Raw genomic sequence first — 57671 nt, 5'->3', positions numbered from 1 at the left:
AATGGGAAACATACATATTCAAACGAAATCAAAAGAATATGATGTACATGTTGGTAAAGAAGCGTTGTCAAACTTAACAACGATCGTTCAAAATATGCAGCCAGCGGTATCTAACGTAATGATCATTTCAGATGAAGCTGTTGCATCACTACATTTACAGACAGTTATCGATGCATTACAAGTAGAGCAGCACGTGTTTTCGTTTGTTGTACCAAGTGGCGAAAAAGAGAAGTCTTTCGAAAATTTCTATGCGGCTCATACGTCAGCTCTTGAAAATAAATTAGATAGAAATTCTTTAATTCTTGCACTTGGAGGCGGAATGATTGGAGATTTAGCTGGTTTTGTTGCTGCATCGTTTATGCGTGGTATTCGCTTTGTGCAGGTTCCGACAACTTTATTAGCGCACGATAGCGCAGTGGGTGGGAAAGTAGCGATTAACCATCCGTTAGGTAAAAATATGATTGGTGCATTCCATCAGCCAGAAGCAGTTGTATATCATACACCGTTTTTACAGTCTCTTCCTGAAAAAGAGTGGCGTTCAGGTTATGCAGAGGTGATAAAGCATGCTCTTATTGGTGATGTGGAGCTATACCATTGGTTAAAAGAAGAAGTGCAAACATTAGCGGATCTTCATGATGAGAAGTTAATCCATATATTAACGAAGGCGATTCCTGTAAAGGCAAATGTTGTGTCACAAGATGAAACAGAGAAGGGTGTACGTGCTCATTTGAACTTTGGACATACGTTAGGACATGCTCTTGAAAAAGAGCTAGGGTATGGAAATATTACTCACGGTGACGGTGTAGCGGTTGGAATGTTATTCGCCATATTTTTAAGTGAGCAAGTGTACAAGGTTGATCTTGCTTATGAAGATATGAAGCAGTGGTTCTTGAAATACGGCTATCCAAAAATGCCAAGGGATTTGAATGTAGAGCGCCTCGTTCAATTGATGAAACAAGATAAGAAAGCAAATGCAGGAGCAATTCATATGGTGCTTATGCAGGAATATGGGGTAGTGAATGTCGTATCTATTTCAGATGAGACTGTTCATATTGCGTTAGAGGCATTTCAAAAAGATATAGTTTAAAATGATAGCGAAGTGCTGTGAAGTGCTCATTTAGAGGTATTCTCGTAATAGTGACGGTTATGACAAAAGATTACAGTAAGGGGCTATAACCCATGCCCATCAACTTAAGAATTTTCACTACCCCCAAGTGTCAAAAAAAGTTATCCTTTCTAAAAAGCTAGCTAGAAAGGGTGACATTTTTTATGAATCTTTCGATTCAAGATGAATTACAACTATTTTCTGAAGAGCTGTATCGTCATTTAACTCCCTCTCTTTTGGAAGAACTCGCAAAAGAATTAGGGTTTGTAAAAAGAAAACGAAAGTTTTCAGGAAATGAATTAGCTACCATATGTATCTGGGTAAGTCAACGTACAGCGAGCGATTCTCTCGTTCGACTATGCAGTCAATTACACGCAGCCACAGGCACTCTTATGAGTCCAGAAGGACTCAATAAACGCTTTGATAAAAAAGCAGTTGAATTTTTGAAATATATTTTTTCTGCATTATGGAAAAGTAAACTTTGTAAAACATCAACTATTTCAAGTGCAGCACTCATGTATTTTCAACGCATTCGTATTTTAGATGCGACGATTTTCCAAGTACCAAAACATTTAGCTCATGTATATCCTGGATCAGGTGGTTGTGCACAAACAGCAGGCATCAAGATTCAATTAGAATATGACTTACACAGCGGACAGTTTCTAAACTTCCAGGTAGGTCCAGGAAAACATAATGATAAAACATTTGGAACAGATTGCTTAGATACCTTACGGCCGGGTGATCTGTGTATTCGTGATTTAGGCTATTTTTCATTGGAAGACTTAGATCAAATGGATCAACGTGGAGTGTGCTATATATCAAGACTTAAGTTAAACCATACCGTCTATACGAAAAATCCGTTTCCGGAATACTTTCGAAATGGGACAATCAAAAAACAATCACAGTATATCCAGGTGGATTTAGAGAACATTATGCACACGTTAAAATCAGGACAAACATATGAAATAAAAGAGGCGTATATTGGCAAGAATCAAAGATTAGTTACAAGAGTAATTATCTACCGATTAACAGAGGAACAAATACTGGAACGTAGAAAAAAACAAAGCTATACCGAAAGTAAAAAGGGAATTACGTTTTCAGAAAAAAGTAAACGATTAACAGGTATCAACATATATGTTACGAATACGCCTTGGGAGATGGTTCCGATGGAACAAATCCATGATTTTTACTCCCTTCGCTGGCAGATAGAAATCATATTTAAAACGTGGAAATCTTTATTTCAAATTCATCACTGGCAAACTATCAAGCAAGAGAGATTAGAATGCCATGTGTATGGAAAGCTCATTGCCATTTTTATCTGTTCTTCTACGATGTTTAAGATGCGCCAACTTTTGTTGCAAAAGCACAAAAGAGAATTAAGTGAATATAAAGCAATTGGGATGATTCAAGATCATCTATCCCTGTTATATCAAGCAATACAGAGAAACACCCAAGAAATAGCAAAGGTCTTAATCCGCCTGTTTACCCTACTACAGAAAAATGGCCGGAAATCTCATCGATATGAGAAAAAGACAGTCTTTGATATTATGGGTGTTATCTATGAGTATAGTGGATATAGAAAACAAAAGAAAGTTGCATAAGTTAAAAAATGAAACCCGTTAGGGTTTATTTCGTATACTCATTTTTAATGGAATTATATTATTTCAAAGTTTTTTCATTTTAATCAATGGAAAGCCGCGGCGTTTCTATCCTTAAGTTGATGGGCATGGGGCTATAACCGTATTGTAATCAAATTGAATGAAATGACTGGGGGAAGAAAAATGAGAGTGAAAGAGCAATTGTTAACTTTGAGAGCGTATGTGCCTGGGAAAAACATTGAAGAAGTAAAAAGAGAATATGGTTTATCAAAAATTGTGAAATTAGCATCCAACGAAAATCCATTCGGTTGTTCAGCACGTGTGACAGAAACATTAACTTCTTTAGCGAGCCAATATGCCCTTTATCCAGATGGATATGCCTTTGAACTTCGGACAAAAGTAGCGGAACATTTAGGTGTAAAAGCAGAACAACTACTATTTGGTAGTGGATTAGATGAAGTCATTCAAATGATTAGCCGAGCGTTACTACATGAAGGAACAAACGTTGTAATGGCGAATCCTACGTTTTCACAATATCATCACCATGCTGTTATTGAAGGAGCAGAAGTTCGTGAAGTATCACTTAAAGATGGTATTCACGATTTAGATGCAATGCTAGAGCAAGTAGATGAGAAAACGAAAATTGTATGGATTTGTAATCCGAATAATCCAACAGGTACATATGTTGAGAAACAAAAATTACTTTCATTTTTAGAATCAGTTCCTAAGTCGGCTCTCGTTATTATGGACGAAGCATATTATGAATACGCGGAAACAGAAGACTATCCGCAAACATTACCACTTCTTGAAAAGTATGAAAATCTTATGGTTTTACGCACGTTTTCAAAAGCATATGGTTTAGCTGCTTTTCGTATCGGATATGCGATTGGGGATGCGAAGTTAATCGGACAGCTAGAAGTAGCTAGGTTACCATTCAATACATCAACTGTAGCCCAATCTGTAGCACTCGCTGCATTAGAAGATCAAGCCTTTTTACAAGATTGTGTGCAAAAGAATGCTGAAGGTTTAAATCAGTATTATGCATTTTGTAAAGAATATAACGTATTCTATTATCCATCCCAAACAAATTTCATTTTCTTAAAACTTGGTATACCGGGTAATGAAGCTTTCGAACGATTAATGAAAAAAGGATATATCGTTCGTTCTGGTGCTGCATTTGGTATCGATGATGGTATTCGTATTACTGTCGGTTTGAAGGAAGAAAATGATGAAATTATAGAGTTGCTGAAAGAGCTTGTAAATGAGCAAGTACAGAAAGAAGAAACATATTCTTAAGAGATTGTGAAGGCTCCTAGTATAGGAGCCTTTTTTATCGCATTCAAAATAAAGGTTGAAGACTGCTAATTAAGTTATTCTGTAAACCACGGTTTGTATGGCTCGATAATTAGTGAGAGAAGTTATTTGCACGGTCATAAAAGAAAGCGGTACAATAGAAGATGATGGTAAGGTATCGGTGTCATATCCGAACCTTTTGAACAATTAACTACTCTGTAAGAAGAAGTATAAGAAGAAGTATGCTCATTCTAAAGGTTGCGTTCTAACAGTGAGTTGCTTATGATAAATGAACAGAAGAGAATATTTTTTAGAATTAAAGGAGACGTTTATGCAAAAGTTTGAACAAGCTGTTTCATATATTGAAAATGGTGAAGCGGAAAAAGGATTACAATTATTAAAAGAACAATTAAAAATTGCGAATGATGAAGAGAAGTATGATATCGCTCGTTACTATCATACGCTTGGATTTACAGATGAGGCATTAGCAATTACTGAAGACTTACGTTTACTGTATCCAGAAGAAAGTGAATTCACTGTATTTTTAGCAGAATTATATATTGATCTAGATAAAGAAGATGAAGCGATTGAAGTGCTTCATGATATTCCAGAAAATGACGATTTATATGTTCAATCGTTATTACTTGTTGCAGATTTATTCCAAATGCAAGGTTTTGATGATGTAGCAGAGCAAAAACTATTAAAGGCGAAAGAAATGATGCCTGATGAACCTGTTATTACGTTTGGGTTAGCAGAATTATATAGTAGTAAAGGTGAAGAACAAAAGGCAATTACTTATTATGAATCGCTATTAGCGGAACATAAAGTAATGGGTGGTGTTGTGATCGCACTTCGCCTCGCAGAAACGTTAAGCGCGATCGGAAACTGGGAAGAAGCGATTTCTTATTATGAAGCAGGCCTAGAGGAACAAAAAGATATTCACTCATTATTTGGATATGCCTTTACATTATACCAAGGTGAAGAATATCAGAGAGCAATTGGTGCTTGGCAAGAACTAAAAGAATTAGACCCTGAGTACGCATCACTGTACATGTATTTAGCGAAAAGCTATGAAAAAGAAGGAATGCTTCAAGAAAGCTATGAAACGCTTCATGAAGGAATTAAAGTAGATGAGCTTTCAGTTCCATTTTATGTAGAGTTAGCGAACATTGCGGCGAAATTAGGGAAAATAGTAGAAGCAGAGGAAGTTCTTCAAAAAGCGCTTGAGTTAGATCCAGGGCATTTAGGTGCAACATTAAAATATGCATATATCTTAAAAGAACAAGAAAAGTACGAAGAGTTAATTGCAATTGTAGAGCGTGCTATTGATAGTGGAGAACCAGATACACAACTACTTTGGGATCTTGCGTATGCAAAAAAACAATTAGAAATGTATTCGGATGCATTAAAACACTATGAAAGTGCATATACTTCTTTTAAGAATCATCCAGACTTCTTAGAAGAGTACGGTTATTTCTTATTGGAAGAAGGAAAACGAAAAGAGGCGAAAGAAGTATTTACCCAGTTATTACAACTAGACCCGACACAAATTCATATTGAAGAATTGTTATATAATTTAGAGGATTTTTCATAAGTTGGAAGGAAACTGAATGCCGCTTCTTGAATCTAAAAAGAAAAGAGAAAGACAGAGGAGGGACTTAATTGCTATGAATACCCCTGTTTCTGTAAACGAGAAGAAGGATTTTGTAAAATGGTTTTTGAATAATTACCAACTGAAACAGCGTGAATGTGTATGGATTCTGAATTATTTAATGAGTCACGACCAATTGATGCATAAAGTCCACTTCGTAGAGCATGCAAAATATTGTCCGCGTGGCTTAGTGATGTCAGCGAATTGTGTGAAAGACACACCGTTTCACTTTTTTAAACAAAATGTTATGACAACAGATGCTGAAAAATCGTTTCATGATATTCGTTTAAATCGAGATGAGGATATTTATATTCAACTCAACTTTAAATCATCGTTTCAAAATGCGAATTATGTAGCTGTATTAGAAGAAAACCCATATCTACCAAAGCATATTGAAGTAAATGAAAAAGATCGTTTACTTGCAGAAAGGTTTTTGGAAGAAAGTGTATTTTCGTTTAGGAGAGAACGCCTTTTGAAACAAATTGATGAAGCGTTAGATAAGCAAGATAAGGAAGCGTTTCATAGATTAACGGCAGAGTTAAAGACTTTATAGAATTTATTTGGATTAATTAATTTTTACAAATTTCAGACTTTTATAAAGAAAAACTACCTATATTGGGTAGTTTTTCTTTTTTTACCTCTTTTAGTGTGGTTTAATATATATAAAGTGAAAGTTCTGTCATTTGTAAGTGAAGGAGTGAAGGAGGGAAGGGATTTGAAGTGGATTGTAAAAGATGTAGAACAGTTTGAGCAAGCAAGAGAGTATGTTGATACAGGAGTAATACCGCTGTTATCAATTTCGGCAGCAAAAGAAATGAAAATGGTTGTAGAACAAGGTGAATTTATCGAATTGTTGAGCACGGAATTGGAAAGAGAGTATAAAGGAAGAGTGCTTTTACTGCCTGCGTTTACGTATTTGGTAGAAAGTCAAAAGAATGAAAAAGGTCGTTTGCAAGAATGGACAAATCATTTACGAAGTGAAGGTTTTAAGCATATTGCTTATGTTACAAGTGATTTTTCATGGAAAGAGGATATGCAAGAGTTACAGGGAGATTTATTTTGGTTTCCTTCATTAGCGTTAGAACAATTTAGTGATCAAGCAAAAAGAGAAGTTATTCATGCGCATATAAAAAATATAATGGTGATGTTGGAAGAGAAATGGGGAAACTCGCAATAAACAGAAAGTTCTTATTATTATGAGTAGTATGATATTGACCTGTGCATGAGCGTATTATATCATGATAGTGTCCTAGTTTTTATTTTTTATATAATTTATCACGAGGGGACAATTTCTGATAGAGGGGGGAAATTTTCGTGAGCGACAAAGAACATCGCGTGTCAAGAAGACAATTTTTAAATTACACACTCACAGGGGTAGGAGGCTTTATGGCTGCCGGTATTTTAATGCCGATGACGCGATTTGCGCTTGATCCGGTGTTAAGAAAAGAAGCGGGAACAGATATGGTTGCTGTTGCGCAAGTAAAGGATATTACAACAGAGCCGAAGCGTTTCGATTTTAAAGTGAAGCAGGTTGATGGTTGGTACAAGTCTGAAGAACCAAAATCGGCTTGGGTTCATAAAGATGAAAGCGGAGACATTGTTGCGTTCTCTCCAGTATGTAAACATTTAGGATGTACAGTTAACTGGAATTCGGACAAAGCACATCCGAATCAATTCTTTTGCCCATGTCACGGGGGGCGTTATACAAAAGATGGGATTAACATTAAAGGTACGCCACCCCTTGCTCCGCTTGATGTGTACGAGTCTAAAGTGAAAGATGGAACGCTGTATCTAGGAAAAGCGAAGCCAAGAGGGGGTGCAAAGTAGATGTTAAATAAAATTTATGATTGGGTGGATGAAAGATTGGATATTACACCAATATGGCGTGATATCGCTGATCATGAAGTACCTGAACATGTAAACCCGGCACATCACTTTTCTGCATTCGTCTATTGCTTTGGAGGACTTACCTTTTTCGTTACTGTAATTCAAATTTTATCTGGAATGTTTTTGACGATGTATTATGTGCCTGATATTAAAAATGCTTGGGAATCAGTTTACTATTTACAAAATGAAGTTGCTTATGGGCAAATTGTTCGTGGTATGCACCACTGGGGTGCTAGTCTCGTAATTGTAATGATGTTTTTACATACACTCAGAGTTTTCTTCCAAGGTGCGTATAAAAAGCCCCGTGAGTTAAACTGGATTGTTGGTGTTCTTATTTTCTTTGTTATGTTAGGTCTTGGTTTTACCGGATATTTATTGCCGTGGGATATGAAAGCTTTATTTGCTACAAAAGTAGGGATTCAAATTGCAGAGCAAACACCGCTCATTGGTCCTTATATTAAAACATTACTCGCTGGTCATTCCGAAATTGTTGGCGCTCAAACATTAACTCGCTTCTTTGCTATTCACGTCTTCTTCTTACCAGCAGCACTTCTAGGTTTAATGGCCTTCCACTTCATCATGATTCGCAAACAAGGTATTTCCGGTCCACTATAAGAGATTGCTAAATTAAAGGGGAAAGAACTAAAGGAGGGAGATTATGCATCGCGGCAAAGGGATGAAGTTTGTAGGAGATTCTCGGGTACCAGTAGCTCGGAAACCAAATATTCCAAAAGACTATTCTGAATACCCAGGGAAAACAGAAGCATTTTGGCCGAACTTCTTGTTAAAAGAATGGATGGTTGGTGCAGTTTTTTTAATCGGTTATTTATGTTTAACAGTGGCGCATCCGTCGCCGCTTGAGAGAATGGCGGACCCAACAGATGCTGGATATATACCACTTCCAGATTGGTATTTCTTATTCTTGTATCAGTTATTAAAGTATTCGTATGCTTCCGGTTCATTTACTGTAATTGGAGCATTTATTATGCCAGGGATTGCGTTTGGAGCATTACTGTTAGCTCCATTTCTTGATCGAGGTCCAGAAAGACGTCCATTGAAGCGTCCTGTGGCAACTGGATTTATGCTTTTAGCAATTGCATCGATTATCTTTTTAACTTGGGAATCTGTAGCACACCACGACTGGGAAGCTGCAAAAAAACAAGGAGCAATTGTAAAAACAGCGCCAGTTGATAAAAATGATGATGGCTATAAATTAATGCAAAAAAATACTTGTTTAACATGTCATGGTGACAATTTACAAGGCGGGGCAGCAGCACCGGCACTGCAAAACTTAACTTTAAAGCCAGAAGAAATTGCTAAAATTGCGAAAGAGGGAAAAGGTTCAATGCCTAAAGGTGTATTTAAAGGTACGGATGAGGAACTGAAGAAGCTTTCGGAATTCGTTGCAAAGTATAATAAAAAATAATAAAAAGCTGACTACAAAATTTGTAGTCAGCTTTTCTATTTAGTTGGATGAAGTTTGTTATAATAGAGTAGGATTTAATGAATGAATTACTTTGCTTGAAAGGTGTTGGACATACGGATTGGTGTACTTGTATGCAATGTTAAGACAACGCTCGGTATTATTATTTTTATTAATTGTTAACATATTAGGTACAATTTACGGATTTATATGGTACGGAAATCAATTGAAAGAAACGTCACCTATATTTTGGCCGTTTGTACCAGATAGTCCTATGGCGAGTCTCTTTTTTGTCTTTGTTTTAATTGCTTTTTTGGCAAAGAGAAACTGGGGATTAATAGAAGCGTTAGCGATTGTAACTTTAATAAAATATGGTATTTGGGCTGTTGTTGTAAACGGGATTATGATTTACGTAAAAGGGCCTATTGGCCTTATGGGCTACATGTTAATGCTTTCGCACTTTGCGATGGCAGTACAAGGATTTTTATATGCTCCATTCTATCGTATAAAAAAATGGCATTTTATAGTAGCAGCTGTGTGGACGTTGCATAACGATGCAATTGATTATTTATTTTGGCAAATGCCGCGATATGGAATTATGCATTTGTTTGTAGAGGAAATTGGTTATTTTACGTTTTGGTTAAGTATTGCTGTACTATGTATTACATATTATTGTTGCTTACGTGAGCAAAGGAAACAATTTTCTTTATGATGGTTAGAACATTTAGGGGGAGAACATGGAGAAAAATAAGAGTGGTACAAAAATATTGGATCGATTGATTACTTTAGTTGTTTCATATAGCATAGCATTTTCTATTTTTGCACTCGCAACAACGGCAGTTGTCTATGGAAAATGGCTGTATTATTTTGAAATTGATTTTTTAAATATTCCTGATTTAGCGGATATGACGAAGGATGAAATTAAAAGAAATTACGATGTGCTTATTACATATTTATCCCCGTTTTATGACGGAGCATTACATTTGCCAACATTAGATATGTCCACAAATGGCCGTATTCATTTTGTAGATGTTAAAAATATTTTAGTAAAGATTCAATATGTGATGTATGCGACAATTATGATTGCAGTGATAGGCGGAATTTATTTATTAAAAAAGAAAAATGAAAAGTTTTTACTGCACGGATCGATTTTAACAATCATTTTTCCGATAGCGCTTATGTTACCAATTGCTATTAATTTTGAAAAGAGTTTTGTATTATTCCATAAACTTTTATTTAGTAATGATTATTGGGTTTTTGATCCTGAAAAAGATCCAATTATATTAATGTTACCAGAAGAGTTCTTTATGCATGCTGCGTGTGCTATTTTATTATTTATTTTAGGTGGTAGTATACTTTGTTACAGTTTATATCGATATTTCGTAAAAAAGAAAAGGATGTCACAGAAAAAATTCTCTGCTTAAAGAGAATTTTTTTCTTTGTAAAATGATAATATATTTTTCGGTCTAGTTCTGTTCTATTCTTGTCCCAATTAACATATTTTGTACTAGTAGTTATAGGGGGGACCGGGATGAAGAGAACATTAATTGGATTGATAGCATTTCTAATTATAATGTTTCCGTTACGTATATATGCTGAAGAGTGGAATGAGCTAACAGGGTTATTAGACGACTCGTTACAGTTAGTGAAGCGTAATGAAGATGAAAAAGCGGTACAAGTATTACAACATTTCTCGGAGCAATTTTTAATAAAGGGGAATGAAAAGAAGCAGGAAGTAACACCAGATCAAGTTAGAGTTATTTCTTTAGCTTACGATAAGGCGCAACAATCGCTCTCTGAAGAAGGTTTAGGTAAGCAAGCTAAAATTGATAATGTGCTGGCATTACAACTTGCTGTTGATGCACAAGTATCGAAATATCAACCACTTTGGATGGAAAGAGAAAGGAAAGTAATGGATGCCTTTTCTCAAATGGAAAAAGCGATGGAAAAAGAAGATGCTGGGCAGTTTCAACAAACGTTAAATACGTTTTTAAATGAATTCAATATTATTTATCCAAGCTTAATGATTGCTTTGCCAGAAAACGAGGTTCAGCGTGTAAATGTTCATTTATCTTATTTAGATGAATTTCGTAACGTTATGTTAAAAACGAAAGGCGGCCAAATGCAATTAGGGATTATTAAAGGGGATTTGCAAAAGATATTTCACACAGTAAAAAAAGATGAAATTGCACCCTCTCTCATTTGGTTTATGACAATTACTGGGGGACTTATTTTCTTCACATTAACTTATGTTGGATGGAGAAAGTATAAAGGAGAAAGAGAAAAAAGAAAAAGTAATGTACATTCTAAAAATAGATAATGCAATAAATAAAGATATGGATTGTAAGGTTTATTCATTGACAATAGTGGCAGAAGAAAATAGAATGAGAAGTACTATAATTAAAACTTCAATGGAGGTTCATGATGTTTTATTTAATTTACTTCGCGATCATAATGATCATACCGTTGTATGCACAGTCAAGAGTACGTAGTGCCTATAGCAAGTATTCACAAGTTTATTCAACATCAGGTATGACAGGAGCGGAAGTGGCTCGAAAAATTTTAGATGAAAATGGATTATACAACGTAGCTGTAGAAGAAACACCAGGTCATTTATCAGACCATTATGATCCAACCGCTAAGACGGTTCGATTATCAACAGATAACTATTATGGACATTCAGTTGCTGGTACAGCAGTTGCAGCACACGAAGTAGGACACGCAATTCAAGATGCAAAAGATTATAAATTTATGCGCGTTCGTCATTCGTTAGTGCCAGTTGCAAACTTTGGTTCGAATATGTCTTGGATTTTCGTCCTAATCGGTATATTTGCACAAATGTCTGGTTTGTTGTTATTAGGTATCATTTTAATGGCAGCAGGTGTTGTGTTCCAGCTCGTTACATTGCCAGTTGAGTTTGATGCGTCAAAGCGCGCAATGCAACAAATTGAAGCGTTAGGTATTGTATCAACAGATGAATATGGGCAAGCTCGTAAAGTATTAAATGCGGCAGCATTAACATATGTAGCAGCTGCAGCTGTAGCGGTATTTGAATTATTACGTCTCGTATTAATGTATACTGGTATGCAGCGTAGCGACGACTAAAGACTATCAATTTTGATAGTCTTTTTTTGTTGTATGGATTGAATTATATAATGTATTGCAAATAGAAATAATAGAAGTAATGCGGAAAGGCGGTGGGGGGAAATGAAATATCCAGACCATTTAGTAAAACAAGTGCAAGAGCGCAGTGCTCCTTATCAACTAGAAGGTTTTTTAAGTGGACAAGGTCCTGAAAATCCCAAATTTATGTTGTTAGGAGAGGCGCCTGGTGAAACAGAAATTCATAATGGGATTCCGTTTAGCGGGAGGGCGGGAAAACAATTAATGGATTTTTTAGAGCGTATTGATGTTACAAGGGAAGAAGTATATATTACGAGCGCTGTTCGAAGTAGACCTTATAAATGGCGAGAGAAAAAAGAACGAAATGGTGAAATCATACAAAAAAAGTATAATAGAACGCCAAATCAGGGAGAAATAGTTGCCCATGCGCCTTTGTTAGATTATGAATTAGAGAAAATACATCCGAAGCTTATCGTCACGCTTGGAAATATCGGTCTTCAACGTTTAACAGGAAAAAATAAAAAAATCACAGATGTACACGGGCAATTATTAAAACAGCCCATTCAAAAATTAAAGGATATGCAAAGTGCAGAGTTTACATGGTCAGAGAAAGAATATCATGTTTTTCCGACTTTTCATCCAGCTTCCATTTTTTATAATCGGAGTTTATTGGAGCTTATTCATGAGGATTTTGAGAAGCTTAAAAGACTTGTAATAAAAAACTAGAAAAGCTAAGGCGCTTTTCTAGTTACATTTAATTATGTAAAGGGTTTTTATTTTCATCTAACGTAAATCCTTCACCAACTACATCATGTACATCACTTACAGCGACAAAAGCATGAGGATCTACAGAAGTAATGATATTCTTTAATTTCACGATTTCATTTTTAGCAACAACGCAATACAATACGTTACGTTCCACTTTTGTATACGATCCAACAGCTTTTAAAAAGGTTGCTCCGCGCTCCATTTCAGATAAAATTTTGGCAGCAATTTCATCGTTTTTCTCTGAGATAATAGTCGCTCCTTTGGCAGCATAAGCTCCTTCTTGCATAAAATCAATGACTTTAGCACCGATAAAAACAGCAACTAGCGTATACATGCCCTCGCGGTATGATAAATAGGTAAGAATAGAGACTACGATAACGACAGCATCAAACATAAACATTGTTTTCCCCATACTCCAGCCAACATATTTGTGAGCTAGTCGTGCGATAATATCTACACCGCCAGTAGTCCCGCCATATTTAAATATTATTCCAAGGCCGATACCGATAAATGCCCCGGCGAATAAAGCTGCGAGTGTCATATCATTTTGCAAGTTTAAATGTAAGTTGAGTACTTCGTAACGCTGGAAAATCCATAGAAATAAAGATACGCTAAAGGTGCCAATTAATGTATATAAAAATGTCGTTCTGCCAAGTAACCTCCAACCAATAAAAAATATAGGGATATTTAAAATTAAGTTTGAGTAGGAAGGATCAAACTTAAATAAAAAATACAATAATAGTGTAATACCAGTAAACCCACCCTCTGCAAGGTGGTTTTCAATATTGATATTGACAATACCGAAAGAAAATATAGCGGAACCGATTAAAATAAAAATAATATTTCGCATCTTCAATTTTGATGTCATATAGAAATCCCCCTAATTATGTAATGATTGCATTGCTCCGCTGAAACAGTAAAACATAATAATAAGTAATTTCTAGTTGCTAGTGAAAATAGTAAGAACTTGATTGATGTGGGCTGATCTTTTGTGAAAAGCACAAAAGAAGGTTTCACTTTATCCCGCTCTAACGGCTGATAGGAGATGAAGCAAAGAAGAGGGGCAAACCAGCCGTAGGAACTCGATTAGTTCAACTAATCTTTTGCAAAAAGCGCAAAAGAAGTTTCACTTTACCCCGTACCAACGGCTGGTAGGAGATAAAGCTCTGAAGAAAGGCGAACCAGCCGTAGGAACCCGATTAGTTCAACTAATCTTTTGCAAAAAGCGCAAAAGAAGTTTCACTTTACCCCGTACCAACGGCTGGTAGGAGATAAAGCTCTGAAGAAAGGCGAACCAGCCGTAGGAACCCGATTAGTTCAACTAATCTTTTGCAAAAAAACGCAAAAGAAGTTTCACTTTATTATAGTCTATCCAAAAATGGGTCGCAAATAGGTGTTTGGCGGGGAATAATATTTGTCAAATCGCGATGAATTGGCTAACATGAAAGAGGAAGGATTAGAGGTGAATAGTATGGAAGCAAAAACGATGAAAGATATGCAGAAAGAAGTAGATGCATATATTGGTCAGTTTAAAGAAGGTTATTTCAGTCCGCTTGCAATGATGGCTCGTTTAACGGAAGAAATGGGAGAGCTTGCAAGAGAGGTAAATCATTATTATGGTGAGAAACCGAAGAAAACAACTGAAAAAGAAAGAAGTATTGAAGAAGAGCTTGGAGATGTATTATTTGTTATGATTTGTATGGCAAATAGTTTAAATATTGATTTAGAGACAGCACATAACATTGTAATGAATAAATTTAATACACGTGATAAAGATCGCTGGACACGTATTGATGAGGGAGAGAAAGAATAATGAAAGAAATTAAAGTAATTATCGCCGGAGCAAGAGGACGTATGGGACATGAAGCAGTTCTTCTTATGGAAAGAACGGAACATTTTAATTTAGTAGCAGCAGTGGATTATAAGCATGGTGGTGAGAAGATTTCTGATTTACCTGGCATGCCAGCATTACATGCACCGATTTACGCTGATTTACATACTTGTTTAGATGAAGTAGAAGCAGATGTGTTGTTAGATTTAACAACACCAGAAGTGGGGAAACAACACGTTACACTTGCAGTTGAGCGTGGACTTCGTTCGGTTATTGGTACAACTGGATTTACAGAAGAAGAATTGGCACGTTTAACAGAGAATGCAAAAGAAAAAGCAGTAGGAACAATTATTGCTCCAAACTTTGCAATTGGTGCAATTCTTATGATGAAATTCTCACAAATGGCAGCGAAATATTTCCAAGATGTTGAGGTAATTGAATTACATCATGATCAAAAATTAGACGCACCATCTGGTACAGCTGTAAAAACGGTAGAGTTAATTCGTCAAAATCGTGAATCAAAGCAGCAAGGTCATCCAAAAGAAGTAGAGCAACTAGCAGGTGCACGTGGTGCAAATGTAGACGGTATTCACATTCATAGTGTACGTTTGCCAGGGCTTATTGCACACCAAGAAGTAATGTTCGGTGGAGATGGACAAATGTTAACAGTTCGTCATGATTCATTCAATCGTGCATCATTTATGTCAGGTGTAAAACTATCAATTGAGACAGTAATGAACCTTGATCATCTTGTGTACGGTTTAGAAAATATTATCGACTAAAGGGGAGACAACGGATGAAAATTGCCTTAATCGCACATGACAAAAAGAAAAATGATATGGTTTCGTTTGCATACGCATATAAACCAATTTTTGAACAACATGAATTATTTGCAACAGGAACGACAGGGCTTCGTATTATGGAAGCGACTGGATTAGTTGTAACAAGATATCAATCTGGCCCTCTTGGTGGAGATCAAGAAATTGGTGCAATGATTGCAAAGAACGATTTAGATATGGTGATTTTCTTCCGCGATCCATTAACAGCACAGCCGCATGAACCGGATGTGAATGCATTGCTTCGTTTATGTGATGTATATGCGATTCCACTTGCAACGAATATGGCAAGTGCTGAAATGTTAATGCACGCATTAGAGCGAGGAGATTTAGATTATCGTAAGTTAAGAAAATGAGGGGAACAATTATGAGTGGATTACATATATTAGCGTTTGGTGCTCATGCCGATGATGTTGAAATCGGCATGGCTGGTACCATCGCTAAATATACAAAGCAAGGGTATGAAGTAGGTATTTGTGATTTAACAGAAGCTGATCTTTCTTCAAATGGAACGATAGAGTTGAGAAAAGAAGAAGCGAAGGTTGCAGCTCGTATAATGGGAGTAAAAACGAGGCTGAATTTAGCGATGCCAGACCGTGGTTTGTATATGAAAGAAGAGTATATACGTGAAATTGTCAAGGTGATCCGTACATATAAACCAAAACTAGTTTTTGCACCGTACTATGAAGATCGCCATCCAGATCATGCAAATTGTGCAAAGCTTGTGGAAGAGGCTATTTTTTCAGCAGGAATCCGTAAATATATGCCGGAACTTTCACCACATCGTGTGGAGTCTTTTTATAATTATATGATTAATGGTTTTCATAAACCGAATTTTTGTATAGATATAAGTGAGTACCTCTCTATAAAGGTGGAAGCATTAGAAGCGTATGAAAGTCAGTTTTCAACAGGGAGCGATGGTGTTAAGACACCGTTAACAGAAGGTTACGTTGAAACTGTAATCGCTCGTGAGAAGATGTTTGGAAAAGAAGTTGGAGTCTTGTATGCCGAGGGATTTATGAGTAAGAAACCGGTTTTATTACATGCTGATTTATTAGGGGGATGTAAATGAAATTAAAAATAGGTATTACATGTTATCCTTCTGTAGGTGGTTCTGGAGTTGTTGGAACAGAATTAGGAAAGCAATTGGCGGAACGTGGGCATGAAATTCACTTTATTACATCGGGTTTACCATTCCGGTTAAATAAAGTATATCCAAACATTTATTTTCATGAAGTGACGGTAAATCAATACTCTGTATTTCAATATCCACCATACGATTTAGCGTTAGCAAGTAAAATGGCCGAGGTTGCACAAAGAGAAAACTTAGACATTTTACATGTGCATTACGCAATACCACATGCAATTTGTGCATATTTAGCAAAACAAATGATCGGAGAGCGTATTAAAATTGTTACAACCTTACATGGAACAGATATTACTGTGTTAGGTTCCGACCCTTCGTTAAATAATTTAATTCGTTTTGGTATTGAGCAATCGGATGTGGTCACTGCTGTCTCGCATTCATTAATTAACGAAACACATGAGCTTGTAAAACCAAGTAAAGAAATTCAAACGGTATATAACTTTATAGACGAACGTGTATATTTCAAGCGTAATATGTCTCAATTAAAGAAAGAATACGGTATAAGTGAGAGTGAAAAAGTACTTATTCATATTTCGAATTTCCGTAAAGTGAAACGTGTGCAGGATGTTGTTCAGGCATTTGCTAAAATTGTTAAAGAAGTAGATGCGAAGTTGCTTCTTGTTGGAGACGGACCAGAATTCTGTACGATTTTACAGATAGTGAAGAATTTACATATTGAAGATCGCGTTTTATTCCTAGGGAAGCAAGATAATGTTGCAGAACTACTTGCGATGAGTGATTTAATGTTGCTTCTATCAGAGAAGGAAAGTTTTGGTCTTGTTTTATTAGAAGCAATGGCGTGTGGTGTACCTTGTATCGGAACGCGGGTTGGAGGTATTCCAGAGGTTATTCAACACGGGGAAACAGGATATTTATGTGAAGTTGGCGATACAACAGGAGTGGCAAATCAAGCTATTCAGCTATTAAAGGACGAGGAACTTCACCGTAATATGGGAGAACGAGCAAGAGAAAGTGTTTATGAGCAATTTCGCTCAGAAAAAATTGTTTCACAATATGAAACGATTTACTATGACGTACTAAGGGATGACAAAAATGGAAAGATTTAAAAAAGCTAGTTCTATTATTGAGACATTAAAGCAACAAGGACATGAGGCTTACTTTGTTGGTGGGAGCGTACGAGATCTTATTATCGATAGGCCGATTGGAGATATTGATATTGCGACATCTGCTCTACCAGAAGAAGTGATGGCTATATTCCCAAGAAATGTTCCTGTTGGTCTTGAGCATGGAACTGTAATTGTTGTAGAAAATGGTGAGCCTTATGAGGTAACTACTTTTCGAACAGAAAGCGAATATGAAGATTTTCGAAGACCTAGTAGTGTTCAATTTGTTCGTTCATTAGAAGAGGATTTAAAACGTCGTGATTTCACGATGAATGCAATTGCTATGACAGAAGAAGGCAAAATGGTTGATTTATTTGCTGGACAGGAAGCCATTCAACAGAGAGAAATTGTGACAGTTGGAAATGCTGCGGATCGTTTTCAAGAAGATGCCCTGCGAATGATGCGTGGTATTCGGTTTGTAAGCACGTTAGGTTTTTCATTAGAAATGAAAACGAAGCAAGCGATTGAAACGCATGGGCATTTGCTAGAACATATAGCAATTGAGCGTATTACAGTAGAGTTTGAGAAACTGTTAACTGGTACATATTGTGTGAAAGGTCTCAAAGAATTAGTAGAGACGAAGCTATTTTCTCATTTGCCATATTTACAAATGTCAGAAGAGAGACTGTTAAAAGCTACGCAGTATAAATGGGATTCTTTCGAAACGGATATTGAGGCGTGGGCATTTTTCTTATATTGTATCGGAGAAGAACATCCATCTGTCTTTTTACGTCAATGGAAGTTTTCGAATAAAAAAATAAAAGATATTGTTGCAGTTTTATTGGCAATTCGTACTAGAAAGGAGAAGGATTGGGATACAGTCCTTCTTTATAAAACGGGAATTCATATCGCTGAAATGGCAGAGAGAGTATATGAAGCGATGATTGAAAGCTATGACCCTACATCTGTTGAACGAGTACAATTAATGTTTCATGCATTGCCAATCCAGGAACGTCAAGAAATGAATGTGACTGGTAATGATTTATTAAACTGGGCAAACAAAAAGCCTGGTCCGTGGGTTGCTGAAATGCTTCAGAAAATCGAAGAAGCAATCGTACAAGGAAACGTAGTTAATGAGAAAGAGCGTATAAGGGAGTGGCTGCAAGGATGCAATCTACTATAAGAAAGCAGTTATTGCAAGTTTTTTCTGAAGCGGATGGCGAGTTTGTATCCGGCCAAACAATTAGTGATAAACTTGGTTGTTCAAGAACTGCTGTGTGGAAACATATGGAGGATCTGCGGAGTGAGGGATATGAACTTGAAGCTGTGCGCCGATTAGGTTACCGAATTGCAAGTAAGCCAGACAAAGTGACTGCTAATGAAATTCAGTTAGGACTACAAACGAAGCGGATTGGTAGAACAGTGTATTTTGAAGAAACTGTTGAATCAACGCAGCACATTGCAGCAAAACTTGCTTATGAAGGTGCAGAAGAAGGAACTGTCGTTGTAGCAGAAGAACAAACAGCGGGAAGAGGTCGTTTAAGCAGAAAATGGCATTCACCAAAAGGAACAGGGATTTGGATGAGTATTATTTTACGCCCGTCAATCCCAGTTCATCATGCACCGCAACTTACTTTGTTAGCGGCTGTTAGTGTTGCACAGGCAATTGAAAAATGTACAGGTGTAAACGTAGGAATAAAATGGCCAAATGATATTTTAATTCAAGGTAAAAAGGCTGTAGGTATATTAACAGAAATGCAAGCGGATCCTGATAAAATTAATGCTGTCATTATGGGCATCGGTATTAATGCGAATCAAAAGCAAGAACATTTTGATGAAGAAATTCAGCACATCGCTACTTCATTAGCGATTGAATCAGGTAAGCCGATTGTTCGTGCAGAACTTATGCAACAAATCTATTTACAACTAGAAAAATTATATGAAGAATATTTACAAAATGGTTTCTCTGTCATTAAAATTCTTTGGGAAAGTTACGCTGTGAGCATCGGGAAAGAAATTACCGCTCGAACGATGAGAGAGACAATTACGGGGTTAGCAAAAGGAATCACAGAGGATGGTGTATTACTTCTGGAGGATCATGAGGGGAAAGTACATCATATTCATTCTGCAGATATCGAAATTAAGTAAAAGAAGTTCCTCTTTTGGAACTTCTTTTTATTTCAATAGTTTTGAGTTGAATTTGTAACATGATAATAAATTCTTTTCATCTGCAATTCTCCTCGTATATTATATTTAAGCTGTAATTCAAACTTAGGTTTTCTTCCTACTATGAGACTTATAAATAATCCTTGGACGTCTCAAGATATTTCTAGATAATGGTCTTAGGATCATTTGGGACAATTCTTTCTTCTCCTGTGGATTTACCACATAAAAAGAGTGTTTCTCAGTGAACGTGCGGGACTTCCTACTCGCAGGCTGAGCAGCCTGACCCTCGAACTTAGATGTTAGTAGCTCTAGGGCGGCTTTCGATTCAGGACTAGCTCTCATACACGAGGTTGTTGATCGGCGTGCACACTAGAGATATCTCGAGACGTCCAAGCAATGATTCTAAATCGAAAGGAGGTCTCTTACATGAGATTATTTGTTGGATTAGATGTAAGTTCGTTTGATATAAAAACTTGTATTCTAAATGGTGACGGAGAAAAGCTAGACTCCTTTTCAGTCAATAATGATTTACCAGGTGCCATAGCGCTAAAAGAGCGATTATTACAGCGTATAGCCAATCAAAAAGTAGAAATTTTTAAAATCGGTTTAGAATCTACATCTGTTTATAGTTTTCATCCATCTATGTTTCTTCATTATGATAAAGAGTTACAAAGTTTTGGAGCAAAAGTATTTCTAATGAATCCAAAACAAATTACGAACTTCAAGAAAAGCTATTCTGACATGGATAAAACAGATGAGATTGATGCCTTCGTCATCGCTGACTATTTACGGTTCGGACGAAATCAAATGTCTATCGTAAAAGAAAGCCAGTACGTAGCACTACAACAATTGACAAGATCTCGTTATCAGCTCGTTAGAATGTTGACAAAGGAAAAGCAACATTTTCTACAACACCTAAGTTATAAGTGTAATACGTTCTCACAAGAGGTGGATTCTTCTATATTCGGCAACGCCATGATGGAGCTATTCCTTGAAAAACTTAGTCTAGAGGAATTAGCTGACATGCCTTTAAACGAACTCGCTGAGTTCCTACAAGCAAAAGGAAAGAATCGGTTCGGTGATCCAAAATGTGTTGCGTCAACCATTCAAAAGGCTGTTCGCTCTTCCTATCGTTTAGATAAGGTAGTGGAAGATTCAATCGATGTCCTTCTCGGAACATCAATTGCGGTCATTCGTACCTATCAACAACAAATTAAGGAAATAGAAAAGTCCATTAAGCAAATCATGGCTGGATTACCTCAAACACTTGAATCCATTCCTGGAGTGGGTCCCGTATTCGCTGCTGGTATTATCGCTGAAATTGGTCAAATCGAAAGATTTGATGATGAAACTAAGATTGCAAAATATGCCGGATTATATTGGCGCAAACATCAATCTGGTCGTTTCATTGCAGAAAACACTTCATTATCTCGTAATGGAAATCACTACTTACGTTATTACCTAGTTGAAGCCGCCAACTCTGTAAGAAAGTATGTATCTGATTACCAAGAATATTACGTAAAAAAATATAATGAAGTACCAAAGCATCAACACAAACGTGCACTCGTTCTAACCGCAAGAAAATTTGTGCGATTGGTGGATGCGCTACTACGCAATCACCAACTCTTTACGCCAGAAAGGTGCGTGAAAGTGTGACATAAAACCTGTCATCGCTACCTTTCAAATATTTTCCAGTAAATTACATACATTACTGGTCTAGTTTCGTAATGTCTTTTTTCAACAAAATGTCCTTTGATAACTTTGATTTCTGTTGTTTTTCCGTTGACATACTACCGCAGGTCTTTGTTAAGTACTTTCCTCAATTAACCTGCATCATTAGTTTAAGAGTTATACTATATAGTTAAATTGATTACAGAAAAAATTAACTTGGACTTTTTTAACATGCGTTGAAAAAACATGTATCTTTTCAGGATTGAATTATCCATAAAAACTGTATAGCATATATACTCTCGTGTTAAATTTCATATACCGTAATAAGAATAAAAAATTATTTTTTCGAAAAAATGTAGTAATTCCTTTTTGTAGTTTGCTATAATTAGTTCGAATGTGGGCAGTATCAGAGCGAACTGCACCATGATTCGAAGTCATACGAAAAATAATAACTTGGATTCTGCCTTGATCCAATAACGGACTGGGACAGAGGGATGAATAATGCCGACTAACACACAACCCTTCTGCCCTTTTATGGCCAGAGGGGTTTTTTTATATGATTTCGGCCATCTCCTCTCTCCTGCATAAAGGAGGAGTAGTTTTTGAAAACAAAAACAGATTTTTTGAAGATGAAAGAGCAAGGTGAGCCGATTACAATGCTAACGGCGTATGATTATCCATCTGCTAAATTAGCAGAAGAAGCTGAAGTTGATATGATTCTAGTTGGAGATTCTCTTGGAATGGTTGTACTCGGATACGATTCAACAGTACCTGTAACAGTAGAGGATATGATTCATCATACGAAAGCTGTACGCCGCGGAGCGAAAGAGACGTTTATTGTAACTGATATGCCATTTATGTCGTATCACGTATCATTACAAGAAACGATGGTGAATGCACGCCGCATCGTTCAAGAGAGCGGGGCACACGCACTGAAGGTAGAAGGTGCTGGAGAAGTTATATCGACGATTCAATATTTGACGAACGCAGGAATTCCTGTTGTAGCGCATTTAGGTTTAACCCCTCAATCTGTAGGAGTGTTGGGTGGATATAAAGTGCAAGGAAAAGATGCGGAGAGTGCAAAAAAATTAATAGAAGATGCAAAGAAATGTGAAGAAGCTGGTGCAATAGCGCTTGTGTTAGAATGTGTACCAATGCAGTTAGCAGAACTTATTTCAGAGCAACTAACAATACCGACAATTGGGATTGGTGCAGGACAAAAAGTAGATGGGCAAGTGCTTGTTTATCATGATCTTATCTCATACGGCGTAAATCGTGTTCCGAAATTTGTGAAGCGATATACGTCTGTTCAAGAGGAGATTGTGCGTGGGATTTCACAATATGTTACTGAAGTAAAGACAAGGCAATTTCCTGAAGAAAAACATTCGTTCACAATGAAAGAGGAAGAATGCTTAGCGTTATACGGAGGAAAACAATAATGAAAATCGTAACTACAGTGCAAGAGATGCAGCAAATTACGAGCGAACTTCGTGCAAGTGGAAAGAGTATTGGTTTTGTTCCAACAATGGGTTATTTACATGAAGGCCATGCTACTTTATTACGTAAGGCAAGAGAAGAAAATGAAATTGTAGTTTTAAGTGTATTTGTAAACCCACTACAATTTGGCCCAAATGAAGATTTAGATCGATATCCTCGTGATATTGATAGAGATGAAAATGTAGCAAAAGAAAACGGTGTAGATTATTTATTTTATCCGAGTGTAGAAGAAATGTATCCAGCAGAACAAACAACAACGGTAGAAGTTGTGAAGCGCACGGACGTATTATGCGGTCAACAAAGACCTGGTCATTTCGCTGGTGTTGCAACTGTACTAATGAAACTATTTAATATTACGCTGCCAAAGCGTGCTTATTTCGGTATGAAAGATGCTCAACAAGTTGCAGTAATTGAAGGGTTTGTAACTGATTTCAATATTCCAGTTACAATCGTACCAGTTGATATTGTAAGGGAAGAAGATGGTTTAGCGAAAAGTTCTCGTAACGTGTACCTATCACAAGATGAACGTGAAGAAGCTCTTCATTTATACCGCAGCCTATGTATAGCGAAAGAAAGAATTGAGGCAGGTGAACGTAATCCCGAAATCATTACAAATCTTGTGAAAGAGTATATTGAGACGCATACGAAAGGCACTGTAGATTATGCAGATTTATATGCATATCCGTCATTAACAATGGTAGAGAAAGTCGAAGGAAGAATCATTTTAGCTATTGCAGTTAAGTTTGAAAATGTAAGATTAATTGACAATATAACATTAACAGTTAAATAAGGGGGAGCATCTATGTTTCGCACAATGATGAGAGCAAAGTTACATCGTGCAACTGTAACGGAGGCAAATTTAAATTATGTAGGTAGTATTACAATTGATGAAGACTTAATGGATGCAGTAAATATTGTAGAAAACGAAAAAGTCCAAATTGTAAATAATAATAATGGTGCTCGCTTAGAGACATACGTTATTAAAGGGGAACGCGGTAGTGGTGTTGTTTGTTTAAACGGTGCTGCGGCAAGGCTTGTACAACCAGGGGACAAAGTAATTATTATTTGTTATGGGCTAGTTACGGAAGAAGAGATTCATAAACAAGAACCAAAAATTGCAGTATTAGACGATGATAATCAAATTATTGAAATGTTAGGTGCTGAAAAAGCGGGTACGATATTATAAGTAGAAAGGCTATCTCCATTGCGGAGATAGCTTTTTTGTGCATCTTTTCATTAAGATGAGATAAAACGTGGTATAGTAACATTATATAAATTATTGTTGTTTGAAAGGTAAGAAATTGAGGTGTTACATATATGAGTAAGCGTTATGTCGTTGTTGATTTAGAGACGACAGGGAACTCCTGGAAAGATGGGAAGGATAAAATTACCCAAATTGCAGCTGTTGTAGTAGAAGATGGAGAGATATTGGAGATTTTTTCGTCTTTTGTTAACCCAAAGAGAGAGATCCCACCATTTATTACAGAATTAACAGGGATTGATGAAAGTCTTGTAAAACAAGCCCCGTTATTTCAAGATGTAGCCCCGATGATTGTTGAGCTATTACAAGGTGCGGCTTTCGTTGCGCATAATGTTCACTTTGATTGGAATTTTTTAAATGAAGAATTAAGGCAAGCTGGATATACAGAAATACATTGTCCGAAAATCGACACGGTTGAATTGGCTCAAATTCTTTTGCCGACAGCCGATAGTTATAAATTACGTGATTTAGCTAAGAAGCATGAACTAGAGCACGATCAACCACATCGTGCGGATAGTGATGCTCTTGCAACAGCGGAATTATTTTTACAATTTTTAAATGAAATTGAAAAGTTACCACTTGTCACGTTGCAATCGCTTTATGAATTAAGTGATGTGTTCCAAAGCGATATAGCTGATGTGCTTTCTGAAAATATTTTAAAGAAAGTAATGCACGGTAAAGAAGATATAGCGGAGTATGAAATACATCGAAATATTGCGCTGAAAAAGCGGAACTATTCCTTAAACCTTGGAGAAACGTGTTCATCAAAGTTTGATGCTTTCTTGAATAAAACGATGGATAAATTGGAATCACATATGCCAAAGTTTGAAAGAAGAGAAAGTCAACAACTGATGATGAAAGAGATATATACGGCGTTAAGAGATTCTCGTTTTTCACTAATTGAAGCGGGTACAGGAACAGGAAAGACTCTTGCTTATTTGCTTCCCAGTCTTTATTTTGCAAAGAGAAAAGAAGAACCTGTCATTATAAGTACACAAACAGTACAACTCCAACAACAAATATTAGAAAAAGAAATTCCGTTATTACAAAAAATAATGCCATTTTCATTTGAGGCAGCTCTTCTAAAAGGAAGAAAACATTATTTATGCTTACATAAATTTGAGTATGCTTTGCAAGAGGAAGAAAAAAATTATGATATGGCACTTACGAAGGCGAAGATTTTAGTTTGGCTATTGCAAACTGAAACAGGTGATCGAGACGAATTAAATATTCCTGAGGGCGGAAAGTTACTTTGGAATCGTATTTGTAGCGATGCCTATAGTCCAGGTGGTATGCAAAGTAATTGGTTTAGTCGTTGTTTTTATCAGCGAGCGAAGAATAAAGCTTTATTTGCAGATATCGTTATTACAAATCATGCGTTATTATTTCAAGATTTTTCAAGTGAAGAACCGTTGTTTGCTTCATGCGAACATATTATTTTTGATGAAGCTCACCATATTGAAGAAGCTGCGAGTAGAACATTGGGTGAACAGTTCTCTTGTATGTATTTTCAATTGGTTATATCTCGTCTTGGGACGCTAGAAACAGAAGATGTACTCTCCAAAGTATATAAAATGATGAAAAAATCAGAGCAAACATCTCGTTCAACTTTCCGGATGATAAGTTATAGTTTGAAGGAACTTAAGTTTGATGCGGATGAACTCTTCCAAATGTTACGTACTTTTATATTTAAACAAACAAAGCAAGAGCAAGGAACGAATAATATGCCGCTCATCTATAGGTATAACGCAGAACTAGAAAAAGGTAAGTTGTGGGATAGTATCGTCGAATTAACAAATCGTTTTATATATGAATTAAGAAGGGTAGTAACTGCTCTTGAGAAGCAAGTGGATATATTGCAAAGTAAGTTAGAATGGGAGATGCATGTTGTAACAGGTGAATTTATGCATTTAATTGAGTTGCTGAGAAAGATGGCAGAATCATTACAGTTACTCGTATTAGAAAAGAATTCGTATGTAACTTGGATGGAGACTGAAACGAAAGGGACGATTCATTCAACAGTTCTATATGCACAGCCTGTTCATATTGGTGAAAGATTTGCTGATGAGTTTTTAACAGAAAAAAAGAGTGTTATTTTTACATCCGCAACACTAACAGTTAACGATACGTTTGATTATATAAAAGAGGAACTTGGTTTACATGATTTCGCTCCAAATACTTTAAAGGTTCCGTCGCCATTTCGTTATGATGAACAAATGAAATTAATGGTTTCAACGGATGTACCTTTTATTAAGCAAGTAAGTAATGAGCGATATATTGAATCTGTATCGGAACATATTGCAAAGATAGCGAAAGCCACAAAAGGCAGAATGCTCGTTTTATTCACTTCGTATGAAATGTTAAAAGAAGCGTATGCGAATTTAAAAAATAATGATGAATTAGAGGGTTATTTATTACTCACCCAAAGTGTGAATAATAGAAGTCGAAGCCGCTTAATTCGAAAGTTTCAAGAGTTCGACAAATCAATTTTATTAGGGACGAGCAGTTTCTGGGAAGGAATAGATATTCCAGGAGATGCCTTAAGTTGTCTTGTTATAGTCCGCCTACCATTTACACCTCCTCATCAGCCGATGATGGAAGCGAAAGGTGAGTGGCTAAAAAATCAAGGTGAAGATGTATTCGCTAAATTAGCGCTCCCACAAGCAATATTACGTTTCAAGCAAGGATTCGGCCGCTTAATTCGAACAAATACAGATACAGGAACGGTAGTAGTGTTAGATCGTCGTTTGACGAGTTCTTCCTATGGAAAACGATTTCTACAATCGATTCCTAACGTACCTCTTTATGAAGGACCATTAGAAGAATTGTTAGTACAATTAGAAGAACCATCAAATGAATAAAAATGGAAGAAAAATACGCCTGAAGTACTTATAAACTTCAGGCGTAAAAAATGTGGGTAGGAGGAATTTTATTTTTCTTACTTCTTGTATACAAAATGTGTTGGTTTTCGACTTGAAACCTTTTTTTGCTGTACATGTCCTGCTATAATAGATGGGTGATGAAGCAGGGGTTGTAAAGAATGTACTCTTATTGTAACCGCATTGCGTTCTTCTATAATTAGAAATTTTTGTGTAACGGAGGAGTTTTTTCATGGAGAAGAAAATCGAAGTACTATCAACGACGCGTATTAAATATTCGTCGGATTTGTATAAAATTGTTGATAGTTTAAATCGTACGTTAAAAGAGCAAGACCTCATGTTCGGACTAGCATTAGACGAAAAAGATAAAGAAACAGCTGTATTTACGATTTACAGAACGTAGTGATACAATGAAAAAGTGGATTTTTGCAATCATTATTGTTATCGTTGCTAGCGGAATATATGGGGCGTATGTTTATAATAAAGCGATGGGAAAGAAAATTCCAAAAGAGTCGAAATTTGTAGAAATTGCTAAAGAAAAAGCAAAGCTTACAAAGGTGAAATCTGTTGATTATTACAACGGAAAATCTGCATATATAGTCGTGCAAGGTACAGATGAAAAGGGAGAACAACTTATCGTTTGGGTGCCTGAGAAAAAAGGGGATACTGTAGTAAGGAAAAAGAGCGAAGGTATTTCTGAAAAAGAGGCTATACAAAGAACAATAGAGCAAGTCGGCAATGAAAGTAAGGAATCAAAAAGTAAGCCGAAAGAGATTATGAAAGTGAAATTAGGCTTTGAAAATGATGTACCACTATGGGAAGTTACATATATTGATGATGACAATCGTTATAGTTATTACTATCTTGAATTTAAAGATGGAAAATTTTTAAGACGATATAGCATTGAAAAATAGATGTAGGGGGAACTACAAATGAAATTAGCAAAGCGAGTAGCTGCTTTAACACCGTCTTCAACTTTAGAAATTACAGCAAAGGCACAAGCATTAAAAGCAGAGGGTCATGATGTAATTGGATTAGGGGCAGGGGAACCTGACTTTAATACACCAGAGCATATTATGGATGCTGCACATAAAGCGATGTTAGAAGGGCATACGAAGTATACACCAACAGGTGGATTACAATCGTTAAAACAAGAAATTGTGAAGAAATTTACTCGCGATCAAGGTATTGCGTATGATCCATCTGAAATTATTGTATGTAATGGTGCAAAGCATGCATTATATACATTATTCCAAGTATTACTTGATGAGGGAGATGAAGTTATCATCCCAACTCCTTACTGGGTAAGCTATCCAGAGCAAGTAAAGCTTGCTGGCGGTAAGCCGGTTTATGTAGAAGGTTTAGAAGACAATGAGTACAAAATTACAGCAAAGCAGCTGCGTGAGGCAATTACAGAGAAAACGAAAGCAGTTATTATTAATTCACCGAGCAATCCAACAGGAATGATTTATAGCAAAGAAGAATTACAACAGCTTGGAGAAGTATGTTTAGAACATGATATTTTAATCGTTTCTGATGAAATTTATGAAAAATTAATTTATGGTGGCGTAGAATATACTTCAATTGCCCAGCTTTCTAATGCATTAAAAGAACAAACACTTATTATTAATGGTGTATCTAAATCTCATTCTATGACAGGATGGCGTATTGGATATGCTGCAGGAAATAAGCAGCTTATTAAAGCAATGACGAATTTAGCGAGTCATAGTACGTCAAACCCTACTTCAATCGCTCAATACGGAGCAATTGCGGCATATGCAGGCTCACAAGAACCTGTGGAAACAATGCGTCAAGCCTTTGAAGAGAGATTAAACATCATTTATGATAAATTAATTCAAATCCCTGGCTTTACTTGTATTAAACCGCAAGGGGCATTTTACTTATTCCCTAACGTAAAAGAAGCTGTAGCTTTATCAGGATATGCAACAGTTGATGATTGGGCAAAAGCTCTATTAGAAGAGGAAAAAGTGGCTCTTGTACCAGGTACAGGATTTGGTGCTCCAAATAATGTTCGTTTATCATATGCGACATCTCTTGAACAAGTAGAGAAAGCATTAGAGCGCATCCATACATTTATGAAAAGTAAAGTGCAAGCTTAATTTTATATTTCATTCATGTAATATAAAAAACCTCCCTATTAATGGGGAGGTTTTTTTGACGGATTGTGGCAAAAAGAAATAGCTAAAGGTGTGTTATACTAGAGAGCGAGGTGTTTGGTGATGAAAAAGAAAATGATGTTACAGTGGTTTGAGCAGGGAAGCATTGCAATTCCAAAATTGCTTATGATGCATTATAAAAAATTAGGTTTAAATGAGACGGAATTTATGGTTGTACTTCATGTACACACATTTTTAGAATCAGGTAATTCGTTTCCGACTCCTTCAGAGATTTCTGAACGGATGACGATAACGGAAATGAAATGTATGGAAATAATTCAGACGTTGATTCAAAAAGGTTTTTTATCACTAGAAGGTGGACAAAGATCAGAAGCGATGATGTGCGAAAGTTATTCTTTACAACCGTTATGGGAAAAAATATTACATTTCTTAATGGATGAATCAATAGAGGAAGAGCAAAAAGAAAAAAAACAGCTACAAGTAAATTTATATACAGTATTTGAAAAAGAATTTGGAAGACCACTTTCGCCGTTCGAATGTGAAACGTTAGGGATGTGGGAGGACCAAGATCAACATCATCCAAATTTAATTCAAGCGGCTCTTAGAGAAGCTGTAATGAGTGGAAAACTAAATTTCCGATATATTGATCGTATTTTATTTGAGTGGAAAAAGAATGGAATTAAAACGGTAGATCAGGCTCAAAATCAAGGTCAAAAATTTAGAGCGAATCAACAAAGGGCACAACAAATGACAAAACAAGAGACGAAATTTACTGGAAAAGTGCCTTTTTATAATTGGTTGGAGCAGTAATATAGGAGGAAAAATATGCTTAACAAAACGCAAATCCGTTATTGTTTAGACACAATGGCGGATATGTATCCAGAAGCACATTGTGAATTGGTTCATGATAATCCATTTGAACTTGTAATCGCGGTGGCGTTATCTGCACAATGTACGGATGTACTTGTAAATAAAGTGACAAGAAATTTATTTCAAAAATATAAAACACCAGAAGATTATTTAAGTGTTTCTCTAGAAGAATTACAACAAGATATACGCTCTATCGGATTGTATAGAAATAAAGCAAAAAACATTCAAAAATTATGCCGAATGTTATTAGATGACTATAATGGAGAAGTACCGAACGATCGAGATGAACTTACGAAATTACCAGGTGTAGGAAGGAAAACAGCGAATGTTGTAGTTTCCGTAGCGTTTGGAATTCCGGCAATTGCTGTTGATACACATGTGGAGCGAGTGAGTAAACGATTAGCTATGTGTAGATGGAAAGACTCTGTGTTAGAAGTAGAAAAAACATTAATGAAGAAAGTACCAATGGATGAGTGGGGGGTTACACATCATCGTATGATTTTCTTTGGACGTTATCATTGTAAAGCACAACGACCGCAATGTGAGGAATGCAGACTGTTAGAAGTATGTCGTGAAGGAAAGAAGCGAATGAAGGTGAAATAAAGGATGGAACGAGTTATAGAAATACCGAAAGAATTTCACTGTTTACCATTTTTTAAAGAAAGTGTAAATTTAATTAAGTATCATACAGACAATTCTTTTCAAGAGATAATACAAAATACTTACTTTATATTTGATATTGAAAGACAGTATGAGCCATGGAAGGAAATTGAAAACAGCATTCCAGTGATGTTGAATGTATGGAAAAATAAGCATGAAGACATTGCTATACTGTTTCGAAATAGAAATAAGCAAGAGGCTGAGGGACCAATGATTCTTTTTGCAGCTCACTTGTTATCGGTTGTCTATTGGCTAAATGAACAACCTGTTCATAGTTTGAATGAAATGCAAATAAATACGAATAAATTAAAAGTGCAACCTGTTAATTTTATGGAAAGATATTCATTCATTATAAAGAAACCGAGTAATTATCATTCTTATATTCAATTAGCGCAGTTGTATATCGAAATAGAAAAGCTGTATGTAAAGAAAATGATAACAAAAAAGAAGTCCGCTTCTCGTTAAGAGAAACGGACTTCTTTTTTTGTATATTAGGACTCTGTTGTAACAACAGCACCGTCTGCGTGAGGTGTATCTCCTCCGGGATTTTGGTGTTGCTGTTCTTGTTGTTTCTTAGCCTCTTCTTCAGCTTTTTTCTTGGCCTCTTCTTCAGCTTTCTTCTTAGCTTCTTCTTCAGCTTTCCTTCTAGCTTCCTCATCAGCTTTCTTTTGAGCTTCTTCTTGCTGTTTACGTTGTTGTTCTTGCTGTTGCTGTTCTTGTTGTTTCTTAGCCTCTTCTTCAGCCTTTTTCTTAGCTTCGTCTTGTTTTACTTTATCTTCATTAGCCTTTTTCTGGGCTTCCTCATCAGCTTTTTTCTTAGCTTCTTCATCGGCCTTTTTCTTAGCCTCTTCTTCAGCTTTTTTTGCATCTGGAGTTCCGCCAGGCGCAGTGAAGGATGCACCAACTGCTGGGCTTGTGCCAGTACCTTTTTTCGCTACTACAGAGAAGCTGTAAGTAACACCTGGTTTAATACCACCAAGAGTAGCTGTCGTACCACTTATTGATAGGCTACCACTTGAACCGTCAGTTGCTTTATAGCTGGCTGCATATGCATCAACTTCTGCTGGTCCAGACCAGTTTAGTGTAACTGTGCTAGCGCCATCAAAAGTGACATTCAGACCACTAGGAGCATCTACTTTAATTTGTTTAATTGCATCTTTTTTCGCACCTTTTACGTATAACTCTCCGTTTATTTCTTGTACAGAAGAAGGACGTTCAAAGCGTGATTTATCTGTAGCGAATTTGCTCATCATTACTTGGAACATTTGCTGTGCAATTCTAGTGGAGCGATCGCTAACATAATTTTTTGGACCATCTTTTTCGTAACCGGTCCAAACAGCCATTGTGTATTGTGGCGTATATCCAGCAAACCAGCTATCTCTGTTTGCATCAGCTGGGATGTCATATTTTTGAAGAACTGATTCATCAAAGTTTTGTGTTCCTGTTTTACCTGCTACGTCAACACCTGAAACGTATGCTGTTGGACCTGTACCACCAGAACCAGGTTTTACTACGTCACGAAGAACGTCAGTAACCATATAAGCTGTATAGTCTTGCATTGCGCGATGTTCTTTCGGTTTAAAGCTTTTCTTTTTCCCGTCCGGGAAGGTTACTTCTTTTACGAAGTGTGGTTTATTATAGTTACCACTATTACCAAAGGTTGCATATGCACCTGCTACTTCTAATGGAGAACTATCGTTACTACCGATTGCTGTTGATTCGTAGACTTTTCCTTCTTTAAAGGTCATGCCTAAACCTTCAGCAAATTCTTTTGACTTATTAAGACCAACTGTTTGTGCTGTCTTTAAAGCTGGAATGTTTAATGACTTTTTCAAAGCTTCACGTAGTGAAACGTCACCTTTGTAACTCTTTGTTGCATTTTGTATTTTCTTACCATTGGAATACGTATACTCTGAGTCGTTTAATTGATGGTATGTAGACCATTGTAAATTTTCAATTGCCGGACCGTAGTCGAAAATTGGTTTCATTGTTGAACCAACTTGGCGTTTTAAATCAGTTGCCATATTATGACCTTTGAAAGTAGACTTACTTTCTTTACGTCCAGCACCAATTGCTCGAACTTCTCCAGACTGTGTATCCATAAATACGAATGACCCTTGGAATTGATCGTCCGGATACTTAATAAGATTGCCATCCATAATTTTGTCGGCGTAATCTTGAGCATCTTGATCAAGTGTTGTATGAATCGTTAAACCATCTGAACCGATATTTACATCAGGATATTCTTTTTCAACTTCTTTTACAACCGCATCTAAAAATGCTTGATACTTCATCTCAGTTACTTCTGAAGACGGTTGAAGGCCCTCAGTTACTGGAATCTTAACGGCGTTATTCATTTCTTCTTTTGTTATATAACCATGTCGATTCATTAATGATAATACGACATTACGACGATTTGTTGCTCGTTCAACATTTTCCTTTTTTGTTGGATCATAAATGTTTGGACCTTGGGGTAAACCAGCGAGCATAGCAGCTTCATGTAATTGCAAGTCTTTTAAATCTTTACCATAATATTTTTGCGCTGCTGTCGCAATACCGTATGAACGGTTACCTAAATTAATCTTATTTAAGTACATTTCTAAAATCTCATGTTTAGAGTATTGTTGCTCTAATTTGTAAGATAAGTACCATTCTTGCACTTTTCTTTTAGCAGTTTTGTCCATCGTTAGAAAGTAGTTTTTAACGACTTGCTGTGTAATCGTACTACCACCTTGGGAACCGAAACCACCAGTGACATTTTCCATAACTGCTTTTGTAGTTCTTTTAAAATCAATTCCATTATGATCATAGAAACGCGAATCCTCAGTTGCAAGAAATGCATTTTCAACTACTTTTGGAATTTGATCATAAGTAACATGTGTTCGTTTTTCAGCACCGTATTCATAGAAGAAATTTCCGTTTTTATCGAGAAACTTTGTTGATAAAGGATTAACAAGTTTGGATTTGTCTAATTTTGGAGCGTCCTTTACCATAACAAAGAAAGCGGAAACGCCGGCTACAAGACCAACGATACCAAGAAGTAGACAACCTATAAGGAATTTCTTGAAAAAGGAGCCTTTTTTCTTTGGTTTTTCTTCTTTATGTGTTTTTTTCTCTTGATTTTTCACATGATTTCGTTCTGTACGAGAACGATAATTATCTGACATTATACTTTCTCCTACCTTTCATTCTCTCCCCCAAAAGTCGAAAAAAGAGCCTTAGTGATGACTCTATCACGAAAAATAAACCATGTCTAGTACACGGATATAGTCAATCCGAGGGTGATAACCGCATGATAATAAGGATCCATGCTCTTCTATTTCTTCTTTCGTAATCGACTTGCGTCCACCAGTATTTTGACGATTCCAAAATGCAATAATATGTTTTGCATCTAGTAAATAAAATTCATCAAAAAGTGTAAATTTAATAATAACAAATGCAATTCCATTATGAGCAACCACTTGCTTCATATGTTCAATTTGATGAAGGTGGAAGTTTTGAAGTGGGAAACTAGTTTTATTTTTGGTTTCCTTTGCTTCAAAATCGATGTATTTCCCTTTGTATACACCGTTGTAATCTGTTGTAGAAGGTTGTTTAAAATACGCTTCTTTTACCACTGCAGCACTTCGAGCGGGGTAATCTACTTTTACAATTTGAAGAGGTGTAGGCTTTTTATGTACACATGCAATATTATGGGTTAAGTAATATTGATTTGTTTCATTCAATTCCTCTTCAAGGGACATACCTCTATTACTATAAGTATGTGTTTTTATAGGTGTTTTTTGAGGTTGTGAAGCTTGATTATACCTTTTTCCATTTGGGTAACGAATGGTCATAGTGTGTCCACCCCCAACTTGCTAAGAATTACTTACAAAGGTGATTATATCAAAAAATGAAAAAAGATGTGACCTTTTTGATGAAAGGTATGATGACTTATTTATGTTTACATGGAATGATTATATGAAAATTAAACAAAATCGAGAAAAAAATTTTTGTATAGAGGAAGAAAAAGCAATCATTCACAATATTAAAAAGAAAACAGAAATAGCTAATGTGGACAATATTTCTCGGACACAATCTTATCAAGAATATTATTTAAGAAATAGTGAAATCAGGTGGGCCTTTTTAGCGAGTATGGTTTCGAGAAATGCGGGCTGGAATATGACTGATTTAGAAGGGAGATATTATGCTACTGTTTTACCTAGAACGGTAAAAAAACATTTATTTCTTCTGTACGAACAGGCTAATTGGATTATTTTTTTAGATGCATTTCCTCAGCTATTATTGTATGAGGAAAGTAAGAAGAGACATGCACCTCTCTTTCATTTGTTGCAATACTTCAATGTATCAATTTTTATGGAAAAAGAATGGTTACTTTTCTGGGAAAGAAGAGATATGAATAGACTTATGACAGCGCTTATTATAAATGAACAAAATAAAATTCAAAAACCAGTCATTGAGAACACATATTTTAAAAAACATGTATTCCATACTGCACTTTTTAAAGTACAAGAAAGACTTCATATTAGTGCAGTTATCTTCCCAACAATTGAAGGGAGAATGTATGGGTTTTCGGTTTATCAATTTGAAACGTTACAAAAGCGTATAGAACTAGGAAAAAAATTAGCATGGTTATTGTTTCATCCAATTTATAATGGTTCGTTTTATAAGTTTGCACTGCAAACTACACATACTGGGTCTAGAGAAGATTATGAAGTTTACGCAAAGGAAACTCGAAAGTCTTATACGCCAACACTTAGAGATATTTATCCTGTTATTTTACATGAAGAAATAAAAATGAGAGATTGGTTTTGTGCAAATATGAAAATGAATGTGCTATTTGTACTTGAAGAACCTAAAGGGGAAGTTAATATAACAGAATGGTATAGAAGAAAGAGAGAACAAATCTATAGGCTATCTATCGTAAACCGTTTTGCTAAAAGGATCGATGAGTTCATGATATAATAAAAAAGAAGTCCCGTCTTCCATTTTGAAGACGGGACTTCTTAATTTGAAAAAATCCTGCTATGCGTGCTACAACTTTAATTTCAAAACGTAATGCTAGTAGGAGATTAAGGATGATTTGAAATTTAAATGTTCGTAATAAAGTCTCGCTTTATGTAGCAGGGAAGTTTGGACCATCTAGCTTTGGATTGCCAGTCTCGGGTTTATTTTGTTGTTTGTTTTGGTTTTTCTTTTTTTCATTTTTGTTCTTTGCCATTGTAATACACCTCCTTTTTGTATTGTTACCATTTCTATAAATGACATACGAAATGATTTCTTTGACGAATAACAACTAGTTTTGTCATGTGGGCAGGAGTGGTGAATCATTCGGCGAAATTACATGACAAAGGAAAAGCAAAGAAGGAGGCGTTTTGTATATGGCGATGGTTCAGAAGGAAGATGTAATGAAAAAAATGGATCAAATGTTAAGTTCTCTCGATTTGCTGGAAATGAATATAGGGATTAGAATGAATCATGCATTAAAGGATGCGAGTGAAAAAATATGTAATAAGATAGAAATAACAGAAATGCATATTGAACATATGGAAAATAAATTAGTGCATCACGAAGAAAAAGGGAATTGGGTGAAGACATTTCAAAACGTCGTAGTGAGTGCATAATAAGGTGGGAAAGAAATGAAGAATGAAGCATTAATACAGTCTTCAGAAAAACTCATGCAGTATAATAATGAAGCGAATGTAAAAAAAAGAGAACTAACTGAATACGACTTTTATAAGGATATGAAACCGTTTGTAGATATGGTAGATGAGGAATTAAAGAAGTGGAAAGAACTAGCTTATACGTGGATTAAAGAAGAAAAGCCAAAGTATATACATGTACAGCAAATTGATCAAGTATACGATAATTTACAAACGAATGTGTTGCAATGCTTTGTAAATAAAGGTAAAGGTAAACGATTCTTTGAAACACACCAAGCCATTTCGTATACTTTGCAAAATATAGTTGAGCAATGTAAATAACAAGAGGGAGAGCCCTCTTGTTATTTTTATGCTTCTGTCATTGTTGTAGGTTTTGTTGCGCCGTTTATTTCTAATTCTTTTATTAATGTTCGATAATCTGATATGCATATTTTTCCTTCGAGATACCAATGTCTCGCAAAGTCTAATAATTCATTTGCATTCTCTGTGCAATACCCCTTTTTTTGAGAAAACGCTTGTTTTAAATCCCCTAATACCATGTTGATTCCTCCCCCATGAGAATCTTCTTCTTAATTATCATAGCATGGAAGGGTTTTCTTTTTTAATTTTTTAAAAATTTAAACTTCCGACAAAAATAGACATATATTCCATCACACATATTATTTTATAGGTACATATTATATATGTAGAAACTTATGTGAAGGAGGAGAGAATGCATGTTTCAACAACCTAACGTATATCAGCAAACGAATCCATATGCACAGCAAAATATGTACCAATATAATACGGATACATATTTACGGTATAATATGTATCCTTTCGATCCTTATTATGGAAATCAAAATTATTATCAACCGTTTGAAGTGTCCTTTATGAATCAAGCTCAACAACCACAACAGCAGCAACCTTATGTGAATCAAGTTCAACAATCACAAGCTCAGCAACCATACATGAATCAACCACAGCAGCAGCCTTATATGAATTCGCAATATTATATGCCACCACCATCGCCGTATGCTAATCAACAAGCGATGTTTTATCCACCAAAACAACCGTACCCGACGCAGGGTAAGCAAAAGCAACAACAGCCAAGCCAGTTTTCTAGTTTTGTTTCTCAATTTAAAACATCAGATGGTAACTATGATGTAAATAAAATGATGAATACAGCTGGACAAATGATGAATGCGATGAATCAAGTGACAGGTATTGTAAAGCAAGTTGGAGGCTTTTTTGGTAAGTGATGTTGAAGGATTGTCTATAAAAACAATGTAAATGAAATAAAGGACTAGACAAATTTCCTTGTAATAAATGGGTATATATAACAAACGGCTTTCTCTCTTTTCTCATACTGTAAAGTGTAATCAGATTTTTTTAACGAGAGAGGAGAGAAAAAACTATGCATCATTGTCATCCTTGCTTTGGAGGGCATAAGCCTACAGGACCTATTTGTACGACTGCTCCTGTCATTCATCCGACGAAACAATGCGTAACACACTCTTTTTCAACAACGGTGGTGCCACACATTTTCCCAACACATACAACACATGTACATCATCAACAAATTAAAAACCAAAACTTCTTCCCACAAACAAATTCAAATGTAAATGTTGTGGACCCAATCGACCCAGGATTCGGTGGCGGATGTGGACCGTGTGGTCATGGACATCATGGACATCATGGACATCACGTATCACCATTTGGTCCAGGACCAAATGTATCTCCGTTTGGACCAAACGTATCACCATTCGGACCGAATATTGGACCAAACGTATCACCATTCGGTCCAAATATCGGACCAAACGTTGGTGGAATGTTTAAAAAGTAAATGATATGTTAGAACTAGCGAAATGCTAGTTCTTTTTTTGTAATTGGAGTGTTGATATGAAAGTTATTGCAGTAACAGGATATAAGCCATTTGAACTTGGAATATTTAAAAATGATCATCCAGGAGTGGAGTGTATAAAGAAAGCATTACACCGTAAATTAACCAATTTTGTAGAAGATGGTTTAGAGTGGGTTATAATAAGTGGCCAATTAGGTGTAGAATTATGGGCTGCTGAAGTTGTTTTTGAAATGCAAGTAGAATATCCTGATTTAAAATTAGCGGTATTCACTCCGTTTTTAGAACAAGAAGAAAATTGGAAAGAAGATAATCGTGAATATTACGAATTTATTCTTTCTCAAGCAGACCATGTTGATAGTATCACGAAACGGAAGTATGAAAGCCCAGAGCAATTTAAATTAAAAAATCAATTTTTTATTGAAAAAAGTGATGCGCTTTTAGCGGTATACGATGAAGAAAAACCAGGAAGTCCCAAATATATTGTAGAATCAGCAAAGAAAAAAGGGGAAATAGAAAATTATCACAGTTATTTCATTCTTTTTTCTGATTTACAAGATATAATAGAAGAGGAACAGTGGAATAATGCAGAGTAATATGTAATATAGTACTCGTATATATGATTGACAAAAAGCATTGTTTCTGAAAAAATTTAGTTAATGAAAGTTTTGGTAAAAATTTGAGGTGAAGAAAATGATTTCGGATAAAATTAAATTAACAGCGAAAGATATTTTAGAAAAAGAATTTAAAACAGGTATGAGAGGTTATCAGCAAGAAGAAGTAGACAAGTTTCTTGATATGATCATTAAAGACTATGAAGCTTTCCACAAAGAGTTTGAGCAATTAAAGCAACAAAATGCTCGTTTAAAGCGTGAATTAGAGGAACAAAAACTAGCAGTAACGCAAGTTCCACAACAACCTGTACAAACACCAGTTGCACAACCAGTTTATAACAACACGAATACGGATATTTTAAAACGCTTATCTAACTTAGAAAAAGCTGTATTTGGAAGTAAGTTATACGAATGATGTAAGGTGGGAAAAGGTTTAAGCATTTTACATAGAAAAAAACGTTGCAAAATCTTTTTGTTTCCACTATACTAATGGATGTCATAACGTTTGGGTAATCGCTGCAACGCCAACGTTGTAGAGGAAAGTCCATGCTCGCACGGCCTGAGATGGCTGTAGTGTTCGTGCCTAGCCAATTCATAAGCTAGGGTATTCTGGCTGTAAGGCTGGTTTAACGGCAGGGAAAAAACCTAAGTCCTTTCGGATATGGTTTGACTACCTTTAAAGTGCCACAGTGACGAAGTCCTTGAAGAAATGATAGGAGTGGAACGAGGTAAACCCCACGAGCGAGAAACCCAAATAATGGTAGGGGAATCTTTTCCAAGGAAATGAACGACGGGAAAGGACAGGTTTTATAACCTGTAGATAGATGATTGCCACCGGAGTACGAGGCGTGGGCCGTTTGTAGTACAAAGGAACAGAACATGGCTTACAGAACGTTATGAACCAACTATGAAATAACTCAGCTCTCCTTTGTTAGAGGAGGGCTTTTTATTTGTATGAAGTTATAAAGTATGAGTTAAAATGGTTAATGAGAAAATTTTTCGTAAAATGTAATGATTAATAGGACCAATTGCTATTAATTATTGTTTGAATATACATAAGAGGTGAATGCAAATGGGAAAAGTTACTTTAATTGCAACAGCGGCAATGGGTATTGAAGCGTTAGTTGCCCGAGAAGTTCGCGATCTTGGTTATGAATGTCAAGTAGAAAACAGCAAAGTAACATTTGAAGCAGATGAAAAGGCGATTTGTCGCACGAATTTATGGTTACGTACTGCGGACCGTGTAAAAATTAAAGTTGGCGAATTTAAAGCAACAACATTTGATGAGCTATTTGAAAAAACGAAAGCATTAAACTGGGGAGATTATATTCCAGATAATGGCGAATTCCCTGTTATCGGAAAATCTTTAAAATCTGAATTATTCAGTGTTTCGGATTGCCAACGTATCGTTAAAAAAGCTGTCGTTGAAAAATTAAAAACAACATATAAACGTACAACTTGGTTTGAAGAAGATGGTCCGTTATTCCGTATCGAGATTGCAATGCTAAAGGATATTGCAACATTAACAATTGATGCGAGCGGTGTTGGACTTCATAAACGTGGATACCGTATGGATCAAGGGGAAGCTCCGTTAAAAGAAACATTAGCTGCGTCTTTAATTAAATTAACAAACTGGAAGCCAGATCGTCCATTTGTTGATCCATTCTGTGGATCAGGTACAATTCCGATTGAAGCAGCATTAATTGGACAAAACATTGCACCAGGATTTAACCGTGGTTTCGCATCTGACGAGTGGGGCTGGGTAGGTAAACAAAACTGGCGTGAAGCTCGTCAAGAAGCTGAAGATTTAGCGAACTATGATCAACGATTACAAATCATTGGATCCGATATTGATCATCGTATGATTCGAGTTGCTCAAGATAACGCAGAAGAAGTAGGCTTGGGCGATTTAATTACATTTAAACAAATGCAAGTAAAAGATTTCACAACAAAAGAGGATTATGGCTACGTTGTAACGAATCCTCCATACGGAGAACGTTTAAGTGAAAAAGCACTCGTTGAACAACTGTACAAAGAAATGGGACAAGTATTCCGCCCATTAGATACATGGTCAGCGTATGTATTAACAAGCTATGAAGCATTTGAGAAGTGTTACGGAAAAGAAGCGTCGAAGAAGCGTAAGCTGTTTAACGGATTTATCCGTACAGATTACTACCAATACTTCGGAAAACGTCCACCGCGTAATTCATAGTATACAACTCCTCCAGCGCGCATATACTGGCTATTATGTAATGCGTAAAGGAGGAAGTCATATGGATAATTTTCAATTATCAATGATTCAAAAAGCTATTCACCGTACGTATGATGAGCTCGGAAAAGAAGTGGATAGTCAAGGTGCGATTGCAGATGAAATACAAAAAGCACAAGAAGAATATTTGTCAGCTCTTTCACATGAAACAGCGATTGATAAACGGTATTTAAAGTCATTAATATAGAAGAAAATTTTCCTTTTTCGAAAGGAAAATTTTTTTTCGTGAATTTCTATGTATTGCAACAGGGGAAAGTGGCTGCACACATATGCGTAGCAGTTGCTATTATCTTTTTATAGAAAAACTTTTTGGTTGGAGGCTAAGGATGTTTACTGAGAAGAGATTACCATTTGAAGTAGGAAAACAAGATAATTTTTATGATAAGTTGAATGAGTGGATTGGAGATGTGTTTTACGACATCCTTCCGGAAAAAGGCTTTGAAGAGCGTGATGAACAAATTTTTATGGCGTTTCAGTTAGAACGCGCTTTCCAAGAAAAGAAAGTTATGTTCGCAGAAGCTGGTGTAGGAACAGGGAAAACAATTGTATATCTTCTATATGCAATTTGTTACGCGCGTTATACTGGGAAGCCAGCTATTATTGCTTGTGCAGATGAAACGTTAATTGAGCAGCTTGTGAAAGAAGAAGGGGACATTGCGAAATTATCTGAAGCATTAGGGCTATCTGTTGATGTAAGGCTTGCAAAATCAATGGATAATTATTTATGCTTACGTAAACTTGAAGATGTTATGAGTGGACGAGCTCCAGAAGTAATTGAAGACGTATATTACGAGTTACCACAGTTTGTATTCGATCATGGTACAATGCAAAACTTTACTCACTATGGTGACAGAAAAGAATTTCCACTTTTAAATGACGAAGAATGGTCAAAAGTAAATTGGGATTACTTCCAAGATTGCTTTACTTGTGATTCTCGTCATCGTTGTGGACAAACTCTTTCTCGTGAACATTATCGTAAAGCAGCAGATTTAATTATTTGTTCTCAAGATTTCTATATGGATCATATTTGGACGTACGATGCTCGTAAGCGTGAAGGGCAAATTCCGTTATTACCAGAAAGTAGCTGTGTTGTATTCGATGAAGGACATCTTGTAGAATATGCAGCTCAAAAAGCTTTAACATACCGTTTAAAGCAAACGATGATGGAGCAACTTTTAACAAGATTGTTGCAAAACGATATTCGTGAGGAGTTTGCACATTTAGTAGAAGAAACAATTTGGCAAACAGAGCGATTCTTTGATGTGTTACAAGAAAACAAAAAAGAAATTGCTGGTTCTGATCGTTTAGAAATTACTGTGACAGAAAAAGTAACAGCTGAAGCGAAACGACTTTATGCAAAAATCGGTGAAGTTGGAGATGCATTAGTATTCGAAAGTGAAATGCATACAGTAAACACGTATGATTTAAATATTGTTGATGAGCATTTAGATGTATTAGAACATTCACTTCGTCTGTTCATGCATGAGAAAAATGTAATTACTTGGGGTGAAGAAGGTGATGGAGCCTTCACGTTAGTAATTATGCCACGTGCAGTTGAAGAAGTGTTACAAGAGAAAGTATTCTCAAAGAAAATCCCGTATATCTTCTCGTCTGCTACATTATCTAATAACGATTCATTCGCGTTTACAGCGAATAGCTTAGGGGTAAAAGATTACTTATCATTCTCAGTTGCCTCACCGTTTGATTATGAGGAGCAAATGGCAGTAAACTTACTATCGCATACGAAAGAGAATGAATGGGAAAGAAAGTGTCAATATACACTTGAAAATATACAAAAAACAAATGGACGTACACTTGTATTATTCCGTACAACGCAAGAACTTGCAGCGTTCAAAGAGTATGTAAGTAAAGAGCAAATGTCGGTTCCGTTCTTATATGAAGGAGATCAGGAAATTAGCCAGCTCGTTTCTCGTTTCCAAAATGAAGAAGAGACTGTACTTTGTGCCGTTCATTTATGGGAAGGTTTAGATATTCCTGGTTCATCATTATCACATGTTATCATTTGGTCATTACCATTCCCTCCAAACGATCCGGTGTTTGAAGCGAAGCGTAAACATGTGAATGATCCGTTCTGGGATGTAGATGTACCATATATGATTTTACGTCTTCGTCAAGGTATTGGTCGTTTAATTCGTACGAGCGACGATAAAGGTGCTATTTCAATCTTCTTATCTAATACAGAAGATGAGAAAGTGGTAGAAGCGGTGAAAAACGTACTACCGATAGAAGGTAAAGAATTATAAGGAGAAAGCTTGGCGCTTGCCAAGCTTTTTTTCTATTATAAAAGGAATTTAGATTTTCATGTCGAATTAAGTTTGAGGTAGAAAAGGGAGGTTTTTATACGATGACAGTAGCTACATATGAAGTAGAAAAACAATTTTTAACATATGTGAAGAAGATACAAAATTACGGAGAAGCATTAAGTTTAATGTTTTGGGACTTAAGAACAGGGGCGCCTAAAAAAGGTGTTGATCAACGTTCAGAAGTAATTGGTATGCTTTCATCAGAAGTGTTTGCTATGTCGACTTCAGATGAGATGGGAAATTATTTAACAGAGCTTGAAGCTTTAATAAGTGAAGACAAACTTTCTGAAACGACGAAGAAAATGGTTGAAGAGTGTCGGAAAGAATATGATAGAAATAAGAAAATTCCACAAGCGGAATACGAAGCGTATGTGAAATTAGAAGCGAAAGCAGAGAGTGTGTGGGAAGAAGCTCGCGAAAAATCTGATTTCGAAATGTTCCGCCCGTACTTAGAAAAAATTGTTGAATTTAAAAAGAAATTTATTACATATTGGGGTTACGAAACATATAAATACAATACATTATTAGACATGTATGAGCCAGGTATTACAGTAGAAGTTTTAGATCACGTATTTGGTCAACTTCGTGAGCGCATCGTGCCGCTTGTAAAAGAAATCTCTGAGTCTAAAAAAGGATTAAAAACAAGTGCTTTATCGGAAAAATTTTCAAAAGAAAAACAAAAGAACTTTACATTAGAACTATTAAAGCAATTGAATTATGACTTTGAAGCAGGTCGTCTTGATGAAACAGTACATCCATTCGAGATTACATTAAATAGAGGGGATGTTCGTATTACGACACGCTATGACGAAAAGGATTTCCGCATGGCTGTGTTTGGAACAATTCATGAATGTGGTCATGCTGTATATGAACAAAATATTGCAGAGAAATTTGAAGGTACACCGTTATGTAGTGGAACATCTATGGGTATTCATGAGTCACAATCGTTATTCTTTGAGAACTTTATCGGCCGTAATAAATCATTCTGGAAGAAAAATTATGATTTATTAAAAGAGTATAGCAATGGTCAATTTGATGATATGTCAGTCGATGAATTTTATGATGCAATTAACGAATCGAAGCCGTCATTCATTCGTATAGAAGCAGATGAGCTTACATACCCGCTTCATGTTATGGTGCGTTATGAATTAGAGAAAGAATTATTTGATGGTACATTACAAGTGAAGGACTTACCAGCAGCTTGGAATGATAAGATGGAAGCATATTTAGGAATTCGTCCGGAAAATGATGCGCAAGGTGTATTGCAAGATGTTCACTGGGCTGGTGGCTCATTTGGATACTTCCCATCTTATGCGCTTGGTTACATGTATGCAGCGCAATTTAAGCAAAGAATGTTAAAAGACATTCCGAACTTTGATGCATTATTAGAAGAAGGAAACGTAACACCAATTCGTGAATGGTTAACAGAACATATTCACCAATATGGTAAAACGAAAAAGCCACTTGAAATTTTAGAAGATGTAACAGGCGAAGGGTTAAATGCAAATTACTTAGCAGATTATTTAGAAGTGAAGTATAAAGAAATTTATGAGTTATAAAAAAGAGCTGCTTACTTGCAGCTTTTTTTTATAGGGGGATAGAAGATGGTTTATACATATACAGTAATGACGCAAGAAGAGGCGGAAGAGATTGCATATAACTGGCATTATAAAGGGGAATATTCCTTTTACGATATAGAGGCAGATGAAGAAGATTTAGCTGAGTTTTTAGAGGGTGAGAGTAGAGGGAATCATATATTTTCTGTGAAAGAAAATGGTACTCTCATTGGGTTCTTTACGGTTTGTAAAATAAATAATGGAACGGTTGAGATAGGACTTGGAATGAGACCTGATATAACTGGCAATGGATTTGGTTTACAGTTCGTGAATGCTGGACTAGCTTTTAGCAAAGAAAAATACGGATGCAAATATATAACACTATCAGTAGCGACATTTAATGAGAGAGCGATAAAAGTGTATAAAAGGGCGGGATTTGAAGCGGTTGGAACGTTTATACAGAAAACAAATGGTGGTTGTTTTGAGTTCTTGAAAATGAACTATATATGTAAACGTGATTAAAAAACAGAGGGATCTTCTGTTTTTTTATTTTGATTTAGAAATATATGATACATATTTTTTACTTGTTGTAATTGAGAGTTTTGAAATTTTGGTAGAGGGTGTGTATGATAGAAGTTTAGTAGCAAATAGTAGGTTTAGCAAGGAAGGGTAGAGGTAGTATGATTACAATTAAAACGAAAAATGAAATAGATTTGATGCATGAATCTGGAAAATTACTTGCTTCATGTCATAAAGAAATTGCGAAAATGATAAAGCCAGGTATAACGACACAAGAGATTGATACGTTTGTTGAAATGTATTTAAAAAAGCATGGTGCCACATCTGAACAGAAAGGTTACAACGGGTATCCATATGCGATATGTGCATCTGTAAACGATGAAATGTGTCATGCGTTTCCGGCCGATGTTCCTTTAACTGAGGGTAATATTGTAACAATTGACACGGTAGTAAACTTAAATGGGGGTCTTTCAGATTCTGCTTGGACGTATAGAGTTGGAAAAGTTTCTGATGAAGCAGAAAAGTTGTTGTTAGTAGCTGAGAATGCTTTGTATAAAGGGATTGATCAGGCGGTAATTGGTAATCATGTAGGAGACATTGGCTATGCAATTGAAAGTTATGTAACAAATGAAGGTTTTTCTGTCGCAAGAGACTTTACGGGACATGGGATTGGTAAAGAGATTCATGAAGAACCAGCAATTTTTCATTTTGGGAAACAAGGACAAGGACCTCAGTTACAAGAAGGAATGGTAATTACAATTGAACCGATTGTAAATATAGGTATGCGATATTCTAAAGTAGATTTAAATGGGTGGACTGTACGAACGATGGACGGGAAATTATCAGCTCAATATGAGCATACAATTGCGATTACAAAAGATGGGCCAATCATTTTAACGAAGTTGTAATTGGGAATGAAAGAGTTTGCAAAACTCGAACAAAGATAGTGGTTTTTAAAAATTTGTACGTGTTTTTTTGATAAATGCTTTTCAAAGCATAAAAAGTACGTTATAATCCTTCTATAAAATAAATAGTTAGCTACACTCATATAATCGCGGGGATATGGCCTGCAAGTTTCTACCGAAGTACCGTAAATACTTTGACTATGAGTGAGGACGAATATAATTGCTTGTTTAGCATTCTTTTTTTGCGAAACTCCAAAAGCGCGTCTCTCACTTGTAACGAGTGGTGGCGGCTTTTGGAGTTTTTTTATTGCATAAGAGGGGGAACAAACATGAAAGTATTACAAGAAAAGATTTTGAACGAAGGAAAGGTTTTATCTGGTGACGTATTAAAGGTAGATGCTTTTTTAAATCATCAAATTGATCCAGTACTTATGCAAGAAATCGGAAAAGAATTTGCTAAACGTTTTAAAGAAGAGAACATTACAAAAATCGTGACGATTGAATCTTCAGGCATTGCACCATCGGTTATGGCTGCATTAGAGCTTGGTGTAAAAGTAATTTTTGCACGAAAACGTAAATCGTTAACGTTACAAGATAATATGTACGTTGCAAACGTATATTCATTTACAAAACAAGAAACAAATGAAATTTCATTATCTCGAAATCATATCGATGAAAATGATCGTGTATTAATCATCGATGACTTTTTAGCAAACGGTCAGGCTGCTTTAGGTTTAATGAGTTTAGTAGAGCAAGCCGGAGCGAGTATTGCAGGAATTGGAATTGTTATTGAAAAAGCATTTCAAGATGGAGGAAAGAAGCTTCGTGAACAAGGCGTTCGTGTTGAATCACTAGCAGAAATTGCATCACTTGATAACGGCACAGTTACATTTGTACAGCAAGAAACTGCGGAGGTGAAATAAACGATGAAGCAGCATCCATTTAAAATTGCATCGCTTGGTATGCAGCATATGCTTGCAATGTATGCTGGAGCAATTATCGTTCCGCTTATTGTGGGCGGTGGACTTGGTTTGAATCAAAAAGAGTTAACATATTTAGTCTCAATTGATTTATTAATGTGCGGCGTTGCGACAATTTTACAAGCACTATCAAATCGCTTTTTCGGTATTGGGCTTCCAGTTGTGCTTGGTTGTACATTTACAGCGGTTGGACCGATGATTGCGATTGGAAAACAATACGGTGTGTCTTCAATTTATGGAGCAATTATTGCTGCTGGGTTATTCGTTGTTATTTTTGCGAAATTATTTGGAAAACTTGTAAAACTGTTTCCACCTGTTGTAACAGGATCTGTCGTTACAGTAATTGGAGTTACACTTGTTCCAGCGGCAATTAATGATATGGCTGGAGGAGTAGGAAGTAAAGATTTCGGTAGTCTTGAAAATTTAGCATTAGCATTTGGTGTGTTACTATTTATCATCATTATGTATCGTTTCTTCGACGGATTTATTCGTTCAATCTCTATTTTGCTAGGTTTATTGTTCGGTACTATCGTTGCAGTGTTTATGGGGAAAGTAAGTTTGCAAGCGGTTGGAGAGGCGGATTGGTTCCACGGTATTCAACCATTTTACTTCGGTACACCAACATTTGAATTAACACCAATTATTACGATGATTTTAGTTGCTTGCGTAGGGATTGTAGAAGCAACGGGTGTATACTTTGCATTATCTGATATTTGCAATAAAAAAATCGGTGAAAAAGAATTAACAAAAGGCTATCGCGCAGAAGGATTAGCGATGGTGTTAGGTGGCATTTTCAACGCGTTCCCATATACAACATACTCTCAAAACGTAGGACTTGTTCAATTAACTGGAGTAAGAAATCGCGTTATTATTTATACTTGCGGTGGTATGTTAATCGTACTTGGTTTCATTCCTAAAATCGCAGCTATTACCACAATTATCCCAAAATCAGTACTGGGCGGTGCGATGTTAGCGATGTTCGGTATGGTTATGGCATATGGTATTAAAATGTTAAGTAGCGTTGATTTTGGTAAACAAGAAAACTTATTAATCGTTGCATGTTCTGTCGGAATTGGGCTTGGCGTAACAGTCGTTCCTACATTATTTTCACAACTTCCAGAAAGCATTCGTATTTTAACAGATAACGGAATTGTACTTGGAAGTGCGTCAGCAGTACTTTTAAATATCGTATTTAATATGGTGCCGCAGCGCAAAGTGAAAGTAGAAGAAGAGCCAGTATCTATGCAAAGTGCAGTAAGAGAAGCGTGAAAAAGCAAGGTCTCGTTATGAGACCTTGCTTTTCTTTTTAAGTGGCATTATTTTCCCGTACGTACCAAGACGCCAAATGTACTCAAGTGGCCCGTATTGGTAATGTGAAAGCCACCAGCGGCTAATAAAGATTTGTAACGTGTAGAAACTAATGCAGAATATTGGTCCAACCCATAATGGAGCAGGATAATAATTTTTAAGGAATAGACCAAATACAAGTAATGTAACAATTGTATGCGAGATGTAATTTGTTAATGCCATTCGTCCAACGTATTGGAATGGACGTAATAACGTTTGCCATTTTTCTTTTTGTAATAAACGCATGAGCGTGAAAATGTAGAATATGAATAACGTTTTTCCGCTAAACATTGTAAAGACCTGCATATAAATTGGTTCATAAAATGGTTTTGATAAGAAGTAACGGACCATGAAGAACCACATTGGTAATGTTAAAAGGAACATAATAATTTGCCATTTTTTAAGTTTTGGATCTAACTCTTTCGTGCGGCGGAAAATATCCTTTTTGCCGGCGTATAAACCAAGCAAAAATAGCCCAACTGTTTCTGGAAGCATAAGTAAATTTAATCCAATTCCATCAGCGTAAAATGCATGGAAACGATTTTGTATTTGTGACAGCCAGTCTTCTAATGGCATGATAGGTAAGGAAAAACCTAGCTCTTCCTTTGGTACCAATGCAACCGTAATACCAGCCATTAGCATAATGAATTGAAAAATACTCAATAAAACGATAGTCCATATTAAAATAGTACGAGGTTCTCTCTTATAAAATAAAAATAAGAAAAATCCAGCAATCGCATAAGTATGTAAAATGTCACCGTCCCATAAAAGAACGTAATGTAAGAAACCGAATAATAATAAAATAAGTAAGCGGCGAACAAACAAAGTTTTTGGGCGTTCGGTTTTCGCCTCAGCACGACTCATAAAAATATAAAAACCTAATCCGAATAAAAACGAAAAAATTGTATAAAATTTCGTTTGAATAAACATATCGTAAAATAGGCGAATATAGCTGTCTATCCCTTCGTAAATTCCTGAAAGATCACGTGAGTCAACCCCGGCGATAACAGGCCAATTCACAAGAAAAATACCTAGTACAGCTATTCCTCTAATAATATCGATGGAGTGTATCCTCTCGCCATGTGTGAGATTTTGCGTCATTTTTTTCCTCCTTGTTAAGTAATTCCCTTTTATTATACAAAATGTAAGATGGAGGGGATAGGCGATATTTCCATTTTTTTAAACTGTTAAGTTATGTAGGATAAGATATAATAAGAGTGCACAATAAGTTTTACCCTTTTTCAAAACAGGCAGTAAAGCTCCTTCTTATAAGGAGCTTTCTTTATGAAAAGTGTTGATAATGATTCTCTTTAATGATAAAATATATTTAAAATTGATAATCATTATCAAAAAAGGTTGGTGCGTAAGTATGGTATATACATTAGTAGCAGGTACAGTCGCTGTATATGCAGTTATTGCGAAGTATGTTTTAAATGGAGTAGGAACAGCAAAATGAGTGATATGACATAAAATCCCTTTCATTTGTAAAAAGAATGAAAGGGATTTTTTATTTTTAATGAGAATATGCTGAAAATTTAGTATGATAGTAAAGTGAAACTGTAATCAATGGGTAGGTGTAACTCTCACTGGTTATGAGCTCGCAATTAGCGGGAAAAAGTATATACATCTTGGATAAAGGGGAACAAGGGGATGACAAACATAGTACAGACAAACGGTATGAAAAAACTTGTTTGTTTTTATGAAGAGTGGCAAAAACACGGCGATGCAGAGAATAGTTTAAAGTTGTTTGAGGTGATTCAAAAATATAAACAAGAACAGCTTATGATAGCGTGCTGTGGTCACTTCTCTGCGGGGAAATCAACGATGATGAATCATCTATATAAAGCGCAGCTGTTACCAACAAGTCCAATTCCGACAAGCGCTAACGTTGTCAAAATTGAAAAAGGAATGGATCGTGTTGTTGTAACGGTTAAATCTGGAGAACAGTACGAGTATGACGGTGCATATTCAGCTGAAGAATTAAAACAAATTTGTAAAGATGGTGATGAGGTAATTGGTGTTCACATTTATCGGAATGATGCGCCAATTCCTGAAGGTGTTATGTTAGTAGATACACCAGGGATTGACTCAACAGATGATGCCCATCAATTAGCGACAGAATCAACGCTACATCTAGCAGACGTAATTTTTTATATGATGGATTATAATCACGTCCAATCGGAAGTGAATTTGCAATTTGTTAAAGAATTGAAACAACGTAATAAAACGGTTTATCTCGTTGTCAATCAAATAGATAAACATAAAGAAAATGAATTGTCGTTTGAGAATTATAAAGATAGTGTAAAGCAATCGTTCTCTAACTGGGATATTGAAGTAGATGGAGTATATTATACGTCATTACGAATGATGAACCATCCACATAATGAAATTGGAAGCTTAGAAACGTTAATTACTTCTATTATGAAAGAAAAAGAGCAGTATGTAAGGACTGGAATGGAGCGAGAAACAGAATATTTAATGGGGGAACATTTCTCGTTTATTGTTTCTGAAAATGAAAAAGCTCTTTTGAAATATGAGGAAGAGTTAGCATCACCACTTTCTATTTCAGAGGTAGTTGAAAAGAAGGAAGAGTTAACGGAAGCGAAAAATCGTGAGGCAAGTAAAGAGTCTCATGTGAGAAATGAATTTATAAAAGGCCTACAAGCTATATTAGATAACGCGTATTTAATGCCATTTGAAATGAGAGAATTGGCAAATGCGTACTTAGAAACGAAATTAACAAAGTTTAAAGTCGGTTTGCTATTTGCGAAAGGAAAGACGGAGCAAGAAAAACAAAGGCGTGTAGAGGCGTTTTATTCTGCCCTTCAAAAGACTGTTGAAACGCAGCTTGATTTTCATGTGAAGGAATTTATTGTAGCCTTTTTAAAAGAAGAAGGATTGTTCACGGAGGAAATTGGGAAAGACATATATGGGTTAGAAATTGCTTTCGGACCAGAAATGTTGGCTGAGGTAATTAAACAAGGCGCAGGTTTCACAGGTGATTACTTACTTCTTTATACAGCGGATGTAGCGAATGAACTAAAGAAGCGTTATTTTATAAAAGCACAGCAAATTTTTGATAAAAGTGCGGTCGTTTTAAAGCAAAAGGTGAGGGAAGCAGTTGCTCGTATTGAAGAAGAGATTGAAACATATACGATGTTGCAAACGGCGAAAGAAACACAATTACAATACAATAACAATTTGGCGGCATATGAAGACTATTTACGAAATGTTTGGCACGATCATGTTGCTACGCCTGAAGGTTTGCAAATAGATGAGATATTGCAAAGGGAAAAGCAAATTGTTAGTGAGAAATTTACACTACAAGAGCAGGAAATCGTAAACGATAACGTAGCGATTCATGAAGAAGAGCTGAAAGGAACGGCGGCTTTAAATATTCAGCGGATATTAGAGAAAGTGAAAAAAGCTGAAACGATATTAGAGCCATTGCCAGCGCTGAAACATGTACAGCAAGAGGTAATAGAGAAAAGAAGACGTGTAGAAACAAAACAATTTACAGTAGCGTTATTCGGGGCATTTAGTGCTGGAAAATCATCATTTGCCAATGCCTTACTCGGTGAGAAAGTACTTCCTGTATCACCAAACCCGACGACGGCAACGATTAATCAAATTTTGCCGGTTACAGAGGAAAAACCACATGGAACAGTAATTGTTCAGTTTAAATCAAAGCAAGCGTTATTAGAAGATATGAAAGCTGTTTATAAGCTGTTTCATTATGAGATTGCTACGTTAGATGAAGCGTTAGCACAAATTGATAAAGTTATGAAATATCCTTCACCAACTGGGAAGCAAAAAACAACATTTAGCTTTTTACGAGCGGTACAAAAAGGGTATGATGCAGTTTCTACTTATTTAGGAGAACAAGTACAAGTTACATTAGAAGAGTTCTCTGATTATGTAGCGAATGAAGAGAAATCATGCTTCGTTGAGTATATGGAACTTTATTATGATTGTGCTTTAACAAGGCAGGGAGTAGCGCTTGTAGACACACCTGGAGCGGATTCTATCAATGCTCGCCATACGGATGTTGCATTTCAGTATATTAAAAACGCAGATGCTATTTTATTTGTAACATATTATAACCATGTATTCTCTCGTGCTGACCGTGAATTTTTAATTCAGCTTGGTCGTGTAAAGGATACTTTTGCCCTTGATAAAATGTTCTTCTTAATTAATGCTGCGGATTTAGCAGAGTCTGAAGAAGAACTTGAAATGGTAAAAGGTTATATCGCAGATCAGCTACTGCAATACGGTATTAGAAATCCGCGTTTATTTGCAATTTCAAGTTTATGTGCGCTTGAAGAGAAACAAGGAAAGAATGTTGAAAAAGAGAAGTATGGTATTTTACAAAACTCTGGGATTACTAAGTTTGAGGAATCATTTACGTCCTTTATGATGAGAGATTTAATGCTTGTTTCTGTGCATGCTCTATATGGTGCGTTGCAAGGGGCAGATCAGCTTTTAGTAAACATGATAAAGGGTGCAAAGCAGGGGAATGAAGAGAAAGAGAAGCAAACGAAAAAATATGAAGCAGAGCGTGATCAACTACTTCATATCATTTCTTCATATAGTGTACTTGCTGAAGAACAGGCGATGCAAAATGAAGTGAAAGAGTTGCTTTATTACGTGCAACAGCGTCTATTCCTCCGCTATAATGATGTGTTTACTGAATTTATTAATCCGGCATCACTTCGAACGGATGGAAATGTGAAAACACAATTGCAACAGTGTGTTATGGAATTAGTAGCATTTATTCAGCATGATTTATTACAAGAAATGCGTGCGACATCATTACGCCTTGAAAAATGGATAGACGAAGCGATGAAGCGTGCAAAGGATGAAATTGTAGTGAACTGTAAAGTAGAAAATGAATCAATTTCTATGAATGGAACAGTGGAGTATGAATACAAAGATATTACACATAAAGAACCGTTCCCTTCAGTTGAAATAAAAGATTTCAAAAAAGCACTGGCACATTTTAAAAATGAGAAAAGCTTTTTTGAAAAGAATGACAAAGCTTTTATGCAAGAAGACGCTAAATCTGTATTAGAACCGCTCGTATCAAACTATGTAGCTGATGAAAAACATTTATTTGTTCATCATTATAAGCAAGAGTGGGATATGAAGTGGAATTTATTCCAAAAAGTGATGCAGCAAGATGTGATGAACTATTATGAAAGTATATTGTTTGCATTGGCTGAAACGATCGATGTATCTCTATATGAACAAAGTAAAGAACAATTGCAAAAGCAGTTAGTAGAGATTGAAAAAGAAATTTATGTTATATAGTCGTTATGAGAAAAAGATTCGTTCAATTTTCTTTTGAAGTACAGTATCTAAAGATTTTACAAATCCAGCAAATTCATCGGTAGAAATCATATGAGTAAGAACGAGTCGTCTGCCATCTGGTGTTTCACCGCATAAGACGAATGAAGAAAATTCATATGTTTTGTTTTCAACTACTAATTTTGGATAGGAATACGTGTCGCTTTTCTTCTTCTTTCCATCAATAGAGATGACGTTGCATTTTTTCTCATTGTTGTCCATGGTGAATCCCTCCTTTCTATTATTTATGGTAGACAAGGAGGGTTTAGAACAATAGAGAAGGGGGAATTTTTTATGTCTGTTGTAATAGAACGTATTCCAAAAGAGGCTATACCGAAGGCTTTATTGTTACTTGCGGATCCAAGTGAACGGCAAATAGCTACGTATGTACAAAGAGGATTAACATACGTAGCTAAGCAGGGGGGGAGCGTTATCGGTGTATATGTTCTTTTGGAAACAAGGCCAAAGACGATGGAAATCATGAATATTGCGGTTGCAGAGCATTTGCAAGGAAAAGGGATTGGGAAGAAGCTATTAAGGCATGCTGTAGAAACTGCTAAAGGATATGGTATGTCAAAACTTGAAGTTGGTACAGGCAATTCTAGTGTTTCACAACTTGCTTTATATCAAAAATGTGGATTTCGTATTTTTTCTATTGATTTTGATTACTTTTCGAAGCATTATGAAGAAGAGATTATTGAAAATGGGATTGTATGTCGTGATATGATCCGGCTTGCAATGGAATTGAATAAAAACGTATAACTATTTAGGGGGAAGAGAAGATGGAAGTACATAAAGCAATTACAGCACATTCTCGTAAACAAAATGAAAGTGTAAAAGCATGTTTACAATTAGATGCACAGCGTGAAGCAGCTATTGAAGCTGCCGTATCTCTTGCGTCAAATGGGAAAGAATTTTCGGTTGATGTCATTAATGTTGTAACGAAGCAGATTAATGATCTTGCAAAAAATGGTGTTACCTTGCAGCGTAAATATGTTACAGAAGAAATGGTTATGGAGTATGTAAGTCGTTTGAAAGAGAAAGAAGGTCGTTAAAGATGATAGTTACAGTCGAATGGTTATGTGAGCATATAGAAGATGAGAATGTCCGTATAATCGATTGTCGTTTTGATTTAGCGAATCCTAATTGGGGTAGAGAAAAGTATGAAGAAGGACATATTCCTCATGCGTTATATTTTGATTTGAATTTAGATTTATCAAGTCCTATAGCAGAACATGGTGGCCGCCATCCTTTACCAAATATTGATGAGTTTGCAGACAAGCTTTCGAAGGCTGGTATTGATGAACATACGACAGTAATTGCGTATGACAGTCAAGCCGGTGCAAATGCTGCTCGTTTATGGTGGTTATGTAACTATGTAGGACATGAGAAAGTATATATATTAGATGGTGGTTTCCAGGCTTGGAAAGAGAATGGACTACCGACAACAGCGGAAATTCCTGTTGCTATACGAAAAACATTCAAAGCTAATATACAAGATCATATGCTTGTAACGATGGAAACGGTCAGAGAGAATATCCGTGCAGGTGCGGATGTTACATTAATTGATTCAAGAGAGCCCAAACGTTATGCTGGTGTAGAGGAACTTGTCGATCATAAAGCAGGACATATTCCAACAGCGGTAAACCATTTTTGGAAGGATGGAATGTTGCAATCAGGACAATTTAAGAATAAAGCTGGGCAACAAGAACGATTCCAAAATCTGTCGAAAGATAAGGAAACCATTGTATATTGTGGTTCTGGTGTTACGGCATGTCCAAATATCGTCGCATTAAAATTGGCTGGATTCCTAAATGTTAAATTGTATGCAGGTAGCTGGAGTGATTGGATCTCTTATCCAGAAAATCAAATTGCAAAAGAAGAAGATTAATCACTTGCATGCAAAAATAATTTGTATTAAAATAAGGTCACAAGCAAGAGATTGCTCGAAAAACTTTGTATTTTACACATTGGAAACAATGTGATAATATAACGACAAGTAAATAATACATCCTGCGGTGTGCGTAACTTATTTATGTCTAAAACCGATGTTAGTTATACGGAAGCTCAATATTTAGCGACCATCATCAAGCCTTCCTTGTGGAGGAAGATGTACGGTAACTGTGAGGGCATCCACCTGCGAGTAGCGGGTTTTTGGACATTTACGAGGAGCGGCACGTGCGGGGGTCTTATTTCAACTAACCTTATATAAAATTCCTACGGTGTACGTAGCTTATGCATGTCTTAAACCAATAAGTTTAATATGGAAGTTCAATATTTAAATGTAGCTAACATGCCATCTTTTTAAGAAGGAAGTTACAAACATTTGTGAGGGCATCCACCTGTGAGAGCAGGTTTATGGACATCTAGAGAGAACGGCATATGTGGGGCTATATAAAAACCTTACGTTTTATACGTAAGTTTTTTTTGTTGCATAGATATATTAATATTATCTTGATTCACCTGTGAAGTTTCCATACAAAGTGTTGACATCTATTTTAAATAAGAGTAACATTTTCAATGTAATGAAAATAAGTCTCTGTTAGGTGAGGCTCCTGTATAGAGAAATGCTACTGCCCAAAAATGTCGAGAGACGCCAATGGGTCAACAGGAATGATCGAATTAAGGTTTTTCTTAACGTAGCTGGTAATGTACCTATGCTATACAGTGCTAAAACTCGGTGAGGGAGAGGTCCGTAGATTTCTAATTATATTAGAAATCGTTTATTTGTGTATGTAATGGCCGCTACTCTCTTAAGGGTAGGGGTCTTTTTTGTTACCAAGCTATGAGTAATTTCATAGTATAAACTATAAAATTAAACGAGGAGGTGAGGAGCATGTCAAATTCTGACTCGGTTCCGTTACCCATATACTTCAAATCAAAAATATATGATGTAGGCAGGAAACGATTTGTTCCTCCCTCTATATTTATCACAATGTAGCGTTTATAAAGCGCTAGACACTTTCACAGTAAAGTGGATAAATTGAGAAACAAAGCGTTTCTTCCTATGTTGTAAAGGAGGAAACGATAATATGTTATATGCAAACAAAACTGTGGGTAACACGTCATATAAACTAAGTAAAAAATCAATAAAAGAACAAACAATGCTCCAAAAAAATAAAGATTTATTAATTGAAATTGCAACAAGAGATGTAAAATCTGTATTTGCATATTTTAAAACAACAAGAGACGGACTATCAATGAAAGAGGCACAAAAACGTATTCAAGTATATGGCCGAAATGAACTAACTTCAAAAAGAGCACTTCTTGCAGAAGTAATGATGAAGCTAGGTGGCATGATTCCAGGTTTTTCAAAACAACGTGTGTGTGATGAATTACAACGTGAAACGATTACTGTATCTAGAGTAGAATGTTCTAGTAGTACAGGGCTAAATAGTGAACTGAAAATGATGGAGATACCTGTGCAAGAACTTGTACCT

The 57671-nt window shown here is 36.0% G+C and carries 61 protein-coding genes, 3 other RNA genes and 2 riboswitches (2 of these 66 cut by a window edge); of the genes, 57 read left to right on the top strand and 7 right to left on the bottom strand.

Annotated features, from left to right (window positions below; genetic code table 11):
* The 15 genes from aroC to QCI79_RS04825 form a co-directional block, all read left to right on the top strand.
* A protein-coding gene (gene aroC, locus QCI79_RS04895) for a chorismate synthase (protein ID WP_021728343.1) crosses the window boundary here: on the top strand, positions 1–2 show a 2-nt sliver of it. Its footprint begins 1171 nt before the window's first position; a 2-nt sliver of its 1173-nt coding sequence is all that appears in the window; the start codon falls outside the window, past its left edge; only part of the stop codon is in view: it crosses the left edge, with 2 bases visible at positions 1–2.
* Entirely contained in the window at positions 2–1087 is a 1086-nt protein-coding gene (gene aroB, locus QCI79_RS04890) for a 3-dehydroquinate synthase (RefSeq protein WP_021728342.1), read from the top strand. The genes aroC and aroB overlap by 1 nt, the downstream gene beginning before the upstream one ends.
* Before the next feature lie 182 nt (positions 1088–1269).
* The gene (locus QCI79_RS04885) at positions 1270–2706 is read left to right on the top strand and encodes an IS4 family transposase (protein WP_042991529.1); all 1437 of its coding nucleotides are present in this window, start codon (positions 1270–1272) and stop codon (positions 2704–2706) included.
* Positions 2707–2886: 180 nt separating this feature from the next.
* Positions 2887–3999, top strand: coding sequence for a histidinol-phosphate transaminase (gene hisC / locus QCI79_RS04880; protein WP_001264037.1), 1113 nt, complete (start codon positions 2887–2889; stop codon positions 3997–3999).
* A gap of 328 nt (positions 4000–4327) precedes the next feature.
* Positions 4328–5590 carry a tetratricopeptide repeat protein gene (locus QCI79_RS04875; protein ID WP_001168671.1) on the top strand — a complete coding sequence of 421 codons (1263 nt, stop codon included), beginning with the start codon at positions 4328–4330 and terminating at the stop codon, positions 5588–5590.
* A 73-nt stretch (positions 5591–5663) separates the two neighbouring features.
* Positions 5664–6200 (top strand): ReoY family proteolytic degradation factor, encoded by a 537-nt coding sequence (locus QCI79_RS04870; RefSeq protein ID WP_001095925.1) that lies wholly within the window; start codon positions 5664–5666, stop codon positions 6198–6200.
* A gap of 162 nt (positions 6201–6362) precedes the next feature.
* A complete protein-coding gene (locus QCI79_RS04865; protein ID WP_000871314.1) occupies positions 6363–6824 on the top strand; it encodes a YpiF family protein in 462 nt (153 codons plus the stop codon).
* Positions 6825–6961: 137 nt separating this feature from the next.
* Entirely contained in the window at positions 6962–7474 is a 513-nt protein-coding gene (qcrA, locus tag QCI79_RS04860) for a menaquinol-cytochrome c reductase iron-sulfur subunit (RefSeq protein ID WP_001280593.1), read from the top strand.
* Complete coding sequence (gene qcrB, locus QCI79_RS04855; protein ID WP_000932700.1) at positions 7475–8149, top strand: menaquinol-cytochrome c reductase cytochrome b subunit; 675 nt, start codon at positions 7475–7477, stop codon at positions 8147–8149. It begins immediately after the preceding gene.
* Between the two features lie 43 nt (positions 8150–8192).
* The gene (qcrC, locus tag QCI79_RS04850) at positions 8193–8960 is read left to right on the top strand and encodes a menaquinol-cytochrome c reductase cytochrome b/c subunit (RefSeq protein WP_000554603.1); all 768 of its coding nucleotides are present in this window, start codon (positions 8193–8195) and stop codon (positions 8958–8960) included.
* A 118-nt stretch (positions 8961–9078) separates the two neighbouring features.
* Entirely contained in the window at positions 9079–9669 is a 591-nt protein-coding gene (gene lhaT / locus QCI79_RS04845; RefSeq protein ID WP_025967075.1) for a lipoprotein heptaprenylglyceryl N-acetyltransferase LhaT, read from the top strand.
* 25 nt (positions 9670–9694) lie between these two features.
* Positions 9695–10381 (top strand): lipoprotein intramolecular transacylase Lit, encoded by a 687-nt coding sequence (gene lit, locus QCI79_RS04840; RefSeq protein ID WP_000414377.1) that lies wholly within the window; start codon positions 9695–9697, stop codon positions 10379–10381.
* Between the two features lie 107 nt (positions 10382–10488).
* Positions 10489–11277, top strand: a complete 789-nt coding sequence (gene ypjB, locus QCI79_RS04835) for a sporulation protein YpjB (protein WP_000831583.1) — start codon at positions 10489–10491, stop codon at positions 11275–11277.
* 101 nt (positions 11278–11378) lie between these two features.
* Positions 11379–12062 (top strand): zinc metallopeptidase, encoded by a 684-nt coding sequence (locus tag QCI79_RS04830; protein WP_058839490.1) that lies wholly within the window; start codon positions 11379–11381, stop codon positions 12060–12062.
* Positions 12063–12164: 102 nt separating this feature from the next.
* Positions 12165–12806, top strand: coding sequence for a uracil-DNA glycosylase (locus tag QCI79_RS04825; RefSeq protein ID WP_000876871.1), 642 nt, complete (start codon positions 12165–12167; stop codon positions 12804–12806).
* A 28-nt stretch (positions 12807–12834) separates the two neighbouring features.
* Here QCI79_RS04825 and QCI79_RS04820 read toward each other — a convergent pair whose 3' ends face one another.
* Positions 12835–13716 carry a YitT family protein gene (locus QCI79_RS04820; RefSeq protein WP_000202121.1) on the bottom strand — a complete coding sequence of 294 codons (882 nt, stop codon included), beginning with the start codon at positions 13714–13716 and terminating at the stop codon, positions 12835–12837.
* 603 nt (positions 13717–14319) lie between these two features.
* Between QCI79_RS04820 and QCI79_RS04815 the strand changes: the two genes are divergently transcribed.
* The 18 genes from QCI79_RS04815 (at position 14320) to QCI79_RS04730 (ending at position 31333) form a co-directional block, all read left to right on the top strand.
* Entirely contained in the window at positions 14320–14661 is a 342-nt protein-coding gene (locus QCI79_RS04815; RefSeq protein WP_002108639.1) for a nucleotide pyrophosphohydrolase, read from the top strand.
* Positions 14661–15461, top strand: a complete 801-nt coding sequence (gene dapB / locus QCI79_RS04810; protein ID WP_021728589.1) for a dihydrodipicolinate reductase — start codon at positions 14661–14663, stop codon at positions 15459–15461. Before QCI79_RS04815 ends, dapB begins: the two co-directional genes overlap by 1 nt.
* A 14-nt stretch (positions 15462–15475) precedes the next feature.
* The gene (gene mgsA, locus QCI79_RS04805) at positions 15476–15871 is read left to right on the top strand and encodes a methylglyoxal synthase (protein WP_000684765.1); all 396 of its coding nucleotides are present in this window, start codon (positions 15476–15478) and stop codon (positions 15869–15871) included.
* 11 nt (positions 15872–15882) lie between these two features.
* Positions 15883–16587: a bacillithiol biosynthesis deacetylase BshB1 gene (gene bshB1, locus QCI79_RS04800; protein WP_000015673.1), complete on the top strand. Its 705-nt coding sequence runs from the start codon at positions 15883–15885 to the stop codon at positions 16585–16587.
* Positions 16584–17729, top strand: a complete 1146-nt coding sequence (gene bshA / locus QCI79_RS04795) for an N-acetyl-alpha-D-glucosaminyl L-malate synthase BshA (protein WP_000768305.1) — start codon at positions 16584–16586, stop codon at positions 17727–17729. Before bshB1 ends, bshA begins: the two co-directional genes overlap by 4 nt.
* Positions 17716–18909 (top strand): CCA tRNA nucleotidyltransferase, encoded by a 1194-nt coding sequence (locus QCI79_RS04790; protein WP_000439316.1) that lies wholly within the window; start codon positions 17716–17718, stop codon positions 18907–18909. The genes bshA and QCI79_RS04790 overlap by 14 nt, the downstream gene beginning before the upstream one ends.
* Positions 18894–19874, top strand: a complete 981-nt coding sequence (locus tag QCI79_RS04785; RefSeq protein ID WP_001192063.1) for a biotin--[acetyl-CoA-carboxylase] ligase — start codon at positions 18894–18896, stop codon at positions 19872–19874. The genes QCI79_RS04790 and QCI79_RS04785 overlap by 16 nt, the downstream gene beginning before the upstream one ends.
* 444 nt (positions 19875–20318) lie before the next feature.
* Positions 20319–21548: an IS110 family RNA-guided transposase gene (locus QCI79_RS04780; protein ID WP_021728073.1), complete on the top strand. Its 1230-nt coding sequence runs from the start codon at positions 20319–20321 to the stop codon at positions 21546–21548.
* Between the two features lie 617 nt (positions 21549–22165).
* A complete protein-coding gene (gene panB / locus QCI79_RS04775) occupies positions 22166–23002 on the top strand; it encodes a 3-methyl-2-oxobutanoate hydroxymethyltransferase (protein ID WP_000851111.1) in 837 nt (278 codons plus the stop codon).
* Complete coding sequence (gene panC / locus QCI79_RS04770) at positions 23002–23850, top strand: pantoate--beta-alanine ligase (protein ID WP_000707023.1); 849 nt, start codon at positions 23002–23004, stop codon at positions 23848–23850. Before panB ends, panC begins: the two co-directional genes overlap by 1 nt.
* A 12-nt stretch (positions 23851–23862) precedes the next feature.
* Positions 23863–24246 (top strand): aspartate 1-decarboxylase, encoded by a 384-nt coding sequence (gene panD / locus QCI79_RS04765; RefSeq protein ID WP_000490181.1) that lies wholly within the window; start codon positions 23863–23865, stop codon positions 24244–24246.
* A gap of 131 nt (positions 24247–24377) precedes the next feature.
* On the top strand, positions 24378–27182 hold the full coding sequence (dinG, locus tag QCI79_RS04760) for an ATP-dependent DNA helicase DinG (RefSeq protein WP_000044958.1): 2805 nt from the start codon (positions 24378–24380) through the stop codon (positions 27180–27182).
* Positions 27183–27432: 250 nt separating this feature from the next.
* Complete coding sequence (locus QCI79_RS04755) at positions 27433–27603, top strand: YpmA family protein (RefSeq protein WP_000412179.1); 171 nt, start codon at positions 27433–27435, stop codon at positions 27601–27603.
* A 7-nt stretch (positions 27604–27610) separates the two neighbouring features.
* Positions 27611–28114 carry a cell wall elongation regulator TseB-like domain-containing protein gene (locus tag QCI79_RS04750; RefSeq protein ID WP_000758739.1) on the top strand — a complete coding sequence of 168 codons (504 nt, stop codon included), beginning with the start codon at positions 27611–27613 and terminating at the stop codon, positions 28112–28114.
* An 18-nt stretch (positions 28115–28132) separates the two neighbouring features.
* Positions 28133–29320 carry an aspartate transaminase AspB gene (gene aspB / locus QCI79_RS04745; protein WP_000761571.1) on the top strand — a complete coding sequence of 396 codons (1188 nt, stop codon included), beginning with the start codon at positions 28133–28135 and terminating at the stop codon, positions 29318–29320.
* A gap of 120 nt (positions 29321–29440) precedes the next feature.
* Positions 29441–30148: a DNA replication protein DnaD gene (gene dnaD / locus QCI79_RS04740; RefSeq protein ID WP_021728639.1), complete on the top strand. Its 708-nt coding sequence runs from the start codon at positions 29441–29443 to the stop codon at positions 30146–30148.
* A gap of 15 nt (positions 30149–30163) precedes the next feature.
* Positions 30164–30811, top strand: coding sequence for an endonuclease III (gene nth, locus QCI79_RS04735; RefSeq protein WP_000933034.1), 648 nt, complete (start codon positions 30164–30166; stop codon positions 30809–30811).
* 3 nt (positions 30812–30814) lie between these two features.
* Positions 30815–31333, top strand: a complete 519-nt coding sequence (locus QCI79_RS04730; protein WP_000442655.1) for a YpoC family protein — start codon at positions 30815–30817, stop codon at positions 31331–31333.
* Positions 31334–31359: 26 nt separating this feature from the next.
* Here QCI79_RS04730 and QCI79_RS04725 read toward each other — a convergent pair whose 3' ends face one another.
* Positions 31360–34035 (bottom strand): PBP1A family penicillin-binding protein, encoded by a 2676-nt coding sequence (locus QCI79_RS04725; RefSeq protein ID WP_021728640.1) that lies wholly within the window; start codon positions 34033–34035, stop codon positions 31360–31362.
* A 66-nt stretch (positions 34036–34101) separates the two neighbouring features.
* On the bottom strand, positions 34102–34704 hold the full coding sequence (recU, locus tag QCI79_RS04720) for a Holliday junction resolvase RecU (protein ID WP_000155598.1): 603 nt from the start codon (positions 34702–34704) through the stop codon (positions 34102–34104).
* Positions 34705–34807: 103 nt separating this feature from the next.
* Here recU and QCI79_RS04715 point away from each other — a divergent pair, with 103 nt between their 5' ends.
* The gene (locus tag QCI79_RS04715; RefSeq protein ID WP_000495650.1) at positions 34808–35833 is read left to right on the top strand and encodes a DUF2515 domain-containing protein; all 1026 of its coding nucleotides are present in this window, start codon (positions 34808–34810) and stop codon (positions 35831–35833) included.
* A gap of 151 nt (positions 35834–35984) precedes the next feature.
* Here QCI79_RS04715 and QCI79_RS04710 read toward each other — a convergent pair whose 3' ends face one another.
* Positions 35985–36164 carry a hypothetical protein gene (locus tag QCI79_RS04710; RefSeq protein WP_001987054.1) on the bottom strand — a complete coding sequence of 60 codons (180 nt, stop codon included), beginning with the start codon at positions 36162–36164 and terminating at the stop codon, positions 35985–35987.
* An 85-nt stretch (positions 36165–36249) separates the two neighbouring features.
* On the opposite strand from QCI79_RS04710, the gene QCI79_RS04705 reads away from it, so the two are divergent.
* Both QCI79_RS04705 and QCI79_RS04700 read left to right on the top strand, forming a co-directional pair.
* A complete protein-coding gene (locus QCI79_RS04705; protein ID WP_001252036.1) occupies positions 36250–36492 on the top strand; it encodes a hypothetical protein in 243 nt (80 codons plus the stop codon).
* A gap of 15 nt (positions 36493–36507) precedes the next feature.
* Positions 36508–36852, top strand: coding sequence for a YppE family protein (locus QCI79_RS04700; RefSeq protein ID WP_000786940.1), 345 nt, complete (start codon positions 36508–36510; stop codon positions 36850–36852).
* A gap of 26 nt (positions 36853–36878) precedes the next feature.
* Here QCI79_RS04700 and QCI79_RS04695 read toward each other — a convergent pair whose 3' ends face one another.
* On the bottom strand, positions 36879–37070 hold the full coding sequence (locus QCI79_RS04695) for a YppF family protein (RefSeq protein ID WP_000242652.1): 192 nt from the start codon (positions 37068–37070) through the stop codon (positions 36879–36881).
* Positions 37071–37247: 177 nt separating this feature from the next.
* On the opposite strand from QCI79_RS04695, the gene QCI79_RS04690 reads away from it, so the two are divergent.
* The 13 genes from QCI79_RS04690 to pbuX all read left to right on the top strand — a co-directional run bounded on the left by QCI79_RS04690 (position 37248) and on the right by pbuX (position 48807).
* A complete protein-coding gene (locus QCI79_RS04690; RefSeq protein WP_021728641.1) occupies positions 37248–37772 on the top strand; it encodes a YppG family protein in 525 nt (174 codons plus the stop codon).
* Between the two features lie 155 nt (positions 37773–37927).
* On the top strand, positions 37928–38356 hold the full coding sequence (locus tag QCI79_RS04685; RefSeq protein ID WP_000546268.1) for a CotD family spore coat protein: 429 nt from the start codon (positions 37928–37930) through the stop codon (positions 38354–38356).
* Between the two features lie 56 nt (positions 38357–38412).
* Entirely contained in the window at positions 38413–38967 is a 555-nt protein-coding gene (locus tag QCI79_RS04680) for an SLOG family protein (RefSeq protein ID WP_000862915.1), read from the top strand.
* A 97-nt stretch (positions 38968–39064) separates the two neighbouring features.
* Positions 39065–39400: a cell division regulator GpsB gene (gene gpsB / locus QCI79_RS04675; RefSeq protein ID WP_000622431.1), complete on the top strand. Its 336-nt coding sequence runs from the start codon at positions 39065–39067 to the stop codon at positions 39398–39400.
* 86 nt (positions 39401–39486) lie between these two features.
* An RNA gene (gene rnpB / locus QCI79_RS04670) (RNase P RNA component class B) lies at positions 39487–39877 on the top strand.
* Between the two features lie 180 nt (positions 39878–40057).
* On the top strand, positions 40058–41197 hold the full coding sequence (locus QCI79_RS04665) for a THUMP domain-containing class I SAM-dependent RNA methyltransferase (protein ID WP_021728642.1): 1140 nt from the start codon (positions 40058–40060) through the stop codon (positions 41195–41197).
* A 61-nt stretch (positions 41198–41258) separates the two neighbouring features.
* Complete coding sequence (locus QCI79_RS04660; protein ID WP_021728643.1) at positions 41259–41441, top strand: DUF3921 family protein; 183 nt, start codon at positions 41259–41261, stop codon at positions 41439–41441.
* A 139-nt stretch (positions 41442–41580) separates the two neighbouring features.
* Positions 41581–43518: an ATP-dependent DNA helicase gene (locus QCI79_RS04655; protein ID WP_021728644.1), complete on the top strand. Its 1938-nt coding sequence runs from the start codon at positions 41581–41583 to the stop codon at positions 43516–43518.
* Positions 43519–43619: 101 nt separating this feature from the next.
* A complete protein-coding gene (gene ypwA / locus QCI79_RS04650; RefSeq protein WP_021728645.1) occupies positions 43620–45137 on the top strand; it encodes a carboxypeptidase in 1518 nt (505 codons plus the stop codon).
* A gap of 45 nt (positions 45138–45182) precedes the next feature.
* Positions 45183–45656, top strand: coding sequence for a GNAT family N-acetyltransferase (locus QCI79_RS04645; protein ID WP_021728646.1), 474 nt, complete (start codon positions 45183–45185; stop codon positions 45654–45656).
* 158 nt (positions 45657–45814) lie between these two features.
* A complete protein-coding gene (locus QCI79_RS04640) occupies positions 45815–46561 on the top strand; it encodes a type I methionyl aminopeptidase (protein ID WP_000628415.1) in 747 nt (248 codons plus the stop codon).
* 116 nt (positions 46562–46677) lie between these two features.
* Positions 46678–46779, top strand: a riboswitch (purine riboswitch).
* Positions 46780–46887: 108 nt separating this feature from the next.
* Positions 46888–47481, top strand: coding sequence for a xanthine phosphoribosyltransferase (locus QCI79_RS04635; protein ID WP_000866496.1), 594 nt, complete (start codon positions 46888–46890; stop codon positions 47479–47481).
* 3 nt (positions 47482–47484) lie between these two features.
* Positions 47485–48807 carry a xanthine permease PbuX gene (gene pbuX / locus QCI79_RS04630; protein WP_021728647.1) on the top strand — a complete coding sequence of 441 codons (1323 nt, stop codon included), beginning with the start codon at positions 47485–47487 and terminating at the stop codon, positions 48805–48807.
* 15 nt (positions 48808–48822) lie between these two features.
* Here the strand turns inward: pbuX and QCI79_RS04625 are convergent, their stop codons facing one another.
* A complete protein-coding gene (locus QCI79_RS04625) occupies positions 48823–49986 on the bottom strand; it encodes a DUF418 domain-containing protein (RefSeq protein WP_021728648.1) in 1164 nt (387 codons plus the stop codon).
* A 199-nt stretch (positions 49987–50185) separates the two neighbouring features.
* Between QCI79_RS04625 and QCI79_RS04620 the strand changes: the two genes are divergently transcribed.
* Together QCI79_RS04620 and QCI79_RS04615 are read left to right on the top strand one after the other, a co-directional pair.
* Positions 50186–50341, top strand: coding sequence for a hypothetical protein (locus QCI79_RS04620; protein WP_000600122.1), 156 nt, complete (start codon positions 50186–50188; stop codon positions 50339–50341).
* A 194-nt stretch (positions 50342–50535) separates the two neighbouring features.
* Entirely contained in the window at positions 50536–54195 is a 3660-nt protein-coding gene (locus QCI79_RS04615) for a dynamin family protein (protein ID WP_021728649.1), read from the top strand.
* Positions 54196–54198: 3 nt separating this feature from the next.
* On the opposite strand, the gene QCI79_RS04610 is transcribed toward QCI79_RS04615, so the two are convergent.
* Positions 54199–54453: a DUF3931 domain-containing protein gene (locus QCI79_RS04610; protein ID WP_000369740.1), complete on the bottom strand. Its 255-nt coding sequence runs from the start codon at positions 54451–54453 to the stop codon at positions 54199–54201.
* Positions 54454–54525: 72 nt separating this feature from the next.
* On the opposite strand from QCI79_RS04610, the gene QCI79_RS04605 reads away from it, so the two are divergent.
* The 6 genes from QCI79_RS04605 to QCI79_RS04580 all read left to right on the top strand — a co-directional run.
* Positions 54526–54993 carry a GNAT family N-acetyltransferase gene (locus QCI79_RS04605; protein ID WP_000117686.1) on the top strand — a complete coding sequence of 156 codons (468 nt, stop codon included), beginning with the start codon at positions 54526–54528 and terminating at the stop codon, positions 54991–54993.
* Between the two features lie 20 nt (positions 54994–55013).
* Complete coding sequence (locus QCI79_RS04600; protein WP_000451818.1) at positions 55014–55286, top strand: YpbS family protein; 273 nt, start codon at positions 55014–55016, stop codon at positions 55284–55286.
* Between the two features lie 2 nt (positions 55287–55288).
* Positions 55289–56122 (top strand): sulfurtransferase, encoded by an 834-nt coding sequence (locus tag QCI79_RS04595; RefSeq protein ID WP_021728650.1) that lies wholly within the window; start codon positions 55289–55291, stop codon positions 56120–56122.
* Positions 56123–56238: 116 nt separating this feature from the next.
* Positions 56239–56421: non-coding RNA, 6S RNA (gene ssrS, locus QCI79_RS04590), on the top strand.
* Between the two features lie 21 nt (positions 56422–56442).
* Positions 56443–56626, top strand: a non-coding RNA gene (ssrS, locus tag QCI79_RS04585) — 6S RNA.
* Positions 56627–56762: 136 nt separating this feature from the next.
* Positions 56763–56928, top strand: a riboswitch (M-box (ykoK) riboswitch).
* Between the two features lie 335 nt (positions 56929–57263).
* Positions 57264–57671, top strand: partial view of a P-type ATPase actuator domain-containing protein gene (locus QCI79_RS04580; protein WP_000964949.1) — the 5' portion only. The gene runs 318 nt beyond the window's last position; the window shows 408 of its 726 coding nt (coding positions 1–408); it begins with the start codon at positions 57264–57266; its stop codon lies beyond the right edge, outside the window.

The organism is Bacillus cereus group sp. MG1 (genome assembly GCF_040460035.1).
Lineage (GTDB): Bacteria > Bacillota > Bacilli > Bacillales > Bacillaceae_G > Bacillus_A > Bacillus_A cereus.
The sequence above is the reverse complement of the archived record's forward strand: the minus strand, read 5'-3'. Positions and strand labels throughout refer to the sequence as shown.

What these genes read in the sequence shown, in the direction of transcription:
- aroB (WP_021728342.1), top strand. Translation starts at nt 2, where the DNA reads ATGGGAAACATACATATTCAAACGAAATCAAAAGAATATGATGTACAT.
- QCI79_RS04885 (WP_042991529.1), top strand. Translation starts at nt 1,270, where the DNA reads ATGAATCTTTCGATTCAAGATGAATTACAACTATTTTCTGAAGAGCTG.
- hisC (WP_001264037.1), top strand. Translation starts at nt 2,887, where the DNA reads ATGAGAGTGAAAGAGCAATTGTTAACTTTGAGAGCGTATGTGCCTGGG.
- QCI79_RS04875 (WP_001168671.1), top strand. Translation starts at nt 4,328, where the DNA reads ATGCAAAAGTTTGAACAAGCTGTTTCATATATTGAAAATGGTGAAGCG.
- QCI79_RS04870 (WP_001095925.1), top strand. Translation starts at nt 5,664, where the DNA reads ATGAATACCCCTGTTTCTGTAAACGAGAAGAAGGATTTTGTAAAATGG.
- qcrB (WP_000932700.1), top strand. Translation starts at nt 7,475, where the DNA reads ATGTTAAATAAAATTTATGATTGGGTGGATGAAAGATTGGATATTACA.
- qcrC (WP_000554603.1), top strand. Translation starts at nt 8,193, where the DNA reads ATGCATCGCGGCAAAGGGATGAAGTTTGTAGGAGATTCTCGGGTACCA.
- lit (WP_000414377.1), top strand. Translation starts at nt 9,695, where the DNA reads ATGGAGAAAAATAAGAGTGGTACAAAAATATTGGATCGATTGATTACT.
- ypjB (WP_000831583.1), top strand. Translation starts at nt 10,489, where the DNA reads ATGAAGAGAACATTAATTGGATTGATAGCATTTCTAATTATAATGTTT.
- QCI79_RS04830 (WP_058839490.1), top strand. Translation starts at nt 11,379, where the DNA reads ATGATGTTTTATTTAATTTACTTCGCGATCATAATGATCATACCGTTG.
- QCI79_RS04825 (WP_000876871.1), top strand. Translation starts at nt 12,165, where the DNA reads ATGAAATATCCAGACCATTTAGTAAAACAAGTGCAAGAGCGCAGTGCT.
- QCI79_RS04820 (WP_000202121.1), bottom strand. Translation starts at nt 13,716, where the DNA reads ATGACATCAAAATTGAAGATGCGAAATATTATTTTTATTTTAATCGGT.
- QCI79_RS04815 (WP_002108639.1), top strand. Translation starts at nt 14,320, where the DNA reads ATGGAAGCAAAAACGATGAAAGATATGCAGAAAGAAGTAGATGCATAT.
- dapB (WP_021728589.1), top strand. Translation starts at nt 14,661, where the DNA reads ATGAAAGAAATTAAAGTAATTATCGCCGGAGCAAGAGGACGTATGGGA.
- mgsA (WP_000684765.1), top strand. Translation starts at nt 15,476, where the DNA reads ATGAAAATTGCCTTAATCGCACATGACAAAAAGAAAAATGATATGGTT.
- bshB1 (WP_000015673.1), top strand. Translation starts at nt 15,883, where the DNA reads ATGAGTGGATTACATATATTAGCGTTTGGTGCTCATGCCGATGATGTT.
- bshA (WP_000768305.1), top strand. Translation starts at nt 16,584, where the DNA reads ATGAAATTAAAAATAGGTATTACATGTTATCCTTCTGTAGGTGGTTCT.
- QCI79_RS04790 (WP_000439316.1), top strand. Translation starts at nt 17,716, where the DNA reads ATGGAAAGATTTAAAAAAGCTAGTTCTATTATTGAGACATTAAAGCAA.
- QCI79_RS04785 (WP_001192063.1), top strand. Translation starts at nt 18,894, where the DNA reads ATGCAATCTACTATAAGAAAGCAGTTATTGCAAGTTTTTTCTGAAGCG.
- QCI79_RS04780 (WP_021728073.1), top strand. Translation starts at nt 20,319, where the DNA reads ATGAGATTATTTGTTGGATTAGATGTAAGTTCGTTTGATATAAAAACT.
- panC (WP_000707023.1), top strand. Translation starts at nt 23,002, where the DNA reads ATGAAAATCGTAACTACAGTGCAAGAGATGCAGCAAATTACGAGCGAA.
- panD (WP_000490181.1), top strand. Translation starts at nt 23,863, where the DNA reads ATGTTTCGCACAATGATGAGAGCAAAGTTACATCGTGCAACTGTAACG.
- dinG (WP_000044958.1), top strand. Translation starts at nt 24,378, where the DNA reads ATGAGTAAGCGTTATGTCGTTGTTGATTTAGAGACGACAGGGAACTCC.
- QCI79_RS04755 (WP_000412179.1), top strand. Translation starts at nt 27,433, where the DNA reads ATGGAGAAGAAAATCGAAGTACTATCAACGACGCGTATTAAATATTCG.
- QCI79_RS04750 (WP_000758739.1), top strand. Translation starts at nt 27,611, where the DNA reads ATGAAAAAGTGGATTTTTGCAATCATTATTGTTATCGTTGCTAGCGGA.
- aspB (WP_000761571.1), top strand. Translation starts at nt 28,133, where the DNA reads ATGAAATTAGCAAAGCGAGTAGCTGCTTTAACACCGTCTTCAACTTTA.
- dnaD (WP_021728639.1), top strand. Translation starts at nt 29,441, where the DNA reads ATGAAAAAGAAAATGATGTTACAGTGGTTTGAGCAGGGAAGCATTGCA.
- nth (WP_000933034.1), top strand. Translation starts at nt 30,164, where the DNA reads ATGCTTAACAAAACGCAAATCCGTTATTGTTTAGACACAATGGCGGAT.
- QCI79_RS04730 (WP_000442655.1), top strand. Translation starts at nt 30,815, where the DNA reads ATGGAACGAGTTATAGAAATACCGAAAGAATTTCACTGTTTACCATTT.
- QCI79_RS04725 (WP_021728640.1), bottom strand. Translation starts at nt 34,035, where the DNA reads ATGTCAGATAATTATCGTTCTCGTACAGAACGAAATCATGTGAAAAAT.
- recU (WP_000155598.1), bottom strand. Translation starts at nt 34,704, where the DNA reads ATGACCATTCGTTACCCAAATGGAAAAAGGTATAATCAAGCTTCACAA.
- QCI79_RS04715 (WP_000495650.1), top strand. Translation starts at nt 34,808, where the DNA reads ATGTTTACATGGAATGATTATATGAAAATTAAACAAAATCGAGAAAAA.
- QCI79_RS04705 (WP_001252036.1), top strand. Translation starts at nt 36,250, where the DNA reads ATGGCGATGGTTCAGAAGGAAGATGTAATGAAAAAAATGGATCAAATG.
- QCI79_RS04700 (WP_000786940.1), top strand. Translation starts at nt 36,508, where the DNA reads ATGAAGAATGAAGCATTAATACAGTCTTCAGAAAAACTCATGCAGTAT.
- QCI79_RS04695 (WP_000242652.1), bottom strand. Translation starts at nt 37,070, where the DNA reads ATGGTATTAGGGGATTTAAAACAAGCGTTTTCTCAAAAAAAGGGGTAT.
- QCI79_RS04690 (WP_021728641.1), top strand. Translation starts at nt 37,248, where the DNA reads ATGTTTCAACAACCTAACGTATATCAGCAAACGAATCCATATGCACAG.
- QCI79_RS04685 (WP_000546268.1), top strand. Translation starts at nt 37,928, where the DNA reads ATGCATCATTGTCATCCTTGCTTTGGAGGGCATAAGCCTACAGGACCT.
- QCI79_RS04680 (WP_000862915.1), top strand. Translation starts at nt 38,413, where the DNA reads ATGAAAGTTATTGCAGTAACAGGATATAAGCCATTTGAACTTGGAATA.
- gpsB (WP_000622431.1), top strand. Translation starts at nt 39,065, where the DNA reads ATGATTTCGGATAAAATTAAATTAACAGCGAAAGATATTTTAGAAAAA.
- QCI79_RS04665 (WP_021728642.1), top strand. Translation starts at nt 40,058, where the DNA reads ATGGGAAAAGTTACTTTAATTGCAACAGCGGCAATGGGTATTGAAGCG.
- QCI79_RS04660 (WP_021728643.1), top strand. Translation starts at nt 41,259, where the DNA reads ATGGATAATTTTCAATTATCAATGATTCAAAAAGCTATTCACCGTACG.
- QCI79_RS04655 (WP_021728644.1), top strand. Translation starts at nt 41,581, where the DNA reads ATGTTTACTGAGAAGAGATTACCATTTGAAGTAGGAAAACAAGATAAT.
- ypwA (WP_021728645.1), top strand. Translation starts at nt 43,620, where the DNA reads ATGACAGTAGCTACATATGAAGTAGAAAAACAATTTTTAACATATGTG.
- QCI79_RS04645 (WP_021728646.1), top strand. Translation starts at nt 45,183, where the DNA reads ATGGTTTATACATATACAGTAATGACGCAAGAAGAGGCGGAAGAGATT.
- QCI79_RS04640 (WP_000628415.1), top strand. Translation starts at nt 45,815, where the DNA reads ATGATTACAATTAAAACGAAAAATGAAATAGATTTGATGCATGAATCT.
- QCI79_RS04635 (WP_000866496.1), top strand. Translation starts at nt 46,888, where the DNA reads ATGAAAGTATTACAAGAAAAGATTTTGAACGAAGGAAAGGTTTTATCT.
- pbuX (WP_021728647.1), top strand. Translation starts at nt 47,485, where the DNA reads ATGAAGCAGCATCCATTTAAAATTGCATCGCTTGGTATGCAGCATATG.
- QCI79_RS04625 (WP_021728648.1), bottom strand. Translation starts at nt 49,986, where the DNA reads ATGACGCAAAATCTCACACATGGCGAGAGGATACACTCCATCGATATT.
- QCI79_RS04620 (WP_000600122.1), top strand. Translation starts at nt 50,186, where the DNA reads ATGATTCTCTTTAATGATAAAATATATTTAAAATTGATAATCATTATC.
- QCI79_RS04615 (WP_021728649.1), top strand. Translation starts at nt 50,536, where the DNA reads ATGACAAACATAGTACAGACAAACGGTATGAAAAAACTTGTTTGTTTT.
- QCI79_RS04610 (WP_000369740.1), bottom strand. Translation starts at nt 54,453, where the DNA reads ATGGACAACAATGAGAAAAAATGCAACGTCATCTCTATTGATGGAAAG.
- QCI79_RS04605 (WP_000117686.1), top strand. Translation starts at nt 54,526, where the DNA reads ATGTCTGTTGTAATAGAACGTATTCCAAAAGAGGCTATACCGAAGGCT.
- QCI79_RS04600 (WP_000451818.1), top strand. Translation starts at nt 55,014, where the DNA reads ATGGAAGTACATAAAGCAATTACAGCACATTCTCGTAAACAAAATGAA.
- QCI79_RS04595 (WP_021728650.1), top strand. Translation starts at nt 55,289, where the DNA reads ATGATAGTTACAGTCGAATGGTTATGTGAGCATATAGAAGATGAGAAT.